52 protein-coding genes and 1 other RNA gene (2 of these 53 cut by a window edge) are annotated in these 57,671 nt (G+C 36.8%); 31 read left to right on the plus strand and 22 right to left on the minus strand.

The genetic code is table 11. The features are described from left to right. A protein-coding gene (locus tag G504_RS0107230; protein WP_083930711.1) for a PorP/SprF family type IX secretion system membrane protein crosses the window boundary here: on the plus strand, positions 1-66 show its 3' portion. 1,593 nt of this gene lie to the left of the window's left edge; 66 of the gene's 1,659 nt are visible here — the last part of the coding sequence; its start codon lies off the left edge, out of view; the stop codon is at positions 64-66. Between the two features lie 7 nt (positions 67-73). Here G504_RS0107230 and G504_RS0107235 read toward each other — a convergent pair whose 3' ends face one another. Together G504_RS0107235 and clpB are read right to left on the minus strand one after the other, a co-directional pair. After that, positions 74-670 carry a TetR/AcrR family transcriptional regulator gene (locus G504_RS0107235; RefSeq protein ID WP_019669488.1) on the minus strand — a complete coding sequence of 199 codons (597 nt, stop codon included), beginning with the start codon at positions 668-670 and terminating at the stop codon, positions 74-76. A 118-nt stretch (positions 671-788) separates the two neighbouring features. Further along, positions 789-3,389, minus strand: a complete 2,601-nt coding sequence (gene clpB / locus G504_RS0107240; protein WP_019669489.1) for an ATP-dependent chaperone ClpB — start codon at positions 3,387-3,389, stop codon at positions 789-791. 165 nt (positions 3,390-3,554) lie between these two features. Between clpB and ytxJ the strand changes: the two genes are divergently transcribed. Next, a complete protein-coding gene (ytxJ, locus tag G504_RS0107245) occupies positions 3,555-3,950 on the plus strand; it encodes a bacillithiol system redox-active protein YtxJ (RefSeq protein WP_026348449.1) in 396 nt (131 codons plus the stop codon). Between the two features lie 29 nt (positions 3,951-3,979). On the opposite strand, the gene G504_RS0107250 is transcribed toward ytxJ, so the two are convergent. After that, positions 3,980-5,167: a hypothetical protein gene (locus tag G504_RS0107250; protein WP_026348450.1), complete on the minus strand. Its 1,188-nt coding sequence runs from the start codon at positions 5,165-5,167 to the stop codon at positions 3,980-3,982. A 123-nt stretch (positions 5,168-5,290) separates the two neighbouring features. Then, positions 5,291-6,577 carry a fumarylacetoacetase gene (fahA, locus tag G504_RS0107255; RefSeq protein ID WP_019669492.1) on the minus strand — a complete coding sequence of 429 codons (1,287 nt, stop codon included), beginning with the start codon at positions 6,575-6,577 and terminating at the stop codon, positions 5,291-5,293. Between the two features lie 112 nt (positions 6,578-6,689). Between fahA and glyA the strand changes: the two genes are divergently transcribed. After that, entirely contained in the window at positions 6,690-7,967 is a 1,278-nt protein-coding gene (gene glyA, locus G504_RS0107260) for a serine hydroxymethyltransferase (protein WP_019669493.1), read from the plus strand. A 52-nt stretch (positions 7,968-8,019) separates the two neighbouring features. On the opposite strand, the gene G504_RS0107265 is transcribed toward glyA, so the two are convergent. The 8 genes from G504_RS0107265 to G504_RS0107300 all read right to left on the minus strand — a co-directional run bounded on the left by G504_RS0107265 (position 8,020) and on the right by G504_RS0107300 (position 15,938). Next, positions 8,020-8,691 carry a hypothetical protein gene (locus tag G504_RS0107265; RefSeq protein WP_019669494.1) on the minus strand — a complete coding sequence of 224 codons (672 nt, stop codon included), beginning with the start codon at positions 8,689-8,691 and terminating at the stop codon, positions 8,020-8,022. Positions 8,692-8,851: 160 nt separating this feature from the next. After that, positions 8,852-9,523: a response regulator gene (locus G504_RS0107270; RefSeq protein ID WP_019669495.1), complete on the minus strand. Its 672-nt coding sequence runs from the start codon at positions 9,521-9,523 to the stop codon at positions 8,852-8,854. Beyond that, positions 9,520-11,628 (minus strand): tetratricopeptide repeat-containing sensor histidine kinase, encoded by a 2,109-nt coding sequence (locus G504_RS0107275; RefSeq protein ID WP_019669496.1) that lies wholly within the window; start codon positions 11,626-11,628, stop codon positions 9,520-9,522. Before G504_RS0107275 ends, G504_RS0107270 begins: the two co-directional genes overlap by 4 nt. A 131-nt stretch (positions 11,629-11,759) precedes the next feature. After that, positions 11,760-11,906: a hypothetical protein gene (locus G504_RS19640; RefSeq protein WP_019669497.1), complete on the minus strand. Its 147-nt coding sequence runs from the start codon at positions 11,904-11,906 to the stop codon at positions 11,760-11,762. A 145-nt stretch (positions 11,907-12,051) separates the two neighbouring features. Beyond that, complete coding sequence (locus tag G504_RS0107285) at positions 12,052-12,783, minus strand: LytR/AlgR family response regulator transcription factor (RefSeq protein WP_019669498.1); 732 nt, start codon at positions 12,781-12,783, stop codon at positions 12,052-12,054. A 142-nt stretch (positions 12,784-12,925) separates the two neighbouring features. Further along, a complete protein-coding gene (locus tag G504_RS0107290; protein ID WP_019669499.1) occupies positions 12,926-14,473 on the minus strand; it encodes a hypothetical protein in 1,548 nt (515 codons plus the stop codon). A 6-nt stretch (positions 14,474-14,479) separates the two neighbouring features. After that, a complete protein-coding gene (locus G504_RS0107295) occupies positions 14,480-14,890 on the minus strand; it encodes an acyl-CoA thioesterase (protein ID WP_019669500.1) in 411 nt (136 codons plus the stop codon). 1 nt (position 14,891) lies between these two features. After that, positions 14,892-15,938: a glutaminyl-peptide cyclotransferase gene (locus G504_RS0107300; RefSeq protein ID WP_019669501.1), complete on the minus strand. Its 1,047-nt coding sequence runs from the start codon at positions 15,936-15,938 to the stop codon at positions 14,892-14,894. Between the two features lie 147 nt (positions 15,939-16,085). Between G504_RS0107300 and ffs the strand changes: the two genes are divergently transcribed. The 3 genes from ffs (at position 16,086) to fsa (ending at position 17,837) form a co-directional block, all read left to right on the plus strand. Continuing rightward, positions 16,086-16,184, plus strand: an RNA gene (ffs, locus tag G504_RS19455) — signal recognition particle sRNA small type. A 123-nt stretch (positions 16,185-16,307) separates the two neighbouring features. Beyond that, a complete protein-coding gene (locus G504_RS0107305) occupies positions 16,308-17,117 on the plus strand; it encodes an SDR family oxidoreductase (RefSeq protein ID WP_019669502.1) in 810 nt (269 codons plus the stop codon). Between the two features lie 66 nt (positions 17,118-17,183). Beyond that, entirely contained in the window at positions 17,184-17,837 is a 654-nt protein-coding gene (gene fsa / locus G504_RS0107310) for a fructose-6-phosphate aldolase (protein WP_019669503.1), read from the plus strand. Between the two features lie 60 nt (positions 17,838-17,897). Here the strand turns inward: fsa and G504_RS0107315 are convergent, their stop codons facing one another. After that, entirely contained in the window at positions 17,898-19,277 is a 1,380-nt protein-coding gene (locus tag G504_RS0107315; protein ID WP_019669504.1) for a TlpA family protein disulfide reductase, read from the minus strand. Between the two features lie 176 nt (positions 19,278-19,453). Here G504_RS0107315 and G504_RS0107320 point away from each other — a divergent pair, with 176 nt between their 5' ends. Both G504_RS0107320 and G504_RS0107325 read left to right on the plus strand, forming a co-directional pair. After that, positions 19,454-21,082, plus strand: a complete 1,629-nt coding sequence (locus tag G504_RS0107320) for an ABC-F family ATP-binding cassette domain-containing protein (RefSeq protein WP_019669505.1) — start codon at positions 19,454-19,456, stop codon at positions 21,080-21,082. 29 nt (positions 21,083-21,111) lie between these two features. After that, complete coding sequence (locus G504_RS0107325) at positions 21,112-22,254, plus strand: hypothetical protein (protein ID WP_157473123.1); 1,143 nt, start codon at positions 21,112-21,114, stop codon at positions 22,252-22,254. A gap of 55 nt (positions 22,255-22,309) precedes the next feature. Here G504_RS0107325 and G504_RS0107330 read toward each other — a convergent pair whose 3' ends face one another. Continuing rightward, positions 22,310-23,026, minus strand: a complete 717-nt coding sequence (locus G504_RS0107330) for a hypothetical protein (protein WP_019669507.1) — start codon at positions 23,024-23,026, stop codon at positions 22,310-22,312. 203 nt (positions 23,027-23,229) lie between these two features. On the opposite strand from G504_RS0107330, the gene G504_RS0107340 reads away from it, so the two are divergent. Next, positions 23,230-23,781 carry a fasciclin domain-containing protein gene (locus tag G504_RS0107340; protein WP_019669508.1) on the plus strand — a complete coding sequence of 184 codons (552 nt, stop codon included), beginning with the start codon at positions 23,230-23,232 and terminating at the stop codon, positions 23,779-23,781. A 1-nt stretch (position 23,782) separates the two neighbouring features. Here the strand turns inward: G504_RS0107340 and pheT are convergent, their stop codons facing one another. Continuing rightward, the gene (pheT, locus tag G504_RS0107345) at positions 23,783-26,209 is read right to left on the minus strand and encodes a phenylalanine--tRNA ligase subunit beta (RefSeq protein ID WP_019669509.1); all 2,427 of its coding nucleotides are present in this window, start codon (positions 26,207-26,209) and stop codon (positions 23,783-23,785) included. 127 nt (positions 26,210-26,336) lie between these two features. Here pheT and G504_RS0107350 point away from each other — a divergent pair, with 127 nt between their 5' ends. Next, the gene (locus tag G504_RS0107350; protein ID WP_019669510.1) at positions 26,337-27,557 is read left to right on the plus strand and encodes a peroxiredoxin family protein; all 1,221 of its coding nucleotides are present in this window, start codon (positions 26,337-26,339) and stop codon (positions 27,555-27,557) included. Positions 27,558-27,605: 48 nt separating this feature from the next. On the opposite strand, the gene leuB is transcribed toward G504_RS0107350, so the two are convergent. Continuing rightward, positions 27,606-28,724 carry a 3-isopropylmalate dehydrogenase gene (gene leuB, locus G504_RS0107355; protein ID WP_019669511.1) on the minus strand — a complete coding sequence of 373 codons (1,119 nt, stop codon included), beginning with the start codon at positions 28,722-28,724 and terminating at the stop codon, positions 27,606-27,608. Next, positions 28,725-29,897, minus strand: a complete 1,173-nt coding sequence (locus G504_RS18380) for a 2-isopropylmalate synthase (RefSeq protein WP_019669512.1) — start codon at positions 29,895-29,897, stop codon at positions 28,725-28,727. A gap of 145 nt (positions 29,898-30,042) precedes the next feature. On the opposite strand from G504_RS18380, the gene G504_RS0107365 reads away from it, so the two are divergent. Then, the gene (locus tag G504_RS0107365) at positions 30,043-31,587 is read left to right on the plus strand and encodes a hypothetical protein (RefSeq protein WP_019669513.1); all 1,545 of its coding nucleotides are present in this window, start codon (positions 30,043-30,045) and stop codon (positions 31,585-31,587) included. Positions 31,588-31,678: 91 nt separating this feature from the next. Here the strand turns inward: G504_RS0107365 and G504_RS0107370 are convergent, their stop codons facing one another. Continuing rightward, on the minus strand, positions 31,679-32,377 hold the full coding sequence (locus tag G504_RS0107370) for an RluA family pseudouridine synthase (RefSeq protein ID WP_019669514.1): 699 nt from the start codon (positions 32,375-32,377) through the stop codon (positions 31,679-31,681). A 5-nt stretch (positions 32,378-32,382) separates the two neighbouring features. Then, positions 32,383-33,201 (minus strand): 3-methyl-2-oxobutanoate hydroxymethyltransferase, encoded by an 819-nt coding sequence (gene panB / locus G504_RS0107375; RefSeq protein ID WP_019669515.1) that lies wholly within the window; start codon positions 33,199-33,201, stop codon positions 32,383-32,385. A gap of 110 nt (positions 33,202-33,311) precedes the next feature. Between panB and G504_RS0107380 the strand changes: the two genes are divergently transcribed. The 3 genes from G504_RS0107380 (at position 33,312) to G504_RS0107390 (ending at position 36,900) form a co-directional block, all read left to right on the plus strand. Then, on the plus strand, positions 33,312-33,767 hold the full coding sequence (locus tag G504_RS0107380) for a hypothetical protein (RefSeq protein WP_019669516.1): 456 nt from the start codon (positions 33,312-33,314) through the stop codon (positions 33,765-33,767). 178 nt (positions 33,768-33,945) lie between these two features. Next, positions 33,946-35,853: a molecular chaperone DnaK gene (gene dnaK / locus G504_RS0107385; RefSeq protein WP_026348451.1), complete on the plus strand. Its 1,908-nt coding sequence runs from the start codon at positions 33,946-33,948 to the stop codon at positions 35,851-35,853. 102 nt (positions 35,854-35,955) lie between these two features. Then, on the plus strand, positions 35,956-36,900 hold the full coding sequence (locus G504_RS0107390; protein WP_157473126.1) for a hypothetical protein: 945 nt from the start codon (positions 35,956-35,958) through the stop codon (positions 36,898-36,900). A gap of 5 nt (positions 36,901-36,905) precedes the next feature. Here G504_RS0107390 and G504_RS0107395 read toward each other — a convergent pair whose 3' ends face one another. Both G504_RS0107395 and G504_RS0107400 read right to left on the minus strand, forming a co-directional pair. Continuing rightward, a complete protein-coding gene (locus G504_RS0107395) occupies positions 36,906-37,472 on the minus strand; it encodes a GNAT family N-acetyltransferase (RefSeq protein ID WP_019669519.1) in 567 nt (188 codons plus the stop codon). Further along, entirely contained in the window at positions 37,469-38,119 is a 651-nt protein-coding gene (locus G504_RS0107400) for an alpha/beta hydrolase (protein ID WP_019669520.1), read from the minus strand. The genes G504_RS0107395 and G504_RS0107400 overlap by 4 nt, the downstream gene beginning before the upstream one ends. A gap of 58 nt (positions 38,120-38,177) precedes the next feature. Here G504_RS0107400 and G504_RS0107405 point away from each other — a divergent pair, with 58 nt between their 5' ends. The 14 genes from G504_RS0107405 (at position 38,178) to G504_RS0107470 (ending at position 53,372) form a co-directional block, all read left to right on the plus strand. Next, positions 38,178-38,600: a PaaI family thioesterase gene (locus G504_RS0107405; RefSeq protein WP_019669521.1), complete on the plus strand. Its 423-nt coding sequence runs from the start codon at positions 38,178-38,180 to the stop codon at positions 38,598-38,600. Position 38,601: 1 nt separating this feature from the next. Next, the gene (locus tag G504_RS0107410) at positions 38,602-39,651 is read left to right on the plus strand and encodes a chorismate-binding protein (RefSeq protein ID WP_019669522.1); all 1,050 of its coding nucleotides are present in this window, start codon (positions 38,602-38,604) and stop codon (positions 39,649-39,651) included. Positions 39,652-39,700: 49 nt separating this feature from the next. Then, complete coding sequence (gene menD, locus G504_RS0107415; RefSeq protein WP_019669523.1) at positions 39,701-41,458, plus strand: 2-succinyl-5-enolpyruvyl-6-hydroxy-3-cyclohexene-1-carboxylic-acid synthase; 1,758 nt, start codon at positions 39,701-39,703, stop codon at positions 41,456-41,458. Positions 41,459-41,490: 32 nt separating this feature from the next. Continuing rightward, positions 41,491-41,835 carry a DUF2853 family protein gene (locus G504_RS0107420; RefSeq protein ID WP_019669524.1) on the plus strand — a complete coding sequence of 115 codons (345 nt, stop codon included), beginning with the start codon at positions 41,491-41,493 and terminating at the stop codon, positions 41,833-41,835. A gap of 66 nt (positions 41,836-41,901) precedes the next feature. Further along, positions 41,902-42,732, plus strand: coding sequence for a CvfB family protein (locus tag G504_RS0107425; RefSeq protein ID WP_019669525.1), 831 nt, complete (start codon positions 41,902-41,904; stop codon positions 42,730-42,732). Between the two features lie 154 nt (positions 42,733-42,886). Next, a complete protein-coding gene (locus G504_RS0107430; protein ID WP_019669526.1) occupies positions 42,887-43,483 on the plus strand; it encodes an SPOR domain-containing protein in 597 nt (198 codons plus the stop codon). Further along, a complete protein-coding gene (menA, locus tag G504_RS0107435) occupies positions 43,483-44,391 on the plus strand; it encodes a 1,4-dihydroxy-2-naphthoate octaprenyltransferase (RefSeq protein ID WP_019669527.1) in 909 nt (302 codons plus the stop codon). The genes G504_RS0107430 and menA overlap by 1 nt, the downstream gene beginning before the upstream one ends. A gap of 37 nt (positions 44,392-44,428) precedes the next feature. After that, positions 44,429-45,181, plus strand: a complete 753-nt coding sequence (locus G504_RS0107440; RefSeq protein WP_019669528.1) for a LytR/AlgR family response regulator transcription factor — start codon at positions 44,429-44,431, stop codon at positions 45,179-45,181. A gap of 742 nt (positions 45,182-45,923) precedes the next feature. Continuing rightward, entirely contained in the window at positions 45,924-47,882 is a 1,959-nt protein-coding gene (locus G504_RS0107445; RefSeq protein WP_019669529.1) for a sensor histidine kinase, read from the plus strand. A gap of 24 nt (positions 47,883-47,906) precedes the next feature. After that, positions 47,907-48,587 (plus strand): metal-dependent hydrolase, encoded by a 681-nt coding sequence (locus tag G504_RS0107450; protein ID WP_019669530.1) that lies wholly within the window; start codon positions 47,907-47,909, stop codon positions 48,585-48,587. Between the two features lie 308 nt (positions 48,588-48,895). Then, positions 48,896-49,948, plus strand: coding sequence for an o-succinylbenzoate synthase (locus G504_RS0107455; RefSeq protein ID WP_019669531.1), 1,053 nt, complete (start codon positions 48,896-48,898; stop codon positions 49,946-49,948). After that, entirely contained in the window at positions 49,939-50,886 is a 948-nt protein-coding gene (locus tag G504_RS0107460) for a CPBP family intramembrane glutamic endopeptidase (protein WP_019669532.1), read from the plus strand. Before G504_RS0107455 ends, G504_RS0107460 begins: the two co-directional genes overlap by 10 nt. Before the next feature lie 5 nt (positions 50,887-50,891). Beyond that, complete coding sequence (locus G504_RS0107465) at positions 50,892-51,959, plus strand: AMP-binding protein (RefSeq protein WP_019669533.1); 1,068 nt, start codon at positions 50,892-50,894, stop codon at positions 51,957-51,959. A gap of 66 nt (positions 51,960-52,025) precedes the next feature. Next, positions 52,026-53,372 (plus strand): M24 family metallopeptidase, encoded by a 1,347-nt coding sequence (locus tag G504_RS0107470; RefSeq protein WP_019669534.1) that lies wholly within the window; start codon positions 52,026-52,028, stop codon positions 53,370-53,372. On the opposite strand, the gene G504_RS0107475 is transcribed toward G504_RS0107470, so the two are convergent. Beyond that, on the minus strand, positions 53,369-54,997 hold the full coding sequence (locus G504_RS0107475; RefSeq protein ID WP_019669535.1) for an acyl-CoA carboxylase subunit beta: 1,629 nt from the start codon (positions 54,995-54,997) through the stop codon (positions 53,369-53,371). The genes G504_RS0107470 and G504_RS0107475 overlap by 4 nt on opposite strands. A 79-nt stretch (positions 54,998-55,076) precedes the next feature. Between G504_RS0107475 and G504_RS0107480 the strand changes: the two genes are divergently transcribed. The 3 genes from G504_RS0107480 to ettA all read left to right on the plus strand — a co-directional run. After that, on the plus strand, positions 55,077-56,060 hold the full coding sequence (locus tag G504_RS0107480; protein ID WP_019669536.1) for a Gfo/Idh/MocA family protein: 984 nt from the start codon (positions 55,077-55,079) through the stop codon (positions 56,058-56,060). Positions 56,061-56,131: 71 nt separating this feature from the next. Continuing rightward, positions 56,132-56,314, plus strand: a complete 183-nt coding sequence (locus G504_RS18385; protein WP_019669537.1) for a CAL67264 family membrane protein — start codon at positions 56,132-56,134, stop codon at positions 56,312-56,314. An 89-nt stretch (positions 56,315-56,403) separates the two neighbouring features. Then, positions 56,404-57,671: the 5' portion of an energy-dependent translational throttle protein EttA gene (gene ettA / locus G504_RS0107490; RefSeq protein ID WP_019669538.1), read on the plus strand. It continues 424 nt past the right edge of the window; the window shows 1,268 of its 1,692 coding nt (coding positions 1-1,268); the start codon lies at positions 56,404-56,406; its stop codon lies off the right edge, out of view.

Consider the following 57,671-nt stretch of genomic DNA (forward strand, 5'->3'; position numbering starts at 1 on the left):
AGGGATTCTAAATATGGTGGTCGTTATGAAGGAAAAACCTGGATTTACAGAGTCTTAGGCAAGTAAGAAGCTTCTATTTTTTAATTTCTTTTTTAACCAGAACATCCAGGTAGGCAATTGTATTAATCAGATATTTTCTGTCACTGGTTATGGTGGCCATGGCAATGGCTCCCTGAATCATTGTGTATAACTGTTTGGCAAATTGCAGAGGCGTAACAGGTAGTTTAATCTCATTATTCTTCACTCCATTTTCTAAAACCAAAGCAATTTTCCCTTCGATGGTACGTATTGTTTCATTAGCCGCTGATTTTAGTAGAGCGTTGTTGTTATTCGCATCTACACCAACATTTAAGACAGGGCAGCCGCCCATACTTGCAGTGAAAACATCATAATGGCGATAAAAATCAGTAAGGGAAAATAATTTTTGCAGCGCTGTGCCTTCGGTATTCAACTTATCATCAATGGCATTTAAAAGCAAAGTGCTGTTAAATTGAAAAGCGGAAAGTGCAAGGGCTTCTTTATTTTCAAAATTACCATATAGGGCGCCTTTGGTAAGACCGGTAGCTTCAGTGAGGTCATTCATGCTGGTTCCCACATAGCCATGTTTATTGAAAATAGGAGCTACAGTTTCAATTATGTATGCAGTGGTTCTCTCAGCTTTGGTTGGCATAGGAATTGATTTTTTTACGAAGATAAAAAATCTATATACTGCATGGTATTTTAATTCATAAAAAAAAGTACCCTTATCGATGTAAACCGGAAGGGTACTTTATAAAATGTTTATATAATTATTCTACTAATTCACTTTGGTTTCTAAACACAAGGTTGTCATTAAAGGAATCTATTAGTACAATACTATCCGCCTTGACTTTCCCACTGAGTAATTCTTTTGAGAGATTGTTCAACACTTCTTTTTGAATGACCCTTTTTATTGGCCTGGCCCCATATTGCGGATCATAGCCACGTTCGGCAAGGTGAGAGACAGCTTCTTCTGTGGCGTCAATAGTGATATGTTGTTTTAAAAGCATTTTCTTAAGCTGTTCAAGTTGTAGTTGAACAATTAGCCTTATATCCTCCTTATTAAGGGGGGTAAACATTATAATATCATCTATCCTGTTAAGGAATTCTGGGCGAATGGTCTTCCTAAGAAGTCCAAGAACCTCAACTCTTGCAGATTCCATTGCTGAATAAATGTCATCTAAAACTTCAAATTTCTCCTGTATGATATGGCTACCCATATTACTGGTCATTATGATAATGGTATTTTTGAAATCGGCTACTCTTCCTTTGTTATCTGTAAGCCTTCCTTCATCAAGCACCTGCAATAAGATATTAAATGTGTCGGGATGCGCTTTTTCGATCTCATCCAAAAGTATTACAGAATAAGGTTTACGCCGAACTGCCTCAGTAAGCTGACCACCTTCATCATAACCAATATATCCGGGAGGAGCCCCAACCAATCTGCTAACTGAATGACGCTCCTGATATTCACTCATATCAATTCTGGTTAGTGCATTTTCATCATCAAACAGGTAAGCAGCCAATGTTTTTGCAAGTTCCGTTTTTCCTACTCCTGTAGTACCGAGGAACAAGAATGAGCCTATGGGACGTTTTGCATCCTGCAAGCCGGCCCTGCTTCTTCTGATGGCATCTGATACGGCCTGAATAGCCTCATCCTGGCCAACGACACGTTTGTGTAATACGTCTTCAAGATTTAAAAGTTTTTCACGTTCACTTTGCAGCATCTTGGTTACCGGAATACCGGTCCATTTGGCAACAACCTCCGCAATATCTTCGGTAGTCACTTCTTCTTTTATAAGGGTTCCTTTTTTCTGCTCCTCACTTAGGTCTTTTTGAAGAGATTCTAATTTTTCATTGGCTTCTTTTATTTTTCCATAACGCAATTCTGCTACTTTTCCATAGTCACCATTGCGCTCCGCTCTTTCTGCCTCCTGTTTAAAATTTTCAATATCCAGCTTTGTTTTTTGGATATTCTCTATTACTGTTTTTTCGCTTTCCCACTTTGCAAAAATTTCATTTCTTTCCTCTTTGAGATTAGCGAGATCAACATTAAGTAATTTCAATTTGGCTTTATCATCTTCTCTTTTGATAGCTTCTATCTCAATCTCTAATTGCATTATCTTTCTATCGAGCACATCCAGTTCTTCGGGTTTGGAATTTATCTCCATACGAAGTTTAGAGGCAGCCTCATCCATTAAGTCAATGGCTTTGTCTGGTAAAAACCTATTGGTAATATAGCGCTGGGATAATTCTACTGCCGAAATTACAGCTTCGTCCATAATTCGTACTTTATGGTGCGCCTCATATTTTTCTTTAATTCCCCGTAAAATTGAAATGGCGCTTTCAGTGTCGGGCTCGTTTACTGTCACTTTCTGAAACCTGCGTTCCAGTGCTTTATCCTTTTCAAAGTATTTTTGGTATTCATCTAATGTTGTAGCACCTATAGCTCGCAGATCTCCTCTGGCCAATGCGGGTTTTAGGATATTTGCCGCATCCATGGCACCTTGTCCACCACCGGCGCCCACAAGGGTATGTATTTCATCAATAAACAGCACAATATTTCCATCTGAACCGGTAACCTCTTTAATCACTGATTTAAGACGTTCTTCAAATTCCCCTTTGTATTTTGCACCTGCTATGAGTGCTCCCATATCCAGAGAATAAATAACTTTATCTTTCAAATTTTCCGGGATATCTCCCTGAACTATTCTATGTGCCAGTCCTTCTGCTATTGCTGTCTTACCTGTACCGGGTTCTCCAACCAGCATTGGGTTATTCTTGGTCCTACGGGAAAGAATCTGAAGTATCCTTCTGATTTCTTCATCCCGCCCTATAACGGGGTCCAGTTTACCTTTATCCGCCAGGTCATTTAGGTTTCTGGCATATTTGTTCAATGAATTGTATGTTTCTTCAGCACTTTGAGAAGTAACTTTACCTCCTTTGCGCAATTCGCCTATGGCTGCCAGAAGACCTTTTTCCTGTATACCCTGATCTTTTAATATCCTTGATATTTTGCTGTTAGATTTAAAAAGAGCTATTAACATATGTTCGATCGAAACATATTCGTCCTCCATCTTTTTAGCAATTAAGTTGGCTTCATTCAATGTTTTCCCTGCTTCTTTAGAAAACATAATTTCTCCGCCTGAGACCTTTGGTAAGCTTTCCAGATCCTTTTCAAGGATTTGATTTACAAGAGAAATATTAACATTTAATTTTTTTAGGATAAAAGGGAGAACATTCTCATCAATCTCAGCAATTGCCTTGTAAATATGTTCATTTTCAATTTGTGGATTCTCCATGCCCTGCGCAATCATTTGCGCCTGCTGTATGGCCTCCTGGGATTTTATGGTAAAATTATTAATATTCATTATATATATCTTTTCGAGTTAATGTTTAATTTTGAATTGTATAGGACAACAATCCTACCATGGAGAATAAACGGACAAAATGTCTGAAAAACCACCTGTTTACAGGACATTTCGGCAGTTTGTATGGAAATAAAATTAATCCGACTAATTAGTTTTCAAAGAAAAATGGGAATATTCAATAACTTATTTAGTAGTAAAAACGAAAATACTGAAGTACCGCAAACTCAATTGAATTGGATACAATTAACAACTGTGGAACAGTTGGATGAGATAGAACAAAACTCTTCCAAAAAGCCTCAGATTATTTTTAAACACTCTACTTCATGCGGAATTAGCAGTATGGTTCTAAGATCCTTTAAGAATTCATATTTCCTTGAGGGTAATCAGGCTGATTTGTATTTTTTGGATTTGCACAGGCACAGGGAAGTCTCAAATGAAGTTGCAAATAAATTTCAGGTACACCACCAATCCCCGCAAGTATTAATTGTAAAAAATCGCAGCGCGGTAGCTAACCAATCTCATGGAGGAATTATGTCGCTAAATCTATCGAGATATATATAAAAAAACCCCGAAATTTCGGGGTTTGGATTTTAATTAAATTTGTGTCTCACAACGATGTCCTTCAGTCTTGATTTTAAATCTTCACCTGCATCGTAGACCATTTGTTCGTTAGAGGGAAATGGCACTGCAACCCTATTTAATAGTGGAACAAGATCATTGTCGAGTGCTCTTTTATCACCATTGTAATTTGCATAGACATGCTCAAATACAAATTCACTGCTAATAGGGTATGAGTTAAGCTGTTGTTTCCTTTGCAAATCTATATAGCTTACATTACCCGTAACTTGTGCAGATTTAAGCTGAGTAAACTGATAGAAATTACAGCTCACTGTCCTGAACCTGTCAACCTTTATTTCGTTTCCCAGACTATCTTTTACCACCCGGCCATCTTGATCAATAAGTACTTCAACACCATCTTTAATCTGCTTTTCCTTAATAATCTGTTTTTCCTGGATTTGTTCCGGGGAGATGTTAATGGCCCTGAAGGCTACCTGCATTTCATAATCATAGTTGACCTCCTCAAGCGGATTCGTATGATATTGTGTCCATTGGTCGTTTAGCCCATAAGTATTAAAATTCAATAGTTCTTCCTCCAGACGCGCCGGTACTATTTGTTCGGTATCATTAATCATATTTACTTTAACAAAGTCTAAACCTTTGCTATAAGCCTCATCCATTTTTTCACGGCTATCGGCATATCCCGGACTTAATTCATTCAAATATTCAAAATCCCTGTAAGCATTTCTGAAGTCCTCTTTATATTTTGCATTTTGCAATAGTTCTGAAGCGCTATTGTACAAATAATCAGATAAATTGTCCTTTGCAACAAGTATTTCATTGTCGTAATTGGTAAATGAGAATCTGGCATTTCTGCCTTCATCGTATACCTGCAAAGGTAAAAGGGGCTTTATACGCTCCTGAATATTTTTCAAGCGACTGTAGCCGTTGAATATGTCATTGTAATTAGCAGGGTTGCCTTCTTTCTTTAAATATGCAATATTTTCCAATTCCCTTTGCGTATACTTTTTGAATGCTTCTTCGAGAAGTAATACATAAGGTTGGTTGCCTTTTTTGGTTTTATTGTCTGCAAGATTTTTTATAGCCTTGTTTATGGCGGCGGAATAATTTCCGGTATTAATGGCCTCCTGAGTTTTTTTAACACCTCCGCATGCAATTAAAAAAACCATAATTGTCGTAAAGAGTATCGTTTTTTTCATGATAATTTATTTATAGGTTTTAGCAACAGTTTTCAATAGCTGTGCCAAAACACACATAATTCATAACGAAAAACGATAATGTATCGTATAAATTCGCTAAAATGTTCTTTTAGCGTACTGATTTTATAGATTACTTTTAAGTGGAGGAAGCAATTTGGTCTCTACCGAACCAAATCCGATTCGTACCCCGTCTTTGTGACAAAACCCTTTTAAAGTTACGGTGTCGAAATCCTGAATTGAAGTTCTTTTTTCCCCATTCTGAAGGCTAACCGGCTTTGTTCCCTGCCAGGCTAATTCTAACATGGAGCCATAAGAATCAGGGGTTGAACCCGAAATTGTGCCGCTTCCCATAAGGTCACCACTTAGTATTTTACAACCATTTGAAGTATGATGCGCTAACTGCTGCGTCATGGTCCAGTACATGTATTTAAAATTCGACCTGGCAATTGTTGAAGCAGTGCCTCCCTCAGGAGTAATTGAAACTTCTAAATTAATATCAAAACTATTCTTTCCTTCTTGTTGCAGATAGGGTAGTGGTTTAGGGTCTTGTGCCGGGCTTTCTACCCTAAAGGGCTCAAGAGCTTCCAGTGTAACAATCCATGGCGAAATAGAAGAGGCAAAATTCTTAGCCATAAATGGGCCCAGAGGTACATACTCCCACTTCTGTATATCCCTGGCACTCCAATCATTAAGCAAAACAAGTCCGAAAATATAATTCTCAGCTTCACCAATAGGTATAGATTCCCCTAATTTGTTGGCATCTGTTGTAATAAAGCCCATTTCTAATTCAAAGTCAACCATTTTGGAGGGGCCAAATTCAGGTTTGCTTGCCCCCTTGGGCAACGTCTGCCCGAAAGGTCTTCTAATATTTTGTCCGCTTGGGATTATTGTTGAACTTCTGCCGTGGTACCCGATAGGGATATGCAGCCAATTTGGCAATAAGGCATTCTCAGGATCGCGAAACATGCTGCCTATATTCGTCGCATGCTCCTTACTGGAATAAAAATCCGTATAATCTCCTATCTGGACCGGAAGTTGCATCTCTATCTCATCTAAAGTGAATAGAACAATTTTACGGTGTTCCTCGTTTTCTTTAAGGCTTGGGTTGGTAATGTCAAAAATTTCACTAATCCTGTTTCGAACTGAACGCCAGGTTTTTTTTCCATCTGAAATAAAATCATTTAAGGTATCCTGAAGAAAAATGTCATCTGTAAGTGGTATTCCATTGAAATAGCCCAATTGATGAAGTGCTCCAAGGTCAATTGCATAATCACCTATTCTGGTTCCAATTGTAATAACATCATCCCTTGTCAGGAATACGCCAAAAGGAATATTCTGAATTGGAAAATCAGAATTAGGGGCAACTTCCAGCCAGGTTTTTTTTGATGGATCATTTGTTTTTACAGACATGATATAATTGTTAATTTTTGTTTGATAAATTCCTTATCAAATATATTATTTTCTTCTTATTAACGTCTGGCAATTTGTACTTTTACGCCTCATTTAACATAAGAATAAAGTTATGCAACGCGACCATCAAATATTTGAATTAATTGCTGAGGAAAAAGAAAGGCAATTAAACGGGATAGAACTTATTGCTTCTGAAAATTTTACGAGTCCACAGGTTATGGAAGCAGCCGGTTCTGTGCTTACTAACAAATACGCTGAGGGTTATCCCGGGAAGCGCTATTATGGCGGTTGTGAAGTAGTTGATAAGGTTGAACAACTTGCCATAGACAGAGCAAAAGAACTGTTCGGAGCTGAATATGCTAACGTACAGCCACATTCGGGATCGCAAGCTAATGCCGCAGTCTACCAGGCATGTTTAAGCCCCGGAGATACAATTCTGGGCTTTGATCTTGCACACGGAGGTCACCTGACTCATGGCTCACCTGTTAATTTTTCAGGCAAGCTCTATCGTCCGGTATTTTACGGTGTTGAAAAAGAAACCGGAGTAATAAACTATGAAAAAATTGAGGAGATAGCCAAAAAAGAACGCCCTAAGCTTATTATCGCAGGCGCTTCTGCCTATTCGCGTGATATGGATTTTAAACGGTTTCGCGAAATAGCCGATAGTGTGGATGCACTTTTATTGGCAGATATTGCGCATCCTGCGGGACTTATAGCCAAAGGCATATTAAACGATCCCATCCCGCATTGTCATTTTGTTACCACCACAACTCATAAAACCCTTAGAGGACCGAGGGGCGGGTTAATTTTAATGGGACAGGATTTTGAAAATCCCTTCGGAATTAAGTTGAAAAATGGAAGTTTGCGTAAAATGTCTGCTTTAATTAATCTTGCCGTTTTTCCGGGTAACCAGGGAGGACCATTAGAGCACATTATTGCAGCCAAGGCTATTGCTTTCGGAGAAGCCCTTTCAGATGAATTTTTACATTATATGCTGCAGGTAAAGAAAAATGCTGAGGCTATGGCCGCAGCTTTTGTTGCAAAGGACTATAAAATAATTTCTGGAGGCACAGACAATCATATGATGCTAATAGATCTGCGCAATAAGAATATAACCGGTAAGGATGCAGAAAACATATTGGTCAAAGCAGATATTACTGCCAATAAAAATATGGTTCCATTTGATGATAAGTCGCCCTTTATTACTTCAGGAATTAGATTTGGAACGGCGGCTATAACTACCAGGGGTCTTAAAGAAACCGATATGGCTGTTATTGTTGATCTAATCGATGAAGTTATTACGCATGCCGAGGAAGAGGAAGTAGTGGCAAAGGTAAAAGTAAAGGTGAATAAATTAATGAAAGACCTTCCGCTGTTTGCTCAGGGTTAGTAATAGCGTTTTATTTAAAATCAATACTCTGTTAATTGATCTTCCGCTTTATTTAGTGATTTAACATATATAGGTCACCGTAAATGATAGATTTATTCTTAAGATCATAGATTAAGGCATCTTTTTCTGACTCAAAATAGAGGCCCCAAAATTGGAAATAGTCTTTTTTATTATTATTACCGGCTCTTATATTCTTTAGTTTGGATTCATTTTCAAAAAGGTCCTCCTCAAAAACCGGAATATATATTTCATAAGGTGTTTCAGAAAGCCTTTTGGAAAAATAGACATAGTGCCGGGCTATAGTTTTAAGAATCTGACGAAGTTGTTCTTCTATACTATTTTCAAATATATTCTTAATAATTATAGAACAATCTATTGTGAAAATAGATAGTTCTTCAATATCTATCTGCCTGCTATTCAAATTGTTTAATTCCCTCAAAGCCCTTGAAAATGGGGAATTTTTAGACCAGCTTTTCTGTTCTGAGCATATGCTGCCCCAGGTACCTTTTTGTAAATGTGAAAGTATTTCGACCAATTTAAAATTGCAATCCATTTCAATAACCAAGTTTTCTCGTGCTGTATCTGAAGAACAATTTCTTACGGAGACATCTGAAAAATAATCTTTTTCCAAACTCTTTTTAAAATCAACTAAACCCTTTATTTGCGGGTTGTCGTCTAGTTTAATTCGAAGATTATCTCTAAAATTAACCTGTTTCTTTGGCATGATAACAGAAAACTAAGGGGTTTATACCAAAATTAATTTTAAAAATTAATAGTTGGCTATATAAAAACCATAGAATAAATAAGGTTTTACTATAACCAAGAAGTATTGATTAATGTAAAAAAAAAACAGAAAATATATTTCAGGGGAATAACAGGTAAAATTAGATGAAGCCCCTGTTTCGGGACTCGGTGATCAAGGCCTGATCATTCTGTTTTTCAACACCAAATACTGCTTTTAAGTGCCTTTTCCTATTTTCGATACTTGGAAGTGATAAGGAGACATGGTTAACCATATCTTTAGTTTTAGTGCCTATTGACAAATAGTGGAGAATTTTTTTGTCCTTCTCATCCAGAACTATATCGTCATTGGCCATTTTTTTTCGAATAGCTGCCAGAGCTTTTTGAGTGTAATAGGGGGGATTGTTCATTACGGTCAGGACCATTGCCTGCAGCGACTTTTGATCTATTTCGGTTTTTACCATATACCCTTCGGGATCCACTGTTTTTAGAATGCTGTTTATTCGGTAATTGTCACTAAATGAAGACATAAAGACTATTTTGGTCTTTGGAATAACCTTGCGGGCGATTATCCCGATATCTTCGCCTGTTTTCGCAGGGCTTTCAGTGGCCTGTGCTAATTGAATATCCAATAAAAGAATATCGTAGAGAAATGAATTAACCGAATTTTCAATTTTTTCAATAGCCTGCTCAAAGGATTTAGCTGTATCCACGAAAACCTTGAAATCATCAAATGCTGTGTCCTCCAGAATAAATTTATAACCCAAGGTGGTCATTTCGTGATCATCTACCGCTAAAATCCGTACTGTTTTCATGATGAAGCTTTTTCTGCTATTTTAGATTTGATATTTTCGTTAACCCGACTTAAATTTTCAGATTCCATTAACTCGTATGGCACTTGCACGGTTACCACAGTTCCTTTTCCAGGCGTGCTCTTTATTTTCCATTCCCCGTTTAATTTGTGTACCCGGGAAGTTATATTTTTATGTCCAATACCTTTTTTTGTTTTACTATTATTAAAGCCCTTCCCATCGTCTTTCAGGGTAACTTTAAGCAAAAGATCGGCTAAGTCTAGTTTCAGATTAACCTTATTAGCGCAGGCATGTTTAATACAATTCTGAAGGCTCTCCTGGATGATTCTGTAGAGGTTAATTTTAATATTTCCACTTAAAGCATCCCAGTCAAAACCTTCATCATATTCTAAGTTATAATCAATATTTGCTGTTCCGCAAATGCCCTTTAGTAAATCTTCGATGGATATTATAAAGTTATGGAATTTTTGATAAGAAGCATCGTTTAATTCATGAGAAATTGAACGTATCTCCTCCTGCACCGCTTGTAGTTTTTCAATTGCCTCTCCACGCATACTTATGGCATTGTCATCTGCTTTTTTGTTTAAACCCAGCAACATCATGCGAATACCATTCATTTGCCCTAATATACCATCGTGCAGTTCCTCTGAAATTCGTTTTTGTTCAGATTGTTTTCCCTCTTCCATTTTTTGACTCTGGGCAAGCATGAGATTAAATATCTCCTGGTTTGACTCTTGTTGCTGCTGCTGAAATCGCAGGTTTCGGTTTTTTGCGCGCTGGGAAATGATAACCACAACGGAAACAGCCAGTAAAAAAAGGCCTATGGCAATTCCTATCCAAAGCTGCCTTTGCCTGGCTAAAAGCTGGTTTTCGGCTATAAATTCATCGGTTTCAAAACGTATCCGGGCAAACTTATTTCTAATCTTTCGATCTTCTTCCTCTAAACTGTCATTTAATACCAAATACTCGGTAAGGTAGGTCTGTGCATTTTCGGGGTCTATTTTAGGGTAGAGTTTTAAGATATCGAGAATGAGTTCATTATCATTATTTCGTTGTGCAAGAAGAAAGGCTTCATCTATTTTAACCCTGGCCCGGGAAGTGTCTTTTTTAGTAAGGTAGTATTCCGCCAAATGGTAATGATTCATGGGAATTTCTCCTAAGTTATTCTCCTTTAAATTAATTTCCAGAGCCTCTTCAAAAAGTGCTGCGGCATTCCCGGAACTCCCGGATTTAAATTCAGAATAAGCAAGATTGTCCAGGGCAAGGGCATAGGACCCCGGGTTTTTATAGATTAAACTATCTGCATTTAACAATTTGCTGAAGTAAGGTGTAGCTTTTACATAATCTCCCTTTTCCTTGTACAAATTCCCAATATTGTTGTCCAGTGTGATTTGACGGTTTCGCCTTAATTCTTGTGATTCTATGTTCCGGATATATTCCCCGGCCTTTTCAAAATAGTCACGGGATTGTTCAAATTCTCCGAGGCTTTTCGCAATAGTGCCCAGCAGGTTATATAGCAAAAAAAGCTGGTCAAACCTTTCATACGGTTTGAGGAATTGAATGGCTCTTATAGCAGTGCCTTCAGCTCCGGTATAGTCCTTTATGTCCTTTTGAATAACCGACATACTATATAATACCAAGCCTCTGCTTAAATTATCCTTAAGGCCAACATAAAGTTCCTCTGCCTGCCCGTACTCATAGTAAGCACTGTCTTTAATAAAAAAATTAAAATAAAAATCTCCACGGTCCCAATGGAGGCCGGCGCGCACAACAGAATCTTTAATTTCTTCGGAAAGCAGTATTGCTTTATCGTTGACCTTTCTGAAGTTTACGGAATCCTTCAAGGTAAGATATACCAAAGAGAGCTCGGATAAATAATGCAGGCGCAATGAGTCATTGGAATTTCCAACAATTTCTTTATAGGCCTTTTGCAAAAACTCCTTTCTGACTTCTATAGGAAGTGTTGCATCTGTCCCATTTTTAATCCATATGGCGGTGCTGTCTGAACCGGAATTTGAACTATTAAAGTAGGGGGCTTGCTTTTTTTGTTTACAGGCAAAAAAAAGCAGGAAAAGACTTAACAGGGCTATATATTTTTTGTTAATCATAAAACAACTTGGAAACTAATGGCTCCTATATTACAATATAAATAAAAAGCCTTAAATAGCATATTTAAGGCTTCTTATTTGGTAAGGTATGTTGCGTTTATATTCTATACTTTAATACTCAATTTTAAAAATCATCCACCTCTATGTACTATTGGGGTATCGTCCCCACCGGTGGCTTGTTCATATAAGGCCTGGTCTTCGGCACTGTTATCTGCTTCACAGGAAAATAATCCCATACTGAATACTGCTATTGCGAAAATGCTTAAAACTTTTTTCATCGTTTAAAATTTTTAAGGGGTTAAATAATGTTGACTAGCTTGATACTAAACTAGCAGCAATCCCGAAAGACTATTGTGTAAAAAAAAGAATATTAGTGAACGGCCTACTTCTGTGAGTATTTGTGGCGTTTTTAGAAGGATTTGATTATTTGGAGGGAGAAATGGTGTTTTTTGAAAGAATTTTTTTTAAACCTTCAATATTTTCCTTGTAGGTTTTGGTAAATGGGAGTTTTGTTTTACTGACTTTTAAGAAACATAAAGACTTACCATAATTAATTCCTGAAACAAAGTTAGTATTCAGGATATAACTTTGATGGATTCTTATGAAGTTTGCTGGCAAACGATTTTCAAAGGATTTAAGCGTTTTATAGGCACTAACAATATTGCCGTCTTTCATTATAAAATCTGTCGCATTATTGTCTGCCTTTAAATACAATATCTCATCAGTATCAAGATATTGGTAATCATTGTAAGATTTCAGACAAAGGGTATGGGAGACATCTTCTTTTGGCAGTTGTTTTTTTAATCGCAACAAGGTCTTGCGAATATCAAATTCATTGTAAGGCATCAGCCAGTAATCAAAGAAATTGTTTTTAATGGCATTGTAGGCGTACTCCTTGCTTCTGGAAATCCCAATTAATATTGGAATGTTTTTAACATACTGATATAATTCTGTCACCATCTGAAAATATTCAAAAGCCTTGTCGTTCAGATTAATAAAAACAACATCAGGGGTGTATTTGAGAATAGCATTTAAGCCGTCCGAGCAGTTTCTGGCTTCGCCGGAACACACAAAATCTCCATAGTCCTCTAAATAGTGCTGTAACTGCAAATTTGAGGTGGCGTCGGAATCAATAATGGTATAAGAATACTCCATGCCCGGATATTTGGGTACAAAGTAGTAAACCTATTTGAGAAGACACCATACTTTTACCATAGAATATTTAAGGTTTTTCTACATAAAGTGTTGAATATCAATATTTATGAAAGAAAATTCTTTCAAAAAATGATAATCCGGTTTAATTCTGCACTTTGGCAATATATTCGTAAGCACCAATATCTGGTTCAAAAGTGCGATCTGTTCCCTGAATATCCAAAGGCACTGATATGGCCGTGGCCTGGTCTGCTTTGCCAATTGCAGAGGAAGAATTTCCCAGCCTGAAATCGTTATTTGCAGTATTTAAAAAACCCGCATCCTCATTGAGGAAAACATTTTTATAATAGGCAGGGTTTGTAAAATCGTACAAAGGATCAGCATCGAACTGACCACTTGTATCCATAAATTTAATCAGGCAATTGGTAAAAGAAAAGTCAAACAAATTGGTCAAGTTGGAGTTTAATGAGAGTTCCAGAAACGTATTGCCATCCACAATGCAGTTTATGAAATCAGCAGTCAGGTCTTGATCAACAGCTCCTATATCCGCATTTGCATCATAATTACTAAGTTGCAATGCAGCACCAGATCTGAAACCATTGCTCCAATAATTGGCTATTGTACTGTGTATGAAAGAATAATTACCCCCATTAGTACAAATTAATGAGCCATTTCCCGCATTTCCCAAAACCATATTTTCCCCGGCAATGGAGGAAGATCTTGCTAAAATATTAGCAGAAAGAGTGTTGTAAATTTTAGAATTACCAACAGAAAGTTTAGGGGAAACTGAAGCAAAATCACCTTCAACCAATAATCCCACTGTAGCATTTCTAATTGTAGCATAATTCATTGTATTGTTTATACTGCCGGGCGCCAACCAAATAGTCCCCCATTGGCCGGGTACTTCGGCAAATTCTGGTTCCAGGCGGTCACCCTCAAAAATCACTTCATTTTCCAAAAGCAGGGTGTCCGTACTTAGGGACCCATTTACGCTCAGAGAAGCACCTTGTCCCACCAATATTCCGGAATCTTTATGAAAGTGTACCCTGCTACCAGCCTCAATATTAAGCACATTCTCTGGTGCCACACCTGCATAGCCATATATAACATAGGGCTTTTCATTCGTAAAATTTAGCTGCTCATCGGTTAGCAGAAAACCCTCTATTCTAATTTCATTTCCATCTTCGTCCAGTCCTAAGAGCAGAGTTTCTTTAGTTCCATCCGCATTTTCAGAAGGATAAAGGAATACGGCGTCTTTTATTAAGGTAACCAATTGAACCTCTTGTTGTTTAGGCCCTTCATCAAAAAGGATAGCATCTGTATATAGGAATTCATTTTCGTTTATGGCCGAAATATCAAAGGTTGTCTCTATAAAAATATAAAGACTGTCTTTTGCCATTAAAGGAATATTTTCAAATTCTTTTCCGGCTTCACCATCTACATTTAATCTGTAGCTACTGTTATTTCCTTGTGCAAGTCGCACATTGGGAATTTGTATGTCGCTATTTGACCTGTTGTAGACTTTTAGAGAATACGTACTACTGCCAATATTTGTAAAAACGGTGTCTAAATAAACGGTATCTTTTGAAAAATCTAAATTGCCGGAACTGATATCGTATTGAAAATCTTTCCTGCATGAGCACCAGAGAAGTAGTATAATCAGGATTGGTATAATGAACAGCCTTTGACGCATATCAATTCAACTAGGATTCCTTGTCACATCTGCAAAAATAGAACGTATTTCCTCTGTAATTCGTATAGGTTTGAGTGTTTCCGGATTTAGAAGGCACCAGGTGGTTTTTGAATGAACTAAAAGTGCATTCGTTTTGGCGTTGTACATCTCAACAATCCTTGTTGAAATAGCTCCTTTTGAATTTTCAATATATGTTTTAAGAAGAATAGTGTCATCAAGCCCGGCTGCGCTTTTATAGGTAATGTTGTGATTAAGTACCACCCAAATAAAACGTTGCTGAAGCTCTGCAGATGTCAGGTGTTGCCAATGTTCTTTAGAAATATCCTGAATCCATTGAACATAGCGGACATTATTTACATGATTCAGGTCATCCAGATCATCAGATTGAACAACCAGCGTTTTTTCAAATGCCTCCATTCTATTTCTTTTTGATCTTTATTTCAAAGAGCTTATCCCAGTTTTTTCCGGTGACAAAAAATGTATCTCTGTCAGGGTTATAAGCCACTCCGTTCAAAACATCAAGATTATCATGTTTTTTAACTCTATTTTTCAATCCGGCCATATTTATTACTCCAATAATGGCACCGCTCTCTGCATCAATGATCATCATACTTTCCTTCTGCCATACATTGGCATATATTTTTCCATCTACATATTCCAATTCATTCGCTTTATTAAAAATAGATTTATTGGTGACTGTTTCAATGTAGCTTACTTCTGCCATCGTTTCAGGATCTAGCAACCATATTTTTTCAGTACCGTCGCTCTTATAAATCATTTTACCGTCATTGCACAGGCCCCAACCTTCTTTACTCTCGGCATATTGAAAACGGCTAATTTCTTTAAAATCAGAAAGTTGGTATACAAAACCTATACTGGAGCGCCATGTGAGCTGGTATAGCTTATCATTCAATATAGTAATTCCTTCCCCAAAATATTCTTTATCAAGATCTTTATGTTGCAAAACATTGCCTGTCTTGAAATCTAACTTTCTAATAAAAGATCTGGCATTTCCACCACTACCTGTACTTTCGTATAAGGTATCATTATAAAACTCTAATCCCTGGGTAAAAGAATTTAAATCGTGTGGATATTCATTGATAATTTCATAGGTGTAAATTTCAGGGGCAACGCTTGCTAAAACCCTTATCTTTTTAGTTATTTCTGCTGTATTTCCTTCATATTCAATAACGGCCTTCAATTCTTTTTGTCCCAGGCGTGTTACATCGAGATGTAATTTACCTTCTTTCAATTCCAAAATATTCCCGTCGATGGAATAGCTGACTTTATCTATAGTTTTACCTTTTTTGTTCTTAATCGTAACAGCTACGGACTCCTGGTTTTTATAATCCCTTGTTTTACCCGCTAACTCAATTTCAAATAACTGTTTGGGTTTTTGTTCACCTTCGCAGGCTAAGATCAAAATGGCCATTGCAATGGGAATGAAAAACTTGATGAAATTCATATGCTATTTTACTTCTGGGGTTAATTAATAATCAGCTCAATACTGTAAGCATCTGTACGCAAAAGTATTATTTATTTAAATGCTTTGGAACTAAAATTAGAATGTAAAAGGATTGTTCCAGATTTAAATTGGTCGTATATTTGCATGAGGCAAGTCCTACACGACCAGCTCCCTCTGAATCCCCCAGGGTGGGAACGCAGCAAGGGTAAGAGGTTGTAGCGGTGCGATGTAGGTAGCTTGCCTTTTTTTATACGGTATATTTTGTGTTTCAGGCACATTCTTGATGCTAACAAAATTTACTGCACGAGCACTGAAAATGGATTTCAGTATTTTCTTCCTCTCCTTTTTATTCGTTTATTTGCAGGGCATATGAGACAAAAAATTGTTTTAATAACAGGGGGTTCATCAGGAATTGGCAGGTCTGTAGGTGTGTATCTTCAATCGAGAGGATATAAAGTTTTTGGTACTACCCGCAACTTGAAAAACCATTCTGAATTTTCCGATTTTCAACTCATAGAATTAGATGTCCGGGATTCTGAGGGTATTGAGCAGGCAATAAAAAAATTAATGATCTCGGAGGGTTTTATTGATGTACTTATAAATAATGCCGGCATTGGAATAACAGGTCCGATTGAGGAAACTCCGGAAATGGAAATCAAAAAAGTGTTTGACACTAATTTCAACGGACCTATAAATTTAATAAGAGCGGTGTTACCGTTTATGCGCAAGCAAAAGTCGGGCTTAATAATAAATATTACTTCAATAGCCGGATATATGGGATTACCTTACCGAGGAATTTATTCGGCCAGCAAAGGTGCCTTAGAAATACTAACGGAAGCACTGAGAATGGAGACCAAAGACTTTGGGGTTAAGATTACGAATCTGGCACCTGGTGATTTCGCAACCAATATAGCAGCCGGCCGCTACCATGCACCTGCTGTTCACTCTTCACCTTATTATAAATCATATAGTAAATCACTGGCAATTATAGATGAACATGTAAATGAAGGTGAGGATCCTGTTAAGGTTGCCGAAATGGTGCTAAAAATCATCAATACCAAAAACCCGAAAGTTCATTATAAAGTTGGAAGTCCAATGCAAAAATTTTCATTGGTTTTAAAGAAAATATTGCCGGATAAAGTTTATGAACGCCTGTTATTGAATCATTATAAATTGTAGTTTTGTGTGCCTGCGTTTTAGAAGTTTCCGCGCAGCTTTCAATAGTCATTTAAACCAAAGAAATATATGAAATTTTTTATTGATACTGCCAATATAGACCAGATCAGAGATGCTCAGGAACTTGGTATTTTAGATGGGGTTACGACTAACCCTTCTTTGATGGCAAAGGAAGGGATTACCGGAAAGAATAATATTTTAAAACATTATGTGGATATCTGCAATATTGTTGATGGGGATGTATCTGCAGAGGTTATTGCAACAGATTTGGCAGGAATGATCAGAGAGGGAGAAGCGCTGGCAGATTTGCATGAACAAATTGTAGTTAAAGTTCCGATGATCCGTGATGGGGTAAAAGCCCTTAAGTATTTTGCAGATAAGGGTATTCGAACAAATTGCACGCTGGTTTTTTCACCAGGACAGGCCCTTTTGGCTGCCAAAGCAGGAGCAACCTATGTATCGCCGTTTATTGGAAGGTTAGACGATGTATCTTCAGACGGAATACATCTTATTTCAGAAATAAGACTTATTTATGACAATTATGGGTATGAAACTGAAATCCTGGCTGCTTCCATAAGACATGCTATGCATATTATTGACTGTGCAAAGGTAGGTGCCGATGTTATGACAGGGCCACTATCTGCTATTGAAGGGCTGCTCAAACACCCATTAACAGATATAGGCCTGGAGAAGTTTTTAGCAGATTATAATAAAGGGAATTAATTCGGGAAATACTGCAGAAATAAGCCAGGTAGTAGTTTATTCGTCTTACAAACAACTGCTTTAGAAAGAAGTGTATACGTTGGCAAAAGCATCTACAATAATGCCATCATTTGCAATTATACTTCTATTTGGGTCATAGACTATAAGTGTATGTGCAACCTCTTCAAAATTCTCAGTCCAGAATTGCTCGTTTTTATCTAATTGACTTACTTCAAGCATGTTATTCCATCGGGCATGATCAGTTCTTACATTCAGACCAATAAAAGTATAATCCGGATATTTTTCTTTTAACAAATTAATCCGATTAATCATATTGGTGAAATGTCTTTTTCTGGGGGCTGACCAAAAGTAAAACACAACCATTCTGTCTTTTCCAATGTCTTTGATAGATACTTTGTTGCCTTCAGAATCATATACAAGAAATTCAGGTAGTTCCTTTTGAGGTTGCAAATTTCTAACCCCGTCATAAAGCCCGTTTATTTCATGTATGTGCCTGTTGTTCCCGGACAATTGATGAAATTCCTTAATGAAAATTTCAATATTTTCTTCTTTATCGTATTTAAGTAAATAATCCATTGCAACATTCCTGAATAAATTATCTCTTAATTCATTCTGTTTTATCAGGCTGTCTATCAACTTTAATTTATGTTGATTAAAATGAAGCTGGTTTTTAGCCATCATATTTTCTGTTTCACAACCATTTTTACAATCCATATAAGAAAGATTTCCTAAATGATATTTCATGAAATTATAATATGGTCGATAATAACTCAGTCCATTTTCATCATACTTTATATCAGCACGATAATCATAGAAATCAGGGGGTAAATTGTGCATAGACTTTTCGCCTTTTTTCCTTTTATGATAAAACGGATAGGCTTCTTTAAAGATATAGGAAGTGTACATTATACCGGCTTTGGCTATTTCCATACCTGCATCGGAGAGTTCTGCCTCTAAAGAAAGATTGTTCAGGGCTTCCAGCTTTATATTTTTTAAGGAGTCTATTTTATTCCTGAATGATTCGGGTTCCAGTTCATAATATGTATAAATCAACTCTTCTTCCTGTTCATTTACAAGAAACATTTCCAAAAGAAAGTTATTTACCTGATCATTTGTTCCTGAAAAAACAAGTGATTCATCAAAATCAACTGTATTAAGTCTTAATTGTATACTATCACCCCGCTCTAAAATCACATATTGCTCTTCGGGAAAGTGATAAAAATGATGAAGGCCTTCATCTACAGAATCCAACTGAAAGGTAAATCTGTTATTCTGGTCAAGATACGCTGTATCTAAAGCGATATCTCCTTTGAACAGAACAACATACTCGCTGGTAGGGTTTACAATTTCACCACCAAAATAAACCGCCGTAGATTTATTTTGAGAGGTATTACAAGCTGCCAGTAAGAAAATAATAAAATATAGTAATGCTTTATTCATATAATTTTCGCTACCTACAATACGCAAAACTAGTCAAACCAACAGGCCGTAGCTGTTAATGCACAGTTAAAAGTTCACAATCATTGTTAATTGGGAAAGGCAGTAAATCCTATTGTTGATTATTGCCACTTAGGATTATTTTTCCCTATTTTTGCAAAAATTTTAAAAATACAAGTATGTTATCTGTTTCCAATTTATCAGTTCAATTTGGTAAAAGAATACTTTTTGATGAAGTAAATGTGAGTTTTACCCAAGGCAACTGTTATGGCATTATTGGCGCCAATGGAGCGGGTAAATCTACTTTTTTAAAAATACTTTCAGGTGAAATTGACCCAACCTCGGGCAGTGTAAACCTTGAACCGGGCAGGCGTATGTCTGTTTTAGAACAAAATCATAATGCCTATGATGATATACCTGTACTGGAAACGGTTGTTATGGGAAACAAACCCTTATACAATATTAAAAAGGAAATAGATGCCCTATATGCCGACTACAGTGATGAAAATGCGGATAGAATTGGGGAGCTGCAGGTAACCTTCGAAGAAATGAATGGCTGGAATGCCGATAGTGATGCAGCTACTTTACTTTCCAACCTGGGAATTCCTGAAGTATTGCATTATACATTAATGTCTGAAATAGATTCGAAATTGAAAGTTCGGGTTCTTTTGGCTCAGGCCCTGTTTGGCAATCCGGATGTTTTGATTATGGATGAACCCACAAATGATTTAGATTACGAAACCATTACTTGGTTAGAAAATTTCCTCGCATCTTATGACAATACAGTAATTGTAGTATCTCATGACCGTCACTTTTTAGATGCGGTTTGTACCAATATTGCCGACATAGATTTTGGTAAAATGAATTCATTTTCCGGTAATTATTCGTTTTGGTATGAGAGCAGTCAATTAGCAGCCAGGCAAAGGGCACAACAGAACAAAAAGGCAGAAGACAAGGCCAAAGAATTACAAGAGTTTATTCAGCGCTTTAGTGCCAATGTTGCTAAAAGCAAGCAGGCAACATCAAGAAAAAAAATGCTGGAAAAACTAAAAATTGAGGACATCAAACCATCGAGCAGGAGATACCCTGCCATTATTTTTGATCAGGAACGAGAAGCCGGAGATCAAATTTTAAATATTGAAAATTTGTCTGCGCGTTCTGAGGACGGGGAATTACTCTTCCAAAACCTAAATCTGAATTTAGCCAAAGGAGATAAGGTGGCTATTTTGTCCAGAGATTCGAGGGCGACAACTGCTTTTTATGAAATTATCAACGGTAAAAGAAAAGCGGACAGCGGTAAATTTCACTGGGGAATTACAACAACGCAGTCTTATTTGCCTGCCGATAATTCCCATTATTTCAATGAAAATCTAAATTTGGTGGATTGGTTGAGGCAATGGGCCAAAACCGAAGAAGAAAGAGAGGAAGTATTTATCCGCGGATTTTTAGGTAAAATGTTGTTTAGCGGGGAGGAAGCATTAAAAAAATGTACGGTTCTTTCCGGAGGCGAAAAAGTTAGATGTATGCTAAGCAGAATGATGATGCTAAGGGCTAACGTCCTTATGCTGGATGAACCTACCAATCACCTAGATCTGGAAAGTATAACAGCTTTTAACAATTCGCTCAAAAATTTTAAGGGTACTGTGTTATTTACCACGCACGACCATCAATTCGCTCAGACAGTGGCTAATAGGATTGTAGAATTAACCCCAAAAGATACTATTGACAGATATTTAACGTTTGATGAATATATGTCTGACAAGGCTATACGAGAACAACGTGATAAAATGTATGCAATACCCGTATAGCTGAATAGGACCTCCCAAATCCTAATGCTATGCAAACCTGCAGAATTTGTTTTGTAATGCTTGCCTCTTTCTTAATTGGGTGCAGTGATAATACTGATGGCTATCAGGAATCAAAAGAGGAATTCCCGAATTTGGATGCAACCTACTCGCTATTGTTTGAAACCAATGGACTTCTATCACTCATTAAGCTAAGTGCAAATGCTGAAGCTATTTTCCCGGATCCCGGAATAAGTGAATTTGAAAGTATTTTACTCCCTTCAGTGACTTACAGAAATGGAGATGAAATAAGTCTCTTTCATTCTCTGGCAGATTGTTCTGGCAATATTTCATTATATAATTTTAAAAATGATGCGCTGAAAAAAACCGTTGTCTTTGATGATTTGAGAAATTGCGACCTTATTGTCCACGCACTCGCTCATTATGGTAATATGTTCTACATTGGCTATGAGGTTCCGGGTACCGGAGCCAAAGAAACACTCTATTATGCTCGTATAATTGATTCTTCCCCAACAGAACCGGAATTTTTTGATATTGAAATAGATAAAAAACCCCTACAGGCAATAGTTTCAAATAACAGGGTATTTGTTTTATCAGAGGATATGGAAGATAGTTATAGAAATTACCTTTTGGTATATGATACACAGGAAGAAGAATTTACTGCAGATATAAATCTCGGATTTGAGGCGCAAAAACTATTTAAATCTGATGATGGTAATATAATAGTCAGTTATCCCGAAATGCATAATTTTGTTAGCAGTTCTACCATGGCGATAGTCAAAACGACGCGTTATGAAGAAGGTAAAGAACCCGGATTTGCAGATTCTGAGGCCTCCTTTAGCGATGAGCAGGGGAATCTATATTATTCAATGCAAACGGATTATTCCGGGACTTCATATCCCAATATTCCCGCCGTTTATGATTTTCAAACGAATACCGCAATTCTGTATTACTACGAGAATTTTTTATCTGAGCAGGAACAACTCGTTGAATTCAAAATTGGCAGTACGACCATGGTTTCATATGATGCCAAAAACAACCTTGTTTTAATTGGATATAAAAAGGCGGGTGATCCTGATAAAGGGGGGCTATTACGCATAAGACCAATTCCTAATCCGGCATTTATAGACAATATTGACGTTAATGGGGTGCCTTTTCAGTTATACACAGATTAAATTACTGCATCAGGGATCTTAATTAGCGTTGATTTGGAAGTTCCCGGATTTGGGTTCAGGCATTAAAATATTTGCTATTCCATATAGCGGGATTAAAATTCTTGCCCAATGCGAATCCATAAAAAATGACTACGGCAGCGACCGACTTAAACATGAAAAAGAATATTATCATGAATTCTATTTGGGAATTAGATTTTGAAAAAAGGCCGTCAGGAACAAAAAGCGTTGTCAGAAAACTAATTAAAACAACAAGCAAGGTTAGATTGACAATGTTCTTAAAGGGCCAAACCAGAATGCGGCGCATAGGATGCAGATCATTCCCCCATTTATCAATTAAATAGAAATATCCATTCCCGATTGGCGCAAATAATAAAGGATCATCTTTATCCGCTAATTTAAAAAGCTTTGAAGGTGCTACTATTTTAAAACCCTCAATTTCCATTTCATGTTTTTCTTCCAGTAATTTAATCTTACTAATTGTTTTATGAGGAATTTCACCCTTAAAATATTTTGAGTCTAAAAACCTAAGCCTGTAGTTAATACAGATTTCCTTAATTTGATCAATGTGAAAAATTCTATCTGTCTCCAGCAGATCGAAGTTGAAACTATTTTCTACTCGACTGGTGTTGCCCGATATTTTCTTCAGAATTTTCTCTTCTTTCCTGGCAGATTTCTGCAAGAGCAAATAGACTTCCCTAATAATTTGTTCTTCGGAGAACTGAAGTTTGGTCTTATGAAGTTGCTCCTGAATATTCGTGGGTTTAAATAACATAAGTTTCTTTTTCTAGCAATGGACTCAAAAATAATGAATTGACTTTATGATACAAATTCTGTTTAACATTTCATCAATGTTAATATTTTGTTAAATTCTTTCAAATGCATTTTCAACTTGTTGCATCTCTGCTTCATAATTGTATCTTGTCGGGCTTTCTTTACCGTTCATCGATAATTCCGAACAATATAAATTAGATACCTATGAAAATTTTGGCAACCCCCCTTAGCCTGCTCGCCATAATGGTATCTTTAACAACTTTTTCTCAAACTTCTCTGGTTTCCTCCAAAAATGATCATACGGAAAAAACAATCATTCGAAGCACTGAGGAATCTCAAATTCACAAAATACTTCTTACTGCCTTAAAAGCAGCTGATCTGGAAGAAACACTTGCAGGAGAAGGTCCATTTACCGTTTTTGCCCCTTCAGACGGAGCCTTTGAGAAAATGTCTTCAGAAAAAATAACTGAACTACTGAGACCTGAAAATAAAAGGGCACTGCAATCTTTTGTTACTTACCATATCGTTGCAGGTAACCTTACGGCATCAAAAATATTAAAGGCAATGTGTAGTGGTAAAGGTACTGCGAGCTTGACTACGGTTCAGGGTAATGAGCTATTGGTTACGATGGATGGAGTTGACATTGTTCTAACAGACTGTTTTGGAAATATTGCCAGGATAACCTCTGCGGATTTCAATCAAAGTAATGGAGTGATTCATGTAATAGACAGGGTAATTATACCAAATCAATTATAGTCTATCGCAGCTCAGCGCCTAACTCCTTTTCAAATCGTTGTTGTAATTTTTTCATGATCTTATCGATCTGCTTATCCGTTAATGTTTTACGGGGATCCCCAATGGTAAATCCTACTGCGTAAGATTTTTTTTCCGGAGGAAGATTCTTCCCGGTATAAACGTCAAAAAGTGTAATATTTTTTAGCAGATTTCTTTCTGTATCGTATGCAATGGTTTTGATTTCATCAAACGAAATATTGTTGTCCAATAATAAAGCCAGATCTCTTTTAACCTCCGGATACCGGGGAATATTCTCAAAAATTATTTTGCTATTGCGTATTATCTCTGATAATTCGTCCCAATTAAAATCAGCATAAAAGACATCCTGTTTAATATCAAACTCTTTTAAAATAGATTTTTGAACCATTCCAAAAGAGACCAACTCAGCATTATTCTTTTTAAGACATAGGCCTTCAAGAAAAATGCTATTTTGCTTGAAGGAAGATTGGTAATCTACAATACCAAGGCGCTCTAAAACCAATTCAACAGCTGCTTTTAGAAAATAAAAATCTGTAGGCTTCGAAGGAGAGATCCAGCTGTTCTCATTACGGATACCTGTGACAATTAAGCTTAAGTGCTTGAATTCTGAATACTCCGACTTTGTGCGTTGGTAGGTTTTCCCGAACTCGAAAAAATTAAGGTTCTGTTTTTTTCTGTTTATATTATAAGAAACTGTTTCCAAAGCGGTAAATAACATGGTTTGTCTCAAAACGGACAAATCTGTACTCAAAGGGTTTAAAATTGTGACCCTCGATTCTTCAGAATCATTTCCCAACAAAGTATCATTATCAGGAGTGGTTAGGCTATTGGTTAAAATTTCATAAAAACCTCTCGCAGCCAACATGTCACCAATTAGTTTTTCGAGTTTATGATCTTCAAAGCGCGTACTGCTTGCAATAGAAGCATTTAGCTTTTCCTTGGAATCAATGTTGTTATAACCGTAAACCCGCAAAATTTCCTCAATTACATCTACCTCTCTTTGCACATCTACTCTGTAAAACGGTATAAGCAGTCCCAATCCGGATTCCGTTGAATTTTTAACCTGAATATCCAGGGAGGCTAAAATGGACTTAATAGTGTCTGCCGGTATTTTCTGACCAATTAAAGTATCAATTTTTTCGAAAGAAAGAAATACCTGATAATCATCTTTTTTTCGGGGATATAGATCAATTATATCAGATGTAATATCTCCTCCGGTGATCTCACGTATTAATAAGGCCGCCCTGCGCAGGCAATACTCAACATTATTTATATCGACCCCTCTTTCAAAACGAAATGAAGCGTCTGTATTTAATCCATGGCGTTTGGCAGTTTTCCTGATGGAAACAGGATCGAAATAGGCGCTTTCAAGAAATATTGATTTGGTACTTTCCGTTACACCTGTATTAATGCCTCCAAAAACACCGGCGATACACATTGGCTTTTCCTCATCGCAAATCATTAGGTCTTCCTCATCCAATATGCGTTCTTCGCCATCCAGGGTCATAAATTTAGTTCCGGATGGTAAAGTTTTAACAACGATCTTTTTACCCTGAATTCTGTCAGCATCAAATGCGTGCAGGGGCTGTCCTAATTCGTGCAGAACGTAATTTGTGGCATCTACAACGTTATTGATAGGACTTAAGCCAATAGCACGCAATCTGTTTTTTAACCAATCCGGAGAAGGTTGTACAATTAGGTTACTAAGAGTTACGCCACAGTACCTCGGTGCCAGGGTATTATCCTCAACGGAAACATCTATTTTTAGCGATCTGTTTTCAACGTTGAAATTACTTACAGAAGGAGTGATAAGTTCGGTTTGTATATCTCTTTGATTCAGTCCTGCCTTCAAATCCCTGGCCACTCCATGATGACTCATGGCATCAGCTCTGTTTGGTGTTAAGCCTATTTCAAAAACTTCATCTTTCTCTATTTTAAATATTTCAGAACAGGCTGTTCCCGGTATAAGGGCTTCACTTAAAACCATAATGCCTTCGTGGCTGTCACCTAAACCCAGCTCATCTTCGGCACAGATCATTCCATGACTCTCAACCCCTCGAATTTTCCCTTTCTTAATCACCAGGGTTTTGCCCTCATTGGTATACAGTGTAGATCCTATTGTAGCCACAGGAACCATTTGGCCCTCGGCCACATTTGGTGCACCACAAACTATTTGAACAGGTTTTTCTAAACCAATATCAACCATAGTGAGTTTTAACCTATCGGCATCCGGATGCTTTTTGCAGCTTAAGACATGACCCACTACTATACCCTCTAAAGAACCTGGAATAGACTCGAATTGGGAAATACCTTCTACTTCAAGTCCTAAATTGGTTAGAAGCTCTCCGATTTTTTCAGCTTCCCAGTCGAGTTTAAGAAACTGTTTTAACCAGTTATAGGAAATTTTCATTGGTTAGTTTTAGCCTGCAAAGATAAAACAAAGGACTTACACATTCAATATACCGGACGTTGAATAGCTTTATTTTTTATTGAAGGATATTAGTCGTTATTTCGCATGAAATAATATAACTGATCCAATGAGAAGATTTTACTGCTTTTCCCTGCTCTTTTTAACATTATTTTCCTGTGTTAGTCCTGAAAATGAAGGCCTGAGAGAGGGCAGGTGGCTCGCTCAATTGGAGGTTATGGACAACAAGGTCCTTCCCTTTAATTTTGATTTAAGAAAAGAGGAATCAGGTTATGTGATGGACATTTACAATGCCGGAGAAACCATTCAGGTTGATGAGATTGAAATTGATAATGACACCATAAAGATAAAAATGCCCGCATTTGAGGGCTATATCTCAGGTACATATAGTAATTCAGCTATTAATGGCGAATTTATAAAAGAAAGCCTGGATAGGATAGTACCATTTTATGCCGTATTTGGCGATAGTACCAGATTTCGTAGCACAGAAAATGCCGGATTAAACGTTTCGGGGATATGGGAAACCAAATTCAGTCCGGATACTGATGAGGAGTATTTGGCTAAAGGAATTTTTACACAGGAAAAAAATAAGGTTACCGGAACGTTTAGAACCAACACCGGTGATTATCGATATCTGGAAGGAATTGTAGACGGTGACAGTTTAAGATTATCAACTTTTGACGGAGCTCATGCTTTTTTGTTTACCGCAAAGGTGACGGATAGTAGTTTAAGCGGTACTTTTTATTCAGGAAATCATTTTAAAGAACCTTTTATTGCTCTCAGGAATGACGAATTTGAATTGGCTGATGCGGAATCGCTCACATTTTTAAAAGAAGGATATGATGAATTGCAGTTTTCGTTTCCTGACACCAATGATAATCTCATTTCACTGGAGGATTCCAGATTTAAAGAGAAAGTGGTAATCATTCAAATCATGGGAACCTGGTGTCCGAATTGCCTTGATGAAACCAGATTTTTGTCGGATTATATAAAAACCGGGAAACAAGACAATTTAGAAGTCGTTGCATTAGCTTTCGAGTATGCCAAAACCAAAGACCTGGCGTTTCAAAGAATAGAAAGAATAAAAAGCAGAGTAGGGGTTCCCTATCCAATTCTTCTTGCCCAGTATGGCAGTTCAGATAAAATTAAGGCAAATGAAAAACTACCTATGTTAAATCATATTTTGTCATACCCAACAACCATTTTTATTGATAAAGGCGGAAAGGTAAGGAAGATTCATACAGGATTTAACGGGCCTGCTACCGGAGAAAAGTATATTGAATTTAAGGAAGATTTTGAGGATTATATTGATTTGCTCTTAAGTGAATAATTCAAAATTTAGGTGAGGTAACTTAGGGATCATTAAATAATACCCTTCTTAAATTATGGTAGATTTACCCAGCCAAATATTCTCCCTGTTGATTGTAGGATGATCATCTAATTCCCTGATATTGCTGGAAATAAAATCACCTACATCATTGGTTCCATATTTGCTGTTTTTATCCAAATCAGGAGTTACAATGTCATTTTTCATGGACTTAAGTACGGCTATTACAACTGCTTTTGACTCTTCATCCAGCTTAAAATGGTCTAGCAGCATAGCCGTAGATAAAATTGAAGCTATAGGGTTGGCAATATCTTTATCTTTAGCCTGTGGATAAGAACCATGAATTGGCTCAAAGAGTGCATGGCTTTCGCCCACTGAGGCAGAAGGCAGGAGTCCGATTGAACCCCCAATTACACTTCCCTCGTCAGAAAGAATATCGCCAAACATATTTTCAGTCAGTATGACATCAAATTGACTCGGATTTAAAATAAGTTGCATTGCTGCATTATCTATAAATAAGAATTCCAAAGCAACTTCCGGGTAACTTTCTCCAATTTTAGATACTACTTTTCGCCAGAGTCTTGAAGATTCCAGGACATTTGCCTTGTCCACAAGTGTTACTTTCTTTCTTCTTGTTTTGGCCGCCTTAAATGCCATATGAGCTATACGACTAATTTCTGCCTCAGAATAGGTGCATAAGTCCGATGCAACAGTACCGTCTTTGCTCAAATGTTTCTCACCAAAATAAATGCCACCAATAAGTTCGCGGTAGATTACAAAATCTGTACCCCGGATAATTTTTTTCTTCAACGGAGATTTATCAATAAGCGTTGGAAATACTTTTACCGGTCGGATATTGCTAAAAAGTTCCAGCTCTTTCCTTAATTTTAAAAGACCCTGCTCCGGCCTGATTTTGGCATCAGGATCGTTGTCATACTTAGGATCACCGATTGCCCCGAACAAAACGGCATCTGCCTCCTTACATAATTTTAAAGTGGAATCAGGAAGTGGGTTACCTGTTTTATCTATTGCTTTAGCGCCAACTACTCCTTCGATAAACTTAAACTGATGACCAAATATTTCCTCAACGGCCCGAAGACACTTTACGGCTTGAGCAGACACTTCGGGGCCAATTCCGTCACCGGGCAAAAGTGCAATTGTAAGGTTCATTTATGCAATACTTTCAATATTTATTGGACTTGCTTCAATGATTTGATGGATATCAGTATCAACAATTTCTTTTTTCTGGTCGGCAAATTTTAAGAATTCAGTGTAAACACTATCCAATTGTACTTTTGTTAGTTCATAACCAACTTTTTTGGCCCTGTATGCCAATGCAGCTCTACCACTTCTTGCTGTCAGGACAATGGAAGATTCGTTGACCCCTACATCCTCAGGGTCAATGATTTCATAGGTTTCCCGTTTTTTAATCACTCCATCCTGATGAATTCCTGAACTATGCGCAAATGCATTCGAGCCAACAATAGCTTTGTTGGGCTGCACTACCATCCCCATTTTATGTGAGACCATCTGACTGGTACTGTATAATAATTTGCTGTTAATATCCGTATCCAGATTTAGATCCGGGTGCTGTCTTAAAATCATCACAACCTCTTCAAGAGAAGTATTCCCGGCTCTTTCACCAATGCCATTAATTGTGCATTCTATCTGTCTGGCACCATTTATTACTCCCGAAATTGAATTGGCTGTTGCCAGGCCCAGGTCATTATGACAGTGGCAGGAAAGTTTGGCTTTTTCAATTCCTTTTACATTCTCTTTGAGATACTTCATTTTTGCACCATACTCTTCCGGCAGACAATATCCCGTAGTATCGGGTATATTCAATACAGTAGCACCGGCTTTGATAACAGCTTCGCATACGCGTGCCAGGTATTCATTATCGGTTCTTCCAGCATCTTCGGCATAAAACTCCACATCTTCGACAAAAGTTTTTGCATATTTGACCGCATCTATTGCTCTTTCAAGAATTTTATCAGGGGTTGAATTAAATTTGTATTTGATGTGTGACTCAGAAGTGCCAATTCCAGTATGTATTCGTGGTTTTTTAGCATATTTCAGAGCTTCAGCAGCTACTTCGATATCTTTCCTGACAGACCTTGTTAATCCGCATACTGTTGCTTCCTTTACAATTTTTGCAATTTCATTAACAGATTTAAAGTCACCAGGACTCGAAATTGGAAATCCGGCTTCAATGATATCAACACCCAATTGGTCCAGCCGTTCCGCAATTACAAGTTTCTGTTTAGAATCTAATTTACAGCCCGGAACTTGTTCCCCATCCCTGAGTGTAGTATCAAAAATGTCTACCTTATCCATACTCATTATTTTTGCATAATTTTAGTCACTATACGAATATATAGTTAGGAATGTGAAATGCTTTAAAACCTAAAATGCATTTACAACGTTAATATACTTTTTAGCATTCGTAAAGTATTGAAAAACAGCTATATAAATTATATTTTTTACGATGACAAATGTCCATAAAGATTCATTGTTTGTTTTAGTTAAGTCTCTTTCCAAATCTGAAAAGAGACAATTTAAACTATATGTGGGTCGTCTTGGGGTTAATACAGATGCCAAATTTCTCGCACTTTTTAATTTACTCGATAAACTTAAGAGTTATAATGAAAAGGCCATTTTAGAGAGTGGAATTGTAAAAAAGACGCAACTTTCTAACCTAAAAGCGCATTTGTACAAACAGATATTGGTTAGTTTAAGATTAAATCCTGTAAATCAAAATATTAGAGTTCAAATAAGGGAGCAGTTAGATTTCGCTACTATACTTTATCAAAAAGGATTGTATAAGCAAAGCCTGAAGATTTTGGATAAAGCTAAAGGAATAGCAATAGATAACGAAGAGAAAAATATTGCCTATGAAATAGTAGAATTGGAAAAAATTATAGAAACCCAATATATTACAAGGAGTATTCCGGACAGAGCAGATGAATTGGTTCAGCAGGCCAGGAAATTATCGGAGCAAAATGTAATGACCAGCAAACTTTCTAATTTATCCCTTCAGTTATATGGAATGATGCTTAAAGTAGGCTATGTACGAAATGATAAAGACCTTCACCGGGTAAGGCGATATTTCTCAGATCATTTACCGGAATATTCAATTAAAGACCTTGGTTTTAGGGAGAAGCTATGGTTGTATAAAGCCCATTTGTGGTATAGTTTTTTGATCCAGGACTTCTTATCCTGTTATAAATATGCCAGTAAATGGGTAGATCTTTTCTATGATAATAAAAAAATGATCTATTTAAATCCTGTTTTCTTTTTGAAAGGAAATCATTATTTACTGGAATCTTTGTTTTTTGTTAAATATAGCTCACAATTTAAAGAAACACTTGAAAAGATGGAGTCTATCGTTAGTGAAAAAGACTTTTCTAAAAATGACAATATAGCATCTTTGGCTTTCCTATACATTTATTCAAATAAATTGAATCTTCATTTCCTGGAAGGTACATTTGACAAGGGATTATACCTGGTAAAAATAATTGAATATGGGATCACAAAGCATCGCGATCGCATAGACCAGCATCACATTATGATATTCTATTATAAAATTGCCTGCTTGTATTTTGGTGTTGGGGATAATAAAACCTGTATAAAATACCTGAAGAAGATCATTGATAACAAAAAGTTAAAGATGAGGGAAGATCTTATGTGTTTTGCAAGGGTTTTGAGTTTAGTGGCCCATTATGAGGCAGGAATGGATTATCATCTGGAGGTTCAGCTTAAAAGCACCTATAAATTTCTGCTCAAAATGAATGATCTTCAGGCTGTTCAAAAAGAAATGATTAAATTTTTAAGGAAATTAGGGGATATTTATCCACATGAATTAAAAGCAGAATTTCAAAAACTTTATGATGAACTGAAAAAGTACGAAGATCATCCGTACGAAAAACGGGCCTTTCTTTATTTGGATATCCTCTCCTGGCTGGAAAGTCATTTGCAAAACAAACCAGTTGGGCAAATCATTCGCGAGAAAGCCCTGGCTATTGCCCGTTGATTTCCGGTAAGATTATATCTTTCGTAAATCTTTTGTATTCCATAACATGAAGTTTATTTTTTAGTTGGTTTTTTCGAAATATAGCGGGTATTTATGAACAGGCATCCCATACAGCATCTTCAAAGGTAGGTGCCAATATCTTAATTGTTTCCTTTTTAACAGGATGCAAAAATTCTATACTTCTTGCGTGCAGATGAATACTTCCATTTTTATTGCTTCTGTCAAAGCCATATTTCAAATCTCCCTTAATAGGACATTTTATTGCTGCCAGTTGTGCCCGGATTTGATGATGTCTCCCGGTTTTTAAATTGATTTCCAACAAATAATAATTGTTCAGTTTTTTTAGGGTTTTATAATCTAAAATGGCTTTTTTACTATTGGGAACCTCTTTAATATGAGCATATGACTTATTCTGCCTTGTGTTTCTGACCATCCAGTGCTCCAGTGTTCCCTGTTCATTTTCGGGCTGATTTTTTACAATTGCCCAATATGTTTTTTTTGCTTCTTTTTTTGAGAATAATTCGTTTAACCTGGATAGTGCTTTCGAAGTTCTTGCAAATATTACGATACCAGAGGTAGGTCTGTCTATTCGGTGAACTACACCTAAAAAAACTTTCCCCGGCTTATTATGCTTTTTTTTAATGTATTGTTTAACAATTTCACTCAGAGGAATATCACCTGTTTTATCACCCTGAACTATATCGCCAGGCCTCTTATTAATGACAATTATATGGTTATCCTCATATAATACCAGAAGATTTTGTGAATTGGTCTTGGTTCTCTTGTCCACTAATTTTAATATTGCTCATCATCACTTGGGAAATCCTGGCTTTTCACATCGCTTACATAGCGAGAAATAGCATTTCCCATGTCCTCATAAAGATTCATGTATCTGCGCAAAAATCGGGGATTGAATTCATGCGTCATGCCAAGAAGATCATGGATAACCAATACCTGACCATCCGCAAATTTGCCACCGCCTATTCCGATAGTTGGTATGGAGATCTTTTCCGATACTTTTTTGGTTAACAATGCAGGTATCTTTTCAAGGACAATTGCAAAACAGCCAAGTTTCTCAAGAATTTCTGCATCTTCCAGTAGTTTTTCTGCTTCATCCTTTTCTTTGGCCCTTACAGTATAAGTACCAAATTTATAAATGGCCTGTGGCGTCAATCCAAGATGCCCCATGACCGGTATACCGGCATTCAGGATACGTTTTACCGATTCTTTAATTTCAACACCTCCTTCAACCTTTACGGCATGAGCACCACTTTCTTTCATAATTCTAATAGCAGACCGAAGAGCTTCCTTGGGATCACTCTGATAACTTCCGAAAGGAAGATCAACTACTACCAAAGCCCTGTTTACTGCTCTTATAACAGAAGAGGCATGGTATATCATCTGATCGAGGGTTATAGGCAAGGTGGTCTCATGACCCGCCATGACATTACTCGCAGAATCACCAACCAATATGACGTCGACTTGGGCATCGTCCACAATTTTTGCCATAGAATAATCATAAGCAGTTAACATGGAAATTTTCTCTCCCTGCTTTTTCATTTCTATTAAGGATTTTACGGTGACTCTTTTGAATTCTTTTTTCGAAACAGACATGGCTTTACTTTTGGCGAGTTAAATGTAAGGAGTTTTGTTCAATTGATAGGAGTAAGCTGCAGTGTTTAAATAATTCCTTACTTTGGTTCAGAATTTAGAACCATTGAAAAATGAGAGTATTATTAGGTTTATTGTTGATTTTTAGTTTCGAAACAGTAAATGCCCAGGATAATGAAAAAGAGGAAGTGAAGAAGACGGTTCAAATGTTTTTTGATGGATTTCACAAGCAGGATTCAATCCTTATTAAAAGCACAACCAGCCCCGAAATAATTTTGCAAACCATTGGCCACAATAAAGATGGAATAAGTGTAGTTAAGACCTCAGATTTCAGCGATTTCCTAAAGGCAATAATTAGTATTCCCGATTCTACAAAATTTCAGGAAAAATTACTTTCCTATCAAATTAAGGTGGATGGAAGTATGGCCAATGCCTGGACTCCCTACGAATTCCTGATCAATGACTCATTGAGTCATTGTGGAGTAAATTCATTTCAACTGCACAAACAAGACGGTACCTGGAAGATTATTTATCTTATAGATACCAGACGACGACAGAACTGCAACTAGAATAAAAATATTTTTTCATCCGAATTTCAACCCCTGTTATTGTACTTATAAATAAGGGGCTGGTCATAGTTAACTACTTTAGTAATGACATCCTGTCAGTTTTTCCCTGTTGGCATACTGTTTGTCATTTAGATTAGCATTAAACTATAGATAAATATTAACGTATAAAATAAAATAGATGAGCAAGATTATAGGAATAGATTTAGGAACAACGAACTCCTGCGTTTCCGTAATGGAAGGCAATGAGCCGGTTGTAATACCCAATGCAGAAGGTAAGCGCACTACACCTTCTGTAGTTGCATTTGTAGAAGGAGGTGAAATCAAAGTTGGGGATCCTGCAAAAAGACAGGCAGTGACAAACCCAAAAAACACTATATATTCCATTAAACGTTTTATGGGGAATAAATTCTCAGAGTGTCAAAAGGAAATTGACAGGGTACCCTATAAGGTCGCAAAAGGAGATAACAATACACCAAGAGTAGATATTGATGGACGTTTGTATACGCCTCAGGAGATTTCGGCAATGGTGCTGCAAAAAATGAAGAAAACTGCTGAAGATTATTTAGGGCAGTCTGTTACTTCTGCTGTAATTACAGTTCCCGCTTATTTTAATGACGCTCAAAGACAGGCAACTAAGGAGGCAGGAGAAATTGCAGGACTTAAAGTAGAAAGAATTATCAACGAACCCACAGCAGCTTCATTAGCTTATGGATTGGATAAAAAACACAAGGATCAGAAAATTGTAGTATTCGATTTCGGTGGAGGTACGCATGATGTTTCTATTTTAGAATTAGGGGATGGCGTTTTTGAAGTACTTTCAACAGATGGCGATACACATTTGGGAGGAGATGATGTTGATCAAAAAGTTATTGACTGGTTGGCAGATGAATTCAATAAGACCGAGAGCATTGACCTGAGAAAAGATCCAATGGCATTGCAAAGATTACGTGAGGCAGCGGAAAAAGCAAAAATTGAATTGTCTACCTCCGCACAAACCGAAATTAATCTTCCATATGTCACTGCTACAGCCTCAGGACCAAAGCACCTTGTTGTTACACTGACACGTTCGAAATTTGAACAATTGATTGCTGATTTAGTTAAAAGAACTATTAAGCCTTGTGAAACAGCTTTAAAAGCAGCAGGACTTTCGAAAAGTGATATTGATGAAATTATTTTAGTTGGCGGATCTACAAGGATTCCGGCAGTTCAGGAAGCTGTTGAGAAATTCTTTGGAAAAAAGCCATCTAAAGGAGTAAATCCTGATGAGGTTGTAGCTGTTGGAGCTGCCATCCAGGGAGGAGTACTTACAGGGGACGTTAAAGATGTCTTGTTGTTGGATGTTACGCCATTATCTCTCGGAATTGAGACTATGGGAGGCGTAATGACCAAATTAATTGAGTCTAATACAACTATTCCAACAAAAAAATCACAGGTATTTTCTACGGCAGCAGATAATCAGCCATCAGTTGAGATCCATGTTTTACAGGGAGAAAGACCTATGGCTACAGATAATAAAACCATTGGAAGATTCCACCTGGATGGTATTCCACCTGCCCAGAGAGGAGTGCCTCAAATTGAAGTAACCTTTGATATTGATGCAAATGGTATAATTAAGGTGTCCGCTACTGACAAGGCTACAAATAAGACCCAGGATATCAGAATTGAAGCTTCTTCCGGACTTACGGAAGAGGAAATCAGCAAAATGAAAGCAGAGGCCGAAGCTAATGCCGAATCAGATAAAAAAGCAAAGGAAACTGCTGATAAAATGAATGAGGCCGATAGTATGATATTCCAGACTGAGAAGCAATTAACCGAGTTTGGAGATAAATTATCGGAAGACAAGAAAAAGCCCATTGAAGATGCCCTGGCAGAACTTAAAACCGCCTATGAAGGTAAAGATGTTGAAGTAATAACCACTGCATTGGAGAAAATAAATGAGGCCTGGAAAGTTGCTTCTGAAGAAATGTATAAGGCCCAGGCTGAAGCTCAGCAGGCCGGAGCATCACCTAATGGTGAAGAGACTGCTTCTGAAGATTCAAAAGAAGGAGATAATGTCGAAGATGTAGATTTTGAAGAAGTAAAATAAAGAATAAATTAAGTAGGTTTAAAGGGCGGTTTTACCGCCCTTTTTTATTTTCGGCAGGCTATTTGTTTCATGTTAAAGTATAAAAGAAGTAATTTTGTTTCAATGCAAAAAAACGATACTACTTTCATTCTGCGATTACTATTGGTAATAGGACTTTTATTATTGCCTGATAAAACTTTTACCCAGGAACCCCAAATCTTTACCTTAAAAGATTTTGACCTTAGGGGAAATGTAAAGTCGTGCCTGGTCATTACAGATTATGGCAAAGAAGAATTCGAATTCAACAGGGAAGATTTACTTACCAAAAATGTAACCCGCTATAACGATTCGGATTATGACATCACGTATTACAAATATGCAGGAGGGCAGTTGATGGAAAAGCGTGATGAGATTTATCGGGAAGGGGAGTTTGATAAGCAGACTTCAATTGCACATTTTTATGAAGTAGATACTTCCGGCACTAAAAAGGTTTCAGAAAAAATTATTTCTTATAGCGGTGATGTCCTGGATATTTATGAATATTCTTATGATGAGGATGGAAATCTTGTAAAAATTATAAGATCCAACAATAAAGGCTTAGATGAGACAAATATTGAATATAACACATATCAGGGCGAAACAACCATAACCTATTTATTGAACGGCGTACTTCTTAAATCAATAAGAACTTCTTTTAGAAAAAATAGAAAGGGCGCTAAGGAGAAGATAGTTTTGACAAAAGGATTCATTGAAGGAGTTCCTGATAGTGCACAAGAGAAGATATATGATACAGAGGACAAATTGATATCGCTGAAGGAATTCAACTACGATGAAATTAAAAAGTCATTTGTTGCCAATAAGTTTATAAACTATACTTATGATGACACAGGCTTACTTTCCAGGGAGGTTGAAAAAAATGACAAATCTGTAAACACCAAAGATTATATCTACCAGTTTGATGGTACGGAAGATGGTAATTGGGTAAAAAAGATAATTACACCAAAAAACCTTTTTACAACTCGGAGTATTAGCTATTATAAGGATGAAAAAATTAAAATAGAGGAGTAGAAACACTAATCACCAGAGAGCTCAATTTTACCCCATTCATTTTTTAGAATCCCATAAACACAGGTGTTCCTTTTAAAACCATCAAGCAAAAAAACATTTTTTCGAAGAATTCCTTCCAGAACTGCCCCCAGCTTTTCTACGGCTTTTCGGGATTGCATGTTGCGCTCGTCAATCCGGAAGGTAATTTTCTCAAAACCAAGCTTGTCGAAAGCATGGTTAATTAGCAGATGTTTCATTTCGGAATTAAGACCGGTACCCTGAAACTTTTTACCTATCCACGTAGAACCAATTTCCAATACCTTATTAGTGAAATCAATATTCATATATCTCGTGCAGCCGGCAAAGGCCCCGACTTTTTTATCATAAATAATAAAGGGCATGGAGGATTTTTTTTTCTGTTGATCAAGAGCAGTCTTAACATAATTTTCAAGCGCAGTTGGAGATGCTATATCAGAAGGGGAATATTGAATAAGTTTATGCTCCGTAGCTACAAACCGTAAATTTGTATAATTATCCAGGGTAAGCGGTGAGAGTCTTACCCGGTCATTTTCCAGAATGGTAGATGTTATCATTTTATCAAATCATTAATAAGCTCTTTTTTAATTATATGCCCTCCATCAAAAATATGCTCATTTGCCCTTCCATTAAATATTACCCGGCTTTTTTCTCTCTCAATGGATAAGCGTTCCTTTGTAATATATTCATCTTTATCGCCAATAACAATGGCTATCTGAGTAGTCGAACTTAAATGTGCAAAATCGTTTGAGTTTAGTTCATCCGGGATACCCCCGGCATATAGAACCAGTTGATTGCATTTAATCTTACGTTGCACCACCCATCGTGTTGCCATGGAAACTCCCTGGGAGAATCCGAATATAATTAGGTTGTGGGTGGCGAGAATCGACTCCTTTTCCAATATAGCATCAAGATAGTTGAGGTTATTGTTTATTTCAATTTTAGTATTTTCTTTTGTCAGCCAGCTTGCACCCACATGTTTAAAAGAATTATTCATATAATATTTGGAAGGAGCCTGTGGGGCAATAATATAATTTTCAACCGGATCTAGTTCGTCAAAATATTTCAGGAAATATTTGCTCAAATATCCCATCCCGTGGAAAACTATCCAAACATTTTTTGTTTCTTTTGTAAACTCGTTTAATGTTTCATAGGTGTTTGTACTTTGATACCTGACAGATTTTTCGAAAGGTTTCTTACCCATATTATTTCAATTGTTATTAGTTGTATTTGAATGCTTAATTTTACGCAAAATTTTTTCTATGAACGAATACAAGGACAAAATACTTAAGGTTTGTAACGACATCCGTAAAAATACTTTAATGGAGACTCTCGAAATTGAATATATTGATGTGGGTGAAAACTATCTGGTGGCTAAAATGCCTGTAAATTCCAGGGTTCATCAGCCAGATGGCATCTTGCATGGAGGTGCTACTATTGCTCTGGCTGAAAGTGTAGGGAGTGCTGCCTCTTATGTATTTCTCGATGCTCAAAAAGTTATTGTACGGGGCATCGAAATATCGGCAAATCACCTGCGGAGTATAAGTGATGGAGAAGTATTCGCAAGAGCCACAATCATTCATAATGGAAGAACCACCCAATTGTGGGACATTAGAATAACTGACAGGGAAGATAACCTTATTTCATTGTGCAAGCTAACCACTATTTCCCTACCAAGAGCATAATATGTTTCAGGAACACCTTGGCATTATAGAAGAACACTTGAAAAGTGAACTACCTTTTGTTGCCTATAGGAAACCCAAAACCAATGAGGTTATATCAATTCTCCAAAATGATTCAACGCTGCATCGTATACATGATTTTAACGAGACAGGTTTTGTTTTCGCACCTTACAATAAAAAGGCTACTGCGGTTCTAATTCTTCCCGATAAAGTCCTTTCGCATGAATATCAGCTAAAGGAATTTGAGTACAATACGGGTAGCTTTCCGAAAATCTCCGAAGAAGACAAAATATACCACATAGAAATAGTAAAAAAAGGGATTAAAAAAATAAGAAATAATAAATTGGAAAAGGTAGTGCTGTCCAGAAAGATAGTGGTTCCCAATCAATCTTCACCTATTAATATCTTTCGAAAAGTCCTCGATGCTTATCCTGATGCCTTTTGTTATTTCTGGTACCATCCAAAAATTGGTCTCTGGATAGGTGCTACTCCTGAATTGCTATTGCATAAACAAAATACCACTTTGGATACTGTCTCTCTTGCCGGTACAACAAAGAATACAACCAAAGATATTCCTATGTGGGGTCAAAAAGAATTTGAGGAACAGGAAATGGTTACCCGGCATATAGTTCAACGGCTCAGGAGTTGCGTCTCTGACTTGTCAATTGGCAAAGTAACTTCGGTAAGAGCAGGTAATTTATGGCACCTTAAGACTAAAATTTGGGGAACAATTCGCGATTTGGAATTAGAAAAAATAATTCAGGCATTGCATCCAACACCTGCTATTTGTGGACTTCCTGTCAGTGAGGCAGAAAGATTCATTAACAAATATGAGAATTATGACCGGGAATTTTATTCCGGATTTTTAGGAGAACTAAATATGGGTACGGACAAAAACACGCACCTCTTTGTAAACCTCCGGTGCATGCAACTAAAAGGTAATTCTGCCTTTCTTTATGTAGGAGGGGGCATAACATCTGCTTCTAATGCACAGCAAGAGTGGATGGAAACTGTTCATAAAAGCGAAACCATGCTAAATATGATATTTAATTAGGTTAATTCATTGGATTTACAAAAAGTTCCGTCGTATTTTTGTGGTGCCTATGAAATATTCTAGTATTCCTTCGGCTCAATCGCTTGTTTTCCATTGTAAATCAAGGGGTATAAAAAACGTAGTGATCTCTCCGGGTTCAAGGAATGCCCCGTTGATCATTGGATTTACAAATGACCCTTATTTTTCTTGTTATAGTATAGTTGATGAGCGCAGCGCGGCTTTCTTTGCCTTAGGCATGGCACAGCATTTACAAATGCCGGTACTGGCCGTTTGTACTTCCGGGAGTGCACTTTTAAATTATTATCCGGCAGTGGCGGAAGCTTTTTACAGCGATATACCTCTTGTAATTGTTTCTGCGGACAGACCGGGTTATAAAGTGGATATTGGGGATGGTCAGACTATTAGACAGGAATCATTATTTGAAAAGCATATTGGCTATTCTGCCAATTTAAAACAGGATTTATCACATGCAACCAGGACCATAGAAAAGTACGATCCTTCCTCATTTTCAAATGATTATTCTTTAGAACAATTGCAGGCTCAAATTCAGAATTTTAATGATGTAGAGCTAAATAGTGCTTTTAAGGCTGCAATTCTCCAAAAAAGCCCCGTTCAAATTAATATACCATTTGAAGAACCTTTATATGATGTACTGGAGAAACAGGAGCTAAAACCATTTTGTTCCCCGCTAAATTTAGAGAATAGCCATAAGGATATCAATTTTGAAGAACTTGCCCAAATTTGGAATTCATGTGAAAAGAAAATGATTATTATTGGTGTTAATAACCCCGGTAGTATCAATGCCGGTTATTTAAATACCATTGCAAATGATGATTCAGTGCTGATTTTTACAGAGGTTACTTCCAATGTACATCATAAAAACTCTTTCCCAAGTATTGATAGTATCATTGCACCAATTGAAAAATCGAAAGAGAAAGAATTGCTTTTTAAGGAACTACAGCCCGAATTACTCATTACAATGGGGGGTTTGATAGTTTCAAAAAAGATTAAAGCATTTCTAAGACAATATAGACCAAGGCACCATTGGCACATAAACAATAAAAAAGCCTACGACACTTTTTTTAGCCTTACCAGGCATATTAAAACGGATGAAAATTGGTTTTTCGAACAATTTTTGGAAAATATTTCAGAGGTGCCAAGTAATTATTTCAGCAAATGGAATGACGTAAAACAAGAATACCTCGGTAAAAGGAAAACGTATTTAAGTCAAATTCCATTTACAGATTTCTTGGCGTTTCAAATTATTTGTGCCAGCATTCCTAAAAACTATCAGTTGCACCTTGCAAATAGCTCAACGGTGCGTTACGCCCAGCTGTTTGATTTAGATCCTTCTCTTAAGGTATATTGCAACAGGGGAACAAGCGGCATAGACGGAAGTACTTCTACTGCAGTCGGTTCTTCAATTCATTCAGTGAATCCTACCTTGCTTATAACCGGAGATCTGAGTTTCTTCTATGACAGTAATGGTCTGTGGAATACTTATAAACGAAACGATTTCAGAATAATAGTTATTAACAATGGTGGCGGCGGAATTTTCAGGATCCTGCCGGGTAAGGAAAATTCTCAGAATTTTGAGACCTTCTTTGAGACCGTACAGGATTTGGATTTGCAAAAGCTTTGTTCATTTCACGATATAGATCATCTGGTGGCTGAAGACAAAAACACCTTAAATAGTGCCTTATCTACTTTTTATAGGCCCTCTGATTTGCCAATGCTTTTGGAGGTAAAAACCCCCAGATTATTAAATGATAAAATTTTGCTCACGTATTTTGATTTCATATCTTAGGATATTATAAAACACAAAAGGACAAAGCCATTATGAGCAATAGGAGGGATGATCTCATTGAAAAGTACGCTTCCGATATTAAAGGTAAATTTGATCAAACTCCTGATATGGATCTACTGAAAAAAGTTACTATTGGACTTGGTCCGGCCATATACAATATGGATTCTTCTAAAGTGTCGGGATCGGATGAAGCTGAACTTGAAACTGTCAGGAAGAATTTTTTAATTAAGAAATTAGGTCTTTCCGATAGTCCTGCATTAATGGAAGGTATCAGAAGTGTAATGGACAAATATGGCAAATCGGAAAGAAATAAACATCGTGCTGTAGTTTATTATATGTTGGCCAAGCTCTTTAAAAAAGAATCTGTTTATAATTAGAACATTGAAAAAAGGCCGTTCTTAAAATGAACGGCTTTTTTATACCACTTTGAATAGAATGACTAAATGATAGAATTAGGAAATTACAACACATTGAAGATTCTCAGAGAAACAGCTGTAGGTTTATTTCTGGGTGATGAGGATGTTGATGACTTATTACTACCTACGAAATATGTTCCGGATGATTTTAGAATTGGGGATGACATAAATGTATTTTGCTACCTGGATCATGAAGAACGTCCTATTGCGACAACCCTCAAACCCTTAATTACAAGAAATAGTTTTGGTTGTCTTAGGGTAGCCGAGGTAAACGATTTCGGGGCTTTTTTAGATTGGGGATTGGAAAAACATTTGCTTGTGCCCTTCAGGGAACAGCAAACAAAAATGATTGAAGGAGAATCTTATGTGGTTTTTTGTTACCTCGATGAAAAGACCTTCAGGTTAGTTGCTTCATCTAGATTGGACAAATTCACCCAGAATGAAGAGATGTCACTAAACCCCAAAGATGAAGTAGATCTTTTAGTTAGCAGGCAATCTGAATTAGGTTGGAATGTTATAATAAATAATAAATACAAGGGACTGGTTTTTGAAAGTGAAGTATTTCAACCCATTAAAGCTGGGGATACCTTAAAAGGGTATGTAAAGAAAATCCGGGAGGATAATAAAGTTGATATTTCTCTAAAACCCATTGGTTATATGGGACTGGAACCTGCTGCCAATCAGATCTTTAAACAGTTGCAAGAAGCCGGCGGACATATTCCAATTCACGATAAATCCTCTCCGGAGGAAATAAGGGAGATGTTTCAGATGAGTAAAAAAGTATTCAAAAAAGCTATAGGAACACTTTATAGGGAAAGGAAAATTGAAATAAAAAGTGACGGAATATATGTTGTATAGGCAGAATTAATTTTTCATTAGTTTTAAACATTTGTCCAATGCGTTTTTAATTCTTCCCTTAAATCTTTTACTTTTGCCAAATAAACTGATTTATTTTGTTGATAATAAGCTTTTTACTTATTTTTAACTATTGACCCCCTAAATTAAATATCAAATGCCATTTATAGAAGAAAGTGATTTATTAGAATTGCATAAAGACATTGACAAAGCACAGATCATTAATGAACGCTTATTAGATCAAATAAAATTTAAAAATAAAGAATTAAAAAGGAGTAAGATCCAAAGAAATATACTGGCTGGAGTTACGACCCTTTTTCTGATTGGAGCTCTTGCAGTTACTTCTTTTACTGCCGGTCTTAGCAGGTCTAATACCTATGATAATCAAAATTTATTAGTTTCTATCGATAGCCTGGATGCTGTTAAAACCAGAATTGACAATCTTCAGCAGAAGAATGAAGAGTTGAGTTTGGTTAAAGAGTTCTATCTGGCAAAAATGTTCTTGGAAAAAGAAAAAATTTACTCCGTACAGGTTAAATCCTTTGTTGATAATAACCTTACCCTCGCATCAGAATCTTTAACAAACACCATGTTTGTTAAAACCAATCCTTTTTATTCTTATTCCCTTGGAAATTTCGAAACATTAGAAGAAGCGAGATCCTTTAGGTATCAATTAGTTAAAATGGGCTTTGAAGATGCCTTTGTGGCTTCATACCAGGATGGAAAGCGATTAAAAATTGAAGACCCTTATTAGTGATAAAATTCAGAGCTTGGCTGAGTGCAGCCCGCTTAAGAACACTTCCCTTATCGTTGTCAGGCATTTTAGTAGGTACCGCACTGGCGAATATTTACGGTAAATGGGATATATATATTTTTATTCTTGCTTTATTAACTACGGTGGCTTTTCAAATAACTTCGAATTTTGCCAATGATTATGGAGATGGAGTAAAGGGTACAGACAATGAGGACAGAATAGGCCCTATGCGTGCACTTCAAAGTGGTAGATTGTCTGTAAGTGAATTAAAAACAGGGATCCGTATAGCTGTCGTTATAGATGTATTCCTGGTATTTCTACTATTATACTTTTCTTTTGAGCAGGAACATCTGCAATATGTTCTTTTGTTTGCGTTATTGGGTATCGCCAGTATCTGGGCAGCTATAAAATATACAATTGGCAACAATGCATACGGATACAGAGGATTTGGAGACCTTTTTGTATTTATTTTTTTCGGACTTTTAAGTGTTTTGGGTTCTATGTTTTTGTATACAAAGTTTTTTATGCCAATAGCCATACTTCCTGCGGCCTCAATAGGTTTTCTTAGTACGGCAGTTCTTAATTTAAACAACTTAAGAGATGCAGAATCTGATAAAAAATCTAATAAGGACACTTTAGTCGTGAAATTAGGAGCAGCCAAAGGGAAAGCATATCATTATGCCTTGATTATTTTGGCATTCATTTGTATGTCCATTTTCGTAGGAAGCCACTTTTATTCATGGAAAAGCGCTATCTGCATGATCGCATTTGTTCCTCTTTTTATTCATTTGCGATTAGTTAGTAAAATTGAAAGCCCCCGGAATTTTGACCCTGAATTAAAAAAAGTGGCTCTCAGTACTTTTCTGCTGGGATTCCTGTTTTATCTTGGATATTATTATTTTTTGTAAATTTGAATATACATAACCCACTAATAACTTACTTACTTTGGAACAAGCTATAAAGATTCTTATTGTAGAAGATAATGTGATTATTGCAGATGACATGCAATCAATGCTGGAGGAAATAGGATACGAAATTGTAGATAATGTTATTGTATACGAACAGGCTGAGGAGGTTTTAAAAAACAATCATGTGGACCTGGTTCTTATCGATATCATATTAGCATCCGACAAAACAGGTATAGACTTAGGAAAGCATATAAGGGAAAATTACAACATTCCCTTTATTTTTGTTACCTCCAACTCTGACCGGGCCACCGTAGAAAATGCCAAAACTGTTAAGCCCAATGGTTACCTTGTAAAACCATTCGAACAGCAGGATTTATATACTTCAATAGAGATTGCACTTTCTAATTTTGACTATTCAACTAAGGAAGGGGGACAACAACACCCGGAAGATGAAGATAGGATAGTATCCAACTCAGTTCTCAAGGACTCTATTTTTGTTAAGAAGCAACACCTATATTATAGAATTCAGTTTGGTGATATCCAGTTTATAAAGGCAGATAATGTTTACCTGGAAGTAAATACCGTAGACAAGAAATTTCTTGTTCGGTCTCCTTTAAAGGATTATTTAGAGAAATTACCCAAAAATAAATTTTACAGAGCACATAAATCCTATATCGTTAACGTTGATCATATAGACGCAATTAACTCAAAAGATATTATGATAAATAATACTCTGATCCCAATTTCTAAGGATTTCAAAGAGTTTATTATTTCAGCAATGAATTCTTAGGGTTTAAGCTGCATCAGTTATTTTATATAGGGATAGTACCTTATATAACTTCCTTATGGCTTTCAAAAAGCCAGTCACAACACATTTAGACTACTTCACAACAATTATTTTTCCAAAGAGAAGAATAGGCATAATTTGGCTTTATAATTAATCGATTAATTTTTTTCATTTTCATATAGTGTTCTCGTAAAAGAGTCTTGTCTAAGTTGGCAGGGCTCTTTTTGATTATAACCATTTGTGAACCGGATTTAGTAATTATAGCCGGACTCTTTTCTCTATGAAAGGTTAAAAAATCGGATGAAATGCATTTAATGACTATAAAACGTCCATTCACAACATAAATATGCACTTACACAACAAAATTCCAAATGGTAAATTTCTAGGTGATAAATTTGAATCGCTAATCCAGCGCCCCAAATCTTATCGTTAATAAATTACAGTTTAAAAGGCTATGCTATGTGTATGGTCTTTTTTTATTTCAGGAACGTATTTTTTCTATACGTATAGAAAAATTACCGATGGAAAGTTGAAGGTGTTTTGGTAATAAAATGAGAATGGAAATAGTTGGTTATAAGGGCTTGTTTTTTAAATGGACCATGATAGACAACAGTTTCATTCTACTTGACAACAAAAATTTAAGCACAAGGCCAATTAGTAGTAAGTTTAAATTGTTGTTATAGTTTTAAACGTTATATTTTTAATCTGATCAAAATAGTATTTGGTAAATATCCCTAAGCTTGTTATGGCAAAATCGCTGGGTAAAATTTTAGTAATATTCTTTCTTTCCTTATTTCAAAGTGTCGGAGCGCAGGTTCTGGATACCCTGGATGAGAATGCATTGGATGTATTCAAGGATAAGCGCAATGTTGTGGAGAGGTTTGATTATTTCTTTAATACGCTTTACAGGTATAACGAAAACTCGGCCTATGATTGGTTAGATGAGGTTAATGTTTATCTGAATACTGCAGAGAAATCCGGAGATTCAACAGCTATTAACAATTACAAGCTTATGCAATCCCAAATTTATTATGATTTGGGAGACTACGACAAAAGCGTGGCTATAGCCAATGACTTATATTCTATAAAGGATAAAATAGACCTGAAGACCAAAAGGGTTATGCTGGATCTTATAGATAATAACTATTCGCAGTTAAAGCTATATGGAAAACAGGTTGAGATAAGACAGGAGAAAAGAGATTTAGGCTTCTCAGAGAATATTACTTTCTACGATATTTATTCTAACCTGGGGTTGCATAGAAAGGCCATGGAAGATTACATCATGGATATGAAAAAGACCATTGATAACGGCGATCTCTTCGGTCTTGCAGAATACAATAATAATGTAGGGCGGTATTTGCTACTCGATAAATCTTCGTCGGTTGCATTAAGTAACTTTAAAAAGGCCAAAGGTTATGTAGATGTTTATTTAAATGATGTTACACAGGTAAAGACAGAAAAAGAATTAAAGGACGCCAAATTATTGAAGGGTATTATAGAGGGCAATATTGGAAAATCCTATTTGCAACTCAAACAATTTGAAGAGGCATTACCTTACCTGGAAAATAGTATCGATTTAATTGAGGAAAATAATATAGGGCTTTATTCTGAAGATATTATTGAAAATAGCCTGGCACTGGCCGATTGTCACCTGCAACTAGAAAATTTTCAAAAAGCCAAAGATATTTTAAATGAAAGGCTAAGGCCTCTTAAGATAGAGCATGTTATTAAAAAGAATAGACTACTTGCCGCCTATTATGACAAGATTGAGGACTATAAAAATGCAAGTTTTTATTTGAAGAAAAATGTAAGGATTGCCGATTCTATTAATACCAATGATTCCTCGCTTAAAAAACAACAGCTTTCAACTGTCGCAAAGTATGAAATTGAGAATTCCAAGAGAATGATAGATGCACAAAAGATGGAAATGGAAATTGCAAGAAACGAAATGCAGGCTAAGGATGAACAAATTAACTTGGTTTTTATTTCTTTGATTTTTACACTTTTGGGTTTTGCCGGATTAGTTTACGCTTATTTAAAGAGTATAAAGAATCAACGTCTTATTGCTGAACAGAAACATATAATTGAGAATTCTTTGGTTGAAAAGGATTCTTTACTTAAAGAAATTCATCATCGCGTAAAAAATAACCTGCAAATGGTATCCAGCCTCTTGAGCTTGCAGACCAAAAATACGCGGAGTAAAGCCGCCATTGAAGCTCTGGAAGAAGGTAAAAGCAGAGTTAAAGCTATGGCTCTGATACATCAGAAATTATATCAAAACGATGACCTGTCTGTTATTGAAATGCAGGGTTATATAGAAAGTTTGGTGAATAGCGTACAATCTGTATTTAAGAAAGGAGGTCATAATATCAATATTACTATCGATGCTGAGGGTGTTGAATTAGATATTGACAGGGCAATACCCTTTGGATTAATACTCAATGAATTGGTTTCAAATACATTTAAATATGCATTTCCCGAAGATGATGAAAATGGTAAAATATATATACACCTTAGAAAAAACGGGGATCAGGGATTCTTTGAATATACGGATAATGGGGTGGGTCTAAGTGAAGATTCTGAAGAAAGAGTTAATTCATCTATGGGGGTTCGATTAATGAAGCGTCTTGTAAATCAACTACAATCTACTTTAAATATTGATAAAACTACAGAAGGTGTTCGTTTTTGGTTCAATTTTAAATAAATTTGAATTTCTAATTTGTTTAAGATGAAAGTTACATTTTTGGGGCACGCCTCCTTATTAATAGAGATAGGCCAATACAAGGTTTTAGTTGATCCATTTATCACCGGAAACGAAAAGGCAACCGGAAAGATTGATATTGAAGATTTGAATCCAGATTATATTCTGGTTACCCATGCGCATCAGGATCACATTTTGGATGTGGAGGCCATAGGCAAGCGATCTGATTCAGTAATTGTAAGCAATTATGAAATTGCCATGCATTATCAGGCCAAAGGCTTTAAGGTACATCCAATGAATCATGGAGGCAGCTGGAATTTTGACTTCGGAAAAGTAAAATATACAAATGCCATACATACTTCTTCTTTTCCTGATGGTTCATATGGCGGTCAGCCCGGGGGATTTATTATTTCAACCGAAGACAAACAACTCTATATTGCCGGCGATACGGCTTTGACAGCAGACATGAAATTGATCCCGTTAACACATCAGTTAGACCTGGCTATTTTACCCATTGGCGATAATTTTACCATGGGTATAGAAGATGCAGTTCTGGCAGCAGATTTTGTTTCCTGCAATTCGGTATTGGGGTATCATTATGATACTTTTGGGTATATAGAAATAGACCATAATAAGGCTCTGGAAGCCTTTGCGAAAGCTGGCAAAAAATTACACTTATTGCCTATCGGAGAGGCACTTACAGTTTAAAAGTATGGGCATACTTACCGGTAATTGTTTATTCAAAGGTCATAGATAGTTTCGTTCTGGGCAACTATCTTTTATTTCTTTTCAAATTATAAAATTGTTGGGCAAACAGGAGATATGAATAGCTCGCAGGAATCGAAACCAGCTATTTCTTGAGTTTACATTAGACCAATAGCCGCTCCGTTTTAATTTGAAGACAGGAATTCAGCTATAACGGCAAACTGAGAGGTCAATTATAGTGCTTTTTTGCTATTTCCCTTAATCTCCTATTTTTTAGATTGAAAATATGGTTAAATTTAGCACCAATTCACATGGACGCTAGTTACAAGAAATACGATTTAAACTTTAAAAGACCAAGCGGTACCTCGCGCGGAATACTAAACAAAAAAGAAACCTGGTTTTTGGTTTTGAATAATCGTGATAAATTTGGCGTAGGAGAATGTGGTTTGTTTAGGGGCCTGAGTATTGATGATAAACCGGACTTCGAAGATAGATTGTCCTGGACCTGCTCACATATCCATTTAGGTAAAGAAAAGCTTTTAGAGGTATTAAAGGATTATCCAAGTATTGCATTTGGGGTGGAACAGGCTTTTATTTCGCTCGAATCTGAAAACCCATTTTTGCTTTTTCCTTCCGACTTCACCGAATCCATGGCTGCTATCGATATCAATGGCCTTATTTGGATGGGTAGTAAGGAATATATGCAAGAACAAATAAAGGAAAAAATAGAATCAGGATTCAGTTGTATTAAAATAAAAATAGGAGCTATTGATTTTAGCGAGGAATTGGCACTATTGACTTCCCTGAGAAAAAAATTTGACCATAAACAAATTGAACTTCGGGTAGATGCCAATGGGGCATTTAAAGAAGAGGAAGCCCTGGATAAACTGAGTAAATTGGCAGACTTGGGGATACATTCTATTGAACAACCCATTAAACAAGGATTTCCGATAAAGATGAAGAATATTTGCAAAAATTCTTCACTCCCGGTTGCCCTTGATGAAGAACTGATTGGCCACTTCACTTTAAAGGAAAAGGCAGATTTACTTCAAACCATAATGCCGGACTATATAATTTTAAAACCTAGTCTGATAGGGGGGTATAAAGCATGCGAAGATTGGATAGCAATAGCAGAAAAATTAAATATTGGCTGGTGGATTACAAGTGCCCTGGAAAGTAATATTGGTCTTAATGCCATTGCTCAGTGGACATATACACTAAATAATAAAATTCCACAGGGATTAGGAACAGGGTCGTTATTTACCAATAACTTTGACAGCCCTCTTAGGATAAAGGATGGAAAATTATTTTATGACAGGCATTCAAACTGGGAACAAAACTTAATAAACAAATTATGTACATAGAACAAGGTTATAAAGGATTAAATGAACTCTGGAGATATGCCGTTGGAGTATTAATAATTTTCATTGGGTGGCAATTTATTGGAGCTGGGCCCCTGGTATTGATACTTTTGGCAAAAGCTTTAGAAACAGGAGATTACCCTACAGACGTGGCAAGTATTTCCAATCTTTTGGGCTCTAATTTATTTTTCTTTCTTGCCTTGTTAACCTTTGTTATTGGGTTTTTGGCACTATACCTTACCGTTAAATATTTACACAAACAAAGCTTTCGTTCATTAAGTACTTCAAGAAAAAGCATTGACTGGAAACGGGTGTTTTTCACATTTTTTTTATGGGCAGTAATTTCGGTGCTGTTCATTGGTTTGGATATCTTCATCTCGCCAGATGACTACGTTTATAATTTTCAACCGGGACCATTTTTGGTTTTGTTGCTCATAGCCCTTATTCTTATTCCTATACAAACCAGTTTTGAAGAGTATTTTCTACGTGGTTATTTAATGCAGGGATTGGGTATAGCGGCAAAAAACAGATGGGTTCCGCTTTTGGGTACATCCCTATTTTTTGGGTTGCTACATATTTTTAATCCGGAAGTAGCCAAAATTGGATACGGGGTCATGGTTTTTTATATTGGAACTGGTTTGTTTCTTGGTATTCTTACTTTAATGGATGAAGGCCTGGAGTTAGCGCTTGGTTTTCATGCTGCAAATAACTTAACAGCAGCGATACTTGTTACCGCAGAATGGACGGCTTTTCAAACAAATTCTATTTATAAGGATATTTCCGAACCGGAAATTGGTTGGGAAGTTTTTGCACCGGTTTTTATCATATACCCCTTAATGCTTCTTATTTTGTCAAAAAAATATGGTTGGACCAACTGGAAAGAACGCCTAACCGGTAAAGTCGTACCCCCGTCAGATTTAGATAATATATCTAAAAATTAAACTTAATGGAAGTCGAAATACCACCACAGTTTAAACTTAATGGCTATGCATATTCCAATGAAGAATTAAAAGAGGTAGCGTATAGTTTAATTAAGGAAGGAGTAGATTTTGAAAAGGAAATAGGTGACTTTCTGCTGGATTGGTTGTCTCCTGATCCTGCGCTTACAGTTCGAACATCTGGCTCCACAGGCATACCAAGTGGGGTAGCGTTAAAAAAGCAGCATATGGTAAATTCTGCCAAAGTTACTGCCGAATATTTCGGTTTAGAGGCAGGTGATAGGGTGTTACTTTGCCTTTCTGCTGCTTATATTGCTGGTAAAATGATGCTCGTTAGAGCCATGGTTCTGGGTTTAGAACTAGATTTTGCCCCTCCAACTTCGAGACCTTTGGATGGTGTAGCAAAGTCGTATAAATTTTGTGCCATGGTACCTCTTCAATTGGAATCTTCGATAAATAAATTAAATCAGATTGAGACAATCATAGTTGGGGGAGCTCCGGTATCTACGCAATTAAGAAATTTGGTGAACTCTTGTAGTGCAAAGGTTTATGAAACTTATGGCATGACGGAAACTATTACGCATGTTGCTGTCAGACCATTGAATCATTGTGATGCCAACTCCGATCCTAATGCTTTTGAAATATTGCCGGATATATCTATTTCTCAGGATGACAGAAAATGTCTTGTCATCAATGCCCCAAATATTAGTGATGATCCCGTAATCACTAATGATATTGTAGAATTGATCTCAGAAAAGGAATTTATTTGGCTGGGACGATATGATAACATTATTAATTCAGGTGGGATCAAATTAATACCTGAACAAATAGAACAAAAACTTTCAGCCTTAATCGAATCAAGATTTTTTGTTAGCGCATTGCCGGATGCAAAGTTAGGACAGAAATTGGCCTTGGTAATCGAAGGTGCAAATATAGAGGGGCTCCGGGAGCTGATTAATAAATCCGATTTGAATAAATTTGAGATACCAAAAGAAATCTTTTATGTTCCCGCTTTCAAAAATACGGCCAATGGCAAGATTATCAGAGATAAAAGTTTGTCTATGATAAAAAGCTGATAATTTCTATTCGGGTAAAATCCCAAATTTTAATTTAATTTTAATAAGAATAAATCTACCTTTTTTATGAAACGCCATATTACATTGCTATTCCTTTTTATTTGCACATCCTTATTAAGCCAGCAAATCTTATCGGAAGAAGAACGCGCTCAAGTAATAGACGAAATCCTAAAAGAACGTTTTGAAGTACTACTACCCGAACTAATGGACCAATCAGATTTGGATATGTGGATTCTTATTTCAAGGGAATACAATGAAGATCCGGTGCTAAGGACGATGCTGCCGTCTACATGGTTAAATGCCAGAAGAAGAACAATTCTGTTGTTTTACAGGGATAAAACCAGGAATACAATCGAAAAACTGGCCGTAGCGAGATATGACGTAGGAAAAAACATCTCTTCTGCCTGGGATAAAGAGAAAGAGCCGGATCAATGGCAACGATTGGTTCAATTGATAGAAGAACGCAATCCAAAAAAAATTGGGTTAAATTTTTCTAAGGATCACAATATTGCCGATGGTTTAGATAAGACGGATTATGAGGAATTCATGCAAAATTTGCCAAAGAAATACACTTCAAGAATTGTATCTGCTGAGCAACTTGCTGTTCGATGGATTGAAACAAGAACTGAACGGGAAATGATAATATATAATCAATTGGTTTCGATTACACATCAAATTATAGAAGAGGCATTTTCTGAAAAAGTAATAACCCCGGGGATTACAACAACTACTGAAGTAGAATGGTGGATGAGGCAAAAAGTTACAGATCTGGGTCTCGAGACCTGGTTTCATCCTACTGTAGATGTGCAGCGCTCAAATGATGAATTGGCGGGTCATCTCTATTCATTTTCCGGGAGGCCAGACCAAATGGTAATTTTACCTGGAGATTTAGTGCATTGTGATTTTGGGATTACGTATTTACGATTAAACACGGATTGTCAGGAATTGGCCTATGTTTTAAAACCAGGAGAGAAGGAAGCGCCTGATTATTTAAAGAAAGGCCTGAGAGACGGGAATCGGGTACAGGACTATCTCACGAAGAATATGATAAAGGGTCGAACAGGAAATCAAATATTAAAAATTGCGTTGGATGAGGCCAAAAATGCCGGCCTTAAGCCTGCTATTTATACACATCCATTGGGCTCCTATGGTCATTCTGCAGGAACAACTATCGGTATGTGGGATTCCCAGGGGGGCGTTATGAAAGACGACGGCGAGAATTATCCGCTCAATCCTGACACCGTATATGCTATTGAATTAAATACGACAATTAACATTCCGGAATGGAATAGGGATATTAGAATTATGCTCGAAGAAGCAGGCTTCTATGGGGAAGAAGGATTCAGGTATGTAAATGGCCGGCAAACAGAATTATTGCTAATTCCAAGGGTGACTGAACATTTGGGTAACTAAACCTGTAATACGCCCATATTGAATGCTTTTTCAATAGGTGCAAGATTTGCTGCTTCTATACCTATTGAAATCCATTTGCGTGTCTCCAGTGGATCTATTATGGCATCTGTCCATAAATGCGCAGCTGCATAATAGGGGGATATCTGCCTGTCATATCTTTTTTTAATTTCACCGAAGAGTTCAGCTTCTTTTTCGGGCGTTATTTTCTCGCCTTTCTTTTTTAAAGAAGCCTTTTCTATTTGTAGTAAAACCTTGGCAGCAGAATTTCCGCTCATTACCGCCAACTCCGCGCTGGGCCATGCCACAATAAGTCTTGGATCATAGGCTTTACCGCACATGGCGTAATTTCCGGCTCCATAGCTATTGCCAACAATCACCGTAAATTTGGGTACAACAGAATTACTAACCGCATTAACCATTTTTGCCCCATCTTTTATAATACCACCGTGCTCACTTTTGCTGCCTACCATAAACCCGGTTACATCCTGTAGGAAAACCAGAGGTATTTTTTTCTGATTACAATTGGCGATAAATCTTGTGGCCTTATCTGCAGAATCCGAATAAATAACTCCTCCGAATCGCATTTCGCCTTTTTTGGTTTTTACTACTTTTCGTTGATTTGCTACAATGCCCACAGCCCATCCATCAATGCGTGCGTAACCTGTCAGTATAGTTTTACCAAACCCTTCCTTATATTGCTGAAACTCCGATTTGTCTACCAGGCGTTTAATTATTTCAAGCATATCATATTGCTCAGTACGTGACCCCGGTAAAATACCATAAATATCTTCCTGCCTCTCTGCAGGTTTTACAGATTCAATTCTATTAAATCCAGCGGTATCCGGAACCCCTATTTTATCAATCAGGTTTTTTATGGTATCAAGAGCATCCTTGTCATCCTTTGCTTTATAATCCGTTACACCACTTATTTCACTATGTGTAACTGCTCCTCCAAGAGTTTCATTGTCAATATCCTCCCCAATTGCTGCTTTTACCAGATAACTGCCTGCTAAAAAAATACTTCCGGTCTTTTCTACAATTAAAGCTTCATCACTCATAATTGGCAAATAGGCACCACCAGCCACACAACTACCCATAATTGCCGCTATTTGAACTATACCCTTACTGCTCATTATGGCATTGTTCCTGAATATGCGGCCAAAATGTTCTTTGTCCGGAAAAATCTCATCCTGCATTGGCAGATATACCCCTGCACTATCTACGAGATATATAATTGGAAGTCTATTTTCTATGGCAATTTCCTGAGCTCTAAGATTCTTTTTGGCGGTAATAGGAAACCAGGCCCCTGCTTTAACTGTAGCATCATTCGCCACCACAATACACTGTTTGTTTTTTATAAAACCTATTTTGACCACAACGCCCCCGGAGGGGCACCCTCCATGTTCCTTGTACATATTATCGCCGGCAAAAGCGCCAATTTCAACAGAATTGCTTTTGTCATCCAATAAGTAATCTACGCGCTCTCTTGCAGACATTTTTCCAAGCTCATGCTGCTTTTCAATTCGCGTTTTTCCACCACCCAACTTTACCTTAATAAGCCTTTTCTTTAGCTCTGATATAAGTAATTTATTTCGATCTTCGTTTTTATTGAAGTTGATATCCATTATTTATCTTCAGTTTCTTTATTAGGGTTAAAGATAAGGAGTAATATTGATTAACTTTAACAAAATTCAATAGTAAGACATGAAAGAAAAAATTCGTTGGGGAATAGTAGGATTAGGAAATATTGCCCAAAAATTTGCAGATGATTTAAAATTGGTGGCAGATGGTGAACTTATTGCAGTTGCATCCAGAGATATTGAAAAAGCAAGGCATTTTAAGGCATTAAATAATGCGAAATATGCTTTTGGCAGCTATATGGAATTATTTAGTTGTGAAGATGTAGATGTAGTTTACATTGCCACACCGCATACTTCACATGCGGAGTTGAGTATACAGGCCATGACCCAGGGTAGAAATGTTCTTTGTGAAAAGCCTATGGGAATAAATAGTGGTGAGGTTGAAAAAATGATAACTGCAGCCAGGGAGAATAAGGTTTTTTTGATGGAGGCTTTATGGAGCAGGTTTAACCCGTCCATAAGAAAAGTTAAGGATTTGTTAGATGATGGTATAATAGGTGATATTGCCTACGTACATGCCGATTTTGCCTTTTACGCACTCGACAGGAATGAAAACGGAAGGCTTCTAAATCCTGCATTGGCCGGGGGATCTCTTTTAGACATTGGGATCTATCCTATTTTTTTAGCGTATCTTATTTTGGGATACCCCGAAAAAATTATGGCTACTTCTAAAATTTACAAAACAGGCGTAGATATCCAAACTTCAATGATTTTCGAATATCCAAATGCCCAGGCTATATTGTATAGCGGACTTACCTCGGATTCGGAAATGAAAGCACAGATTTCCGGTTCCGAAGGAACGGTGTATTTGGCTCCCCGATGGCATGAGACTCAGGAATATTCAATAGAAAAAAATGATGAAATAGAAAAAGTCTTGTTACCTAAAAAAGGAAAAGGATATGAATATGAAATCGAAGAAGTGCATCATTGCCTGAGGAAAGGTGAATTGGAAAGTAAACTCTGGTCGCTTGAACATACTATTGATTTAATTAGGATTATGGACGATATTAGGGAACAAACTGGAGTGGTATTCCCCTTTGAAAAGTAAAAGTTTAAGTATTTACTATGAAAAATTCTTATAAAATTTACGATATTTGAGGTCCAACTAAACTAACTATCATGGGAATGAACAAGAATACAGTCCTTGCCTGGGCTACTTTTATAATGATTTTTGTCGGCTTCGGATTAATCGCCCTTGGTGCATTTCGTTACGACGATGTAGCCGGATGGGGATTTGCCTCAGTAGGACTTGGTTTCTTTGCAATAGCCTGGGTATTCAATGCATTAAAAGGGCGGGTTTAAACTAAGTTATTTCCTTGTTTATATTTCTATTAGACTTCAGCGTTTTTAACTTTTTTGATTAATACTATTCCAAAAAACATATTGAGTTTATGTCTGACGATAAGAAGGTGATTTTTTCCATGTCCGGGGTTACTAAAACCTATAAGAATGCGAATACACCGGTACTAAAAAATATTTATTTAAGCTTCTTCTATGGAGCCAAGATTGGAATACTCGGTCTTAATGGATCCGGAAAGTCTACATTGTTGCGAATCATTGCTGGTGTTGACAAAAATTATCACGGAGATGTAGTGTTTTCTCCAGGTTATAATGTGGGTTATTTAGAACAGGAACCTTTACTTGATGAAAATAAGACTGTATTGGAAGTTGTAAAGGAAGGGGTATCAGAAACCGTTGCTATCCTGGAAGAATACAACAAAATTAATGATATGTTTGGATTACCGGAGGTATATGAAGATGCGGATAAAATGCAGAAACTTATGGACAAGCAGGCAGCTTTGCAAGATAAGATAGATGCATCAAATGCCTGGGAGCTCGATACTAAACTTGAGATTGCAATGGATGCCCTGAGAACGCCGGAGGCAGACATGAAGATTGGATTATTGTCTGGTGGCGAGAGAAGGCGGGTGGCGTTATGCAGGTTGCTATTACAGGAACCGGAAATTTTATTGCTGGATGAGCCAACAAACCATTTGGACGCTGAATCTGTTCATTGGCTGGAACACCATTTGGCGCAATATAAAGGAACGGTTATTGCAGTAACACACGACCGCTATTTCCTGGACAATGTAGCCGGTTGGATACTGGAATTAGATAGGGGCGAAGGTATCCCTTGGAAAGGAAATTACAGCAGCTGGCTGGATCAAAAATCCAAACGTCTTGCACAGGAGAGTAAACAGGCATCTAAAAGACAGAAAACCCTGGAACGGGAATTAGATTGGGTGCGTCAGGGCGCAAAAGGCAGGCAGGCCAAACAAAAGGCCCGACTTAAAAATTATAGCAAACTATTAAATCAGGATCAGAAACAACTTGATGAAAAGTTGGAAATCTATATCCCGAATGGCCCCAGGCTTGGAACCAATGTAATTGAAGCTAAAAATGTAAGCAAAGCTTTCGGGGATAAATTGCTATATGAAGATTTAAATTTTATGTTACCACAAGCAGGAATAGTTGGAGTAATAGGCCCCAATGGGGCTGGGAAAACAACTATTTTTAAAATGATAATGGGTGAAATAGCGCCGGACAAAGGCGAATTTATTGTGGGTGACACAGCGAAGATTGCCTACGTAGATCAAATCCATTCCAATATTCAGAAAGACAAGTCTATCTGGGAGAATTTCAGTGATGGTCAGGAATT

Source organism: Eudoraea adriatica DSM 19308 (assembly GCF_000382125.1).
Classification (GTDB): Bacteria; Bacteroidota; Bacteroidia; order Flavobacteriales; family Flavobacteriaceae; genus Eudoraea; species Eudoraea adriatica.

Excerpts from the sequence above, each read along its gene's own strand:
- G504_RS0107235 (WP_019669488.1), bottom strand. The coding sequence starts at position 670 with ATGCCAACCAAAGCTGAGAGAACCACTGCATACATAATTGAAACTGTA.
- clpB (WP_019669489.1), bottom strand. The coding sequence starts at position 3,389 with ATGAATATTAATAATTTTACCATAAAATCCCAGGAGGCCATACAGCAG.
- ytxJ (WP_026348449.1), top strand. The coding sequence starts at position 3,555 with ATGGGAATATTCAATAACTTATTTAGTAGTAAAAACGAAAATACTGAA.
- G504_RS0107250 (WP_026348450.1), bottom strand. The coding sequence starts at position 5,167 with ATGAAAAAAACGATACTCTTTACGACAATTATGGTTTTTTTAATTGCA.
- fahA (WP_019669492.1), bottom strand. The coding sequence starts at position 6,577 with ATGTCTGTAAAAACAAATGATCCATCAAAAAAAACCTGGCTGGAAGTT.
- glyA (WP_019669493.1), top strand. The coding sequence starts at position 6,690 with ATGCAACGCGACCATCAAATATTTGAATTAATTGCTGAGGAAAAAGAA.
- G504_RS0107265 (WP_019669494.1), bottom strand. The coding sequence starts at position 8,691 with ATGCCAAAGAAACAGGTTAATTTTAGAGATAATCTTCGAATTAAACTA.
- G504_RS0107270 (WP_019669495.1), bottom strand. The coding sequence starts at position 9,523 with ATGAAAACAGTACGGATTTTAGCGGTAGATGATCACGAAATGACCACC.
- G504_RS0107275 (WP_019669496.1), bottom strand. The coding sequence starts at position 11,628 with ATGATTAACAAAAAATATATAGCCCTGTTAAGTCTTTTCCTGCTTTTT.
- G504_RS19640 (WP_019669497.1), bottom strand. The coding sequence starts at position 11,906 with ATGAAAAAAGTTTTAAGCATTTTCGCAATAGCAGTATTCAGTATGGGA.
- G504_RS0107285 (WP_019669498.1), bottom strand. The coding sequence starts at position 12,783 with ATGGAGTATTCTTATACCATTATTGATTCCGACGCCACCTCAAATTTG.
- G504_RS0107290 (WP_019669499.1), bottom strand. The coding sequence starts at position 14,473 with ATGCGTCAAAGGCTGTTCATTATACCAATCCTGATTATACTACTTCTC.
- G504_RS0107295 (WP_019669500.1), bottom strand. The coding sequence starts at position 14,890 with ATGGAGGCATTTGAAAAAACGCTGGTTGTTCAATCTGATGATCTGGAT.
- G504_RS0107300 (WP_019669501.1), bottom strand. The coding sequence starts at position 15,938 with ATGAATTTCATCAAGTTTTTCATTCCCATTGCAATGGCCATTTTGATC.
- G504_RS0107305 (WP_019669502.1), top strand. The coding sequence starts at position 16,308 with ATGAGACAAAAAATTGTTTTAATAACAGGGGGTTCATCAGGAATTGGC.
- fsa (WP_019669503.1), top strand. The coding sequence starts at position 17,184 with ATGAAATTTTTTATTGATACTGCCAATATAGACCAGATCAGAGATGCT.
- G504_RS0107315 (WP_019669504.1), bottom strand. The coding sequence starts at position 19,277 with ATGAATAAAGCATTACTATATTTTATTATTTTCTTACTGGCAGCTTGT.
- G504_RS0107320 (WP_019669505.1), top strand. The coding sequence starts at position 19,454 with ATGTTATCTGTTTCCAATTTATCAGTTCAATTTGGTAAAAGAATACTT.
- G504_RS0107325 (WP_157473123.1), top strand. The coding sequence starts at position 21,112 with ATGCAAACCTGCAGAATTTGTTTTGTAATGCTTGCCTCTTTCTTAATT.
- G504_RS0107330 (WP_019669507.1), bottom strand. The coding sequence starts at position 23,026 with ATGTTATTTAAACCCACGAATATTCAGGAGCAACTTCATAAGACCAAA.
- G504_RS0107340 (WP_019669508.1), top strand. The coding sequence starts at position 23,230 with ATGAAAATTTTGGCAACCCCCCTTAGCCTGCTCGCCATAATGGTATCT.
- pheT (WP_019669509.1), bottom strand. The coding sequence starts at position 26,209 with ATGAAAATTTCCTATAACTGGTTAAAACAGTTTCTTAAACTCGACTGG.
- G504_RS0107350 (WP_019669510.1), top strand. The coding sequence starts at position 26,337 with ATGAGAAGATTTTACTGCTTTTCCCTGCTCTTTTTAACATTATTTTCC.
- leuB (WP_019669511.1), bottom strand. The coding sequence starts at position 28,724 with ATGAACCTTACAATTGCACTTTTGCCCGGTGACGGAATTGGCCCCGAA.
- G504_RS18380 (WP_019669512.1), bottom strand. The coding sequence starts at position 29,897 with ATGAGTATGGATAAGGTAGACATTTTTGATACTACACTCAGGGATGGG.
- G504_RS0107365 (WP_019669513.1), top strand. The coding sequence starts at position 30,043 with ATGACAAATGTCCATAAAGATTCATTGTTTGTTTTAGTTAAGTCTCTT.
- panB (WP_019669515.1), bottom strand. The coding sequence starts at position 33,201 with ATGTCTGTTTCGAAAAAAGAATTCAAAAGAGTCACCGTAAAATCCTTA.
- G504_RS0107380 (WP_019669516.1), top strand. The coding sequence starts at position 33,312 with ATGAGAGTATTATTAGGTTTATTGTTGATTTTTAGTTTCGAAACAGTA.
- dnaK (WP_026348451.1), top strand. The coding sequence starts at position 33,946 with ATGAGCAAGATTATAGGAATAGATTTAGGAACAACGAACTCCTGCGTT.
- G504_RS0107390 (WP_157473126.1), top strand. The coding sequence starts at position 35,956 with ATGCAAAAAAACGATACTACTTTCATTCTGCGATTACTATTGGTAATA.
- G504_RS0107395 (WP_019669519.1), bottom strand. The coding sequence starts at position 37,472 with ATGATAACATCTACCATTCTGGAAAATGACCGGGTAAGACTCTCACCG.
- G504_RS0107400 (WP_019669520.1), bottom strand. The coding sequence starts at position 38,119 with ATGGGTAAGAAACCTTTCGAAAAATCTGTCAGGTATCAAAGTACAAAC.
- G504_RS0107405 (WP_019669521.1), top strand. The coding sequence starts at position 38,178 with ATGAACGAATACAAGGACAAAATACTTAAGGTTTGTAACGACATCCGT.
- G504_RS0107410 (WP_019669522.1), top strand. The coding sequence starts at position 38,602 with ATGTTTCAGGAACACCTTGGCATTATAGAAGAACACTTGAAAAGTGAA.
- menD (WP_019669523.1), top strand. The coding sequence starts at position 39,701 with ATGAAATATTCTAGTATTCCTTCGGCTCAATCGCTTGTTTTCCATTGT.
- G504_RS0107420 (WP_019669524.1), top strand. The coding sequence starts at position 41,491 with ATGAGCAATAGGAGGGATGATCTCATTGAAAAGTACGCTTCCGATATT.
- G504_RS0107425 (WP_019669525.1), top strand. The coding sequence starts at position 41,902 with ATGATAGAATTAGGAAATTACAACACATTGAAGATTCTCAGAGAAACA.
- G504_RS0107430 (WP_019669526.1), top strand. The coding sequence starts at position 42,887 with ATGCCATTTATAGAAGAAAGTGATTTATTAGAATTGCATAAAGACATT.
- G504_RS0107445 (WP_019669529.1), top strand. The coding sequence starts at position 45,924 with ATGGCAAAATCGCTGGGTAAAATTTTAGTAATATTCTTTCTTTCCTTA.
- G504_RS0107450 (WP_019669530.1), top strand. The coding sequence starts at position 47,907 with ATGAAAGTTACATTTTTGGGGCACGCCTCCTTATTAATAGAGATAGGC.
- G504_RS0107455 (WP_019669531.1), top strand. The coding sequence starts at position 48,896 with ATGGACGCTAGTTACAAGAAATACGATTTAAACTTTAAAAGACCAAGC.
- G504_RS0107460 (WP_019669532.1), top strand. The coding sequence starts at position 49,939 with ATGTACATAGAACAAGGTTATAAAGGATTAAATGAACTCTGGAGATAT.
- G504_RS0107465 (WP_019669533.1), top strand. The coding sequence starts at position 50,892 with ATGGAAGTCGAAATACCACCACAGTTTAAACTTAATGGCTATGCATAT.
- G504_RS0107470 (WP_019669534.1), top strand. The coding sequence starts at position 52,026 with ATGAAACGCCATATTACATTGCTATTCCTTTTTATTTGCACATCCTTA.
- G504_RS0107475 (WP_019669535.1), bottom strand. The coding sequence starts at position 54,997 with ATGGATATCAACTTCAATAAAAACGAAGATCGAAATAAATTACTTATA.
- G504_RS0107480 (WP_019669536.1), top strand. The coding sequence starts at position 55,077 with ATGAAAGAAAAAATTCGTTGGGGAATAGTAGGATTAGGAAATATTGCC.
- G504_RS18385 (WP_019669537.1), top strand. The coding sequence starts at position 56,132 with ATGGGAATGAACAAGAATACAGTCCTTGCCTGGGCTACTTTTATAATG.